General features: G+C 40.9%; 52 protein-coding genes, 1 tRNA gene and 5 pseudogenes (2 of these 58 only partly in view). 24 read left to right on the forward strand and 34 right to left on the reverse strand.

Translation table 11 applies throughout. The features are described 5' to 3' along the window. The 8 genes from fliM to fliF form a co-directional block, all read right to left on the reverse strand. Positions 1-575 carry the 5' portion of a flagellar motor switch protein FliM gene (gene fliM, locus MNY66_RS06175; RefSeq protein WP_047256636.1) on the reverse strand. It extends 448 nt beyond the left edge of the window, so 575 of the gene's 1,023 nt are visible here — the first part of the coding sequence; the start codon lies at positions 573-575; its stop codon lies beyond the left edge, outside the window. 4 nt (positions 576-579) lie between these two features. Then, the gene (gene fliL / locus MNY66_RS06180; protein WP_047256589.1) at positions 580-1,065 is read right to left on the reverse strand and encodes a flagellar basal body-associated protein FliL; all 486 of its coding nucleotides are present in this window, start codon (positions 1,063-1,065) and stop codon (positions 580-582) included. A gap of 176 nt (positions 1,066-1,241) precedes the next feature. Beyond that, complete coding sequence (locus MNY66_RS06185) at positions 1,242-2,654, reverse strand: flagellar hook-length control protein FliK (protein ID WP_241501707.1); 1,413 nt, start codon at positions 2,652-2,654, stop codon at positions 1,242-1,244. Positions 2,655-2,656: 2 nt separating this feature from the next. Continuing rightward, complete coding sequence (fliJ, locus tag MNY66_RS06190; protein ID WP_052956407.1) at positions 2,657-3,097, reverse strand: flagellar export protein FliJ; 441 nt, start codon at positions 3,095-3,097, stop codon at positions 2,657-2,659. A gap of 47 nt (positions 3,098-3,144) precedes the next feature. Beyond that, a complete protein-coding gene (gene fliI / locus MNY66_RS06195; protein ID WP_047256591.1) occupies positions 3,145-4,512 on the reverse strand; it encodes a flagellar protein export ATPase FliI in 1,368 nt (455 codons plus the stop codon). Then, positions 4,509-5,216, reverse strand: coding sequence for a flagellar assembly protein FliH (locus MNY66_RS06200; RefSeq protein ID WP_047256592.1), 708 nt, complete (start codon positions 5,214-5,216; stop codon positions 4,509-4,511). The genes fliI and MNY66_RS06200 overlap by 4 nt, the downstream gene beginning before the upstream one ends. Continuing rightward, positions 5,209-6,201, reverse strand: coding sequence for a flagellar motor switch protein FliG (gene fliG, locus MNY66_RS06205; protein WP_047256593.1), 993 nt, complete (start codon positions 6,199-6,201; stop codon positions 5,209-5,211). The genes MNY66_RS06200 and fliG overlap by 8 nt, the downstream gene beginning before the upstream one ends. After that, positions 6,201-7,880, reverse strand: a complete 1,680-nt coding sequence (fliF, locus tag MNY66_RS06210; protein ID WP_241501708.1) for a flagellar basal-body MS-ring/collar protein FliF — start codon at positions 7,878-7,880, stop codon at positions 6,201-6,203. Before fliF ends, fliG begins: the two co-directional genes overlap by 1 nt. A gap of 249 nt (positions 7,881-8,129) precedes the next feature. Here fliF and fliE point away from each other — a divergent pair, with 249 nt between their 5' ends. Both fliE and MNY66_RS06220 read left to right on the forward strand, forming a co-directional pair. Further along, positions 8,130-8,444 (forward strand): flagellar hook-basal body complex protein FliE, encoded by a 315-nt coding sequence (gene fliE, locus MNY66_RS06215; protein ID WP_241501709.1) that lies wholly within the window; start codon positions 8,130-8,132, stop codon positions 8,442-8,444. A 255-nt stretch (positions 8,445-8,699) separates the two neighbouring features. Beyond that, positions 8,700-9,446 (forward strand): YidX family protein, encoded by a 747-nt coding sequence (locus MNY66_RS06220; RefSeq protein WP_047256595.1) that lies wholly within the window; start codon positions 8,700-8,702, stop codon positions 9,444-9,446. A gap of 291 nt (positions 9,447-9,737) precedes the next feature. Here MNY66_RS06220 and MNY66_RS06225 read toward each other — a convergent pair. From MNY66_RS06225 to fliD, 4 genes are all read right to left on the reverse strand, one after another. Continuing rightward, positions 9,738-10,435, reverse strand: a protein-coding gene (locus MNY66_RS06225) for an IS1 family transposase (protein WP_104872948.1) whose coding sequence is annotated in 2 segments (ribosomal slippage) — positions 9,738-10,186 and positions 10,186-10,435 — 699 coding nt in all. Because the reading frame shifts where the segments join, the coding sequence is not laid out codon by codon here. A gap of 317 nt (positions 10,436-10,752) precedes the next feature. Beyond that, a complete protein-coding gene (locus MNY66_RS06230; RefSeq protein ID WP_053908740.1) occupies positions 10,753-11,076 on the reverse strand; it encodes a hypothetical protein in 324 nt (107 codons plus the stop codon). Continuing rightward, the gene (locus MNY66_RS06235) at positions 11,067-11,462 is read right to left on the reverse strand and encodes a flagellar export chaperone FliS (protein WP_241501710.1); all 396 of its coding nucleotides are present in this window, start codon (positions 11,460-11,462) and stop codon (positions 11,067-11,069) included. The genes MNY66_RS06230 and MNY66_RS06235 overlap by 10 nt, the downstream gene beginning before the upstream one ends. After that, positions 11,455-13,035 carry a flagellar filament capping protein FliD gene (fliD, locus tag MNY66_RS06240; protein ID WP_241501711.1) on the reverse strand — a complete coding sequence of 527 codons (1,581 nt, stop codon included), beginning with the start codon at positions 13,033-13,035 and terminating at the stop codon, positions 11,455-11,457. The genes MNY66_RS06235 and fliD overlap by 8 nt, the downstream gene beginning before the upstream one ends. A 371-nt stretch (positions 13,036-13,406) precedes the next feature. Between fliD and MNY66_RS06245 the strand changes: the two genes are divergently transcribed. The 4 genes from MNY66_RS06245 (at position 13,407) to fliZ (ending at position 18,290) form a co-directional block, all read left to right on the forward strand. Next, on the forward strand, positions 13,407-15,011 hold the full coding sequence (locus tag MNY66_RS06245; protein ID WP_241501712.1) for a flagellin N-terminal helical domain-containing protein: 1,605 nt from the start codon (positions 13,407-13,409) through the stop codon (positions 15,009-15,011). Between the two features lie 223 nt (positions 15,012-15,234). Next, on the forward strand, positions 15,235-16,803 hold the full coding sequence (locus MNY66_RS06250) for a flagellin N-terminal helical domain-containing protein (RefSeq protein ID WP_241501713.1): 1,569 nt from the start codon (positions 15,235-15,237) through the stop codon (positions 16,801-16,803). Positions 16,804-17,007: 204 nt separating this feature from the next. Further along, positions 17,008-17,730, forward strand: coding sequence for an RNA polymerase sigma factor FliA (locus MNY66_RS06255; RefSeq protein ID WP_047256601.1), 723 nt, complete (start codon positions 17,008-17,010; stop codon positions 17,728-17,730). A 47-nt stretch (positions 17,731-17,777) separates the two neighbouring features. Continuing rightward, a complete protein-coding gene (gene fliZ, locus MNY66_RS06260; protein ID WP_053908734.1) occupies positions 17,778-18,290 on the forward strand; it encodes a flagella biosynthesis regulatory protein FliZ in 513 nt (170 codons plus the stop codon). Between the two features lie 450 nt (positions 18,291-18,740). On the opposite strand, the gene putA is transcribed toward fliZ, so the two are convergent. Further along, complete coding sequence (putA, locus tag MNY66_RS06265) at positions 18,741-22,721, reverse strand: trifunctional transcriptional regulator/proline dehydrogenase/L-glutamate gamma-semialdehyde dehydrogenase (protein ID WP_241501714.1); 3,981 nt, start codon at positions 22,719-22,721, stop codon at positions 18,741-18,743. Between the two features lie 645 nt (positions 22,722-23,366). Between putA and putP the strand changes: the two genes are divergently transcribed. Beyond that, complete coding sequence (gene putP / locus MNY66_RS06270; RefSeq protein WP_047256604.1) at positions 23,367-24,851, forward strand: sodium/proline symporter PutP; 1,485 nt, start codon at positions 23,367-23,369, stop codon at positions 24,849-24,851. Between the two features lie 107 nt (positions 24,852-24,958). Here putP and cycA read toward each other — a convergent pair whose 3' ends face one another. Beyond that, positions 24,959-26,362, reverse strand: a complete 1,404-nt coding sequence (cycA, locus tag MNY66_RS06275; RefSeq protein ID WP_047256605.1) for a D-serine/D-alanine/glycine transporter — start codon at positions 26,360-26,362, stop codon at positions 24,959-24,961. Between the two features lie 251 nt (positions 26,363-26,613). Here cycA and MNY66_RS06280 point away from each other — a divergent pair. Continuing rightward, a tRNA-Lys gene (locus tag MNY66_RS06280) sits at positions 26,614-26,689 on the forward strand. A 28-nt stretch (positions 26,690-26,717) separates the two neighbouring features. Here the strand turns inward: MNY66_RS06280 and MNY66_RS06285 are convergent. The 9 genes and pseudogenes from MNY66_RS06285 to MNY66_RS06320 form a co-directional block, all read right to left on the reverse strand. After that, complete coding sequence (locus tag MNY66_RS06285) at positions 26,718-27,788, reverse strand: tyrosine-type recombinase/integrase (RefSeq protein WP_241501715.1); 1,071 nt, start codon at positions 27,786-27,788, stop codon at positions 26,718-26,720. Further along, positions 27,689-28,048 carry a helix-turn-helix domain-containing protein gene (locus MNY66_RS06290; protein WP_241501716.1) on the reverse strand — a complete coding sequence of 120 codons (360 nt, stop codon included), beginning with the start codon at positions 28,046-28,048 and terminating at the stop codon, positions 27,689-27,691. The genes MNY66_RS06285 and MNY66_RS06290 overlap by 100 nt, the downstream gene beginning before the upstream one ends. Before the next feature lie 28 nt (positions 28,049-28,076). After that, complete coding sequence (locus MNY66_RS06295; RefSeq protein WP_241501717.1) at positions 28,077-28,283, reverse strand: hypothetical protein; 207 nt, start codon at positions 28,281-28,283, stop codon at positions 28,077-28,079. Next, complete coding sequence (locus MNY66_RS06300; RefSeq protein ID WP_241501718.1) at positions 28,255-28,449, reverse strand: hypothetical protein; 195 nt, start codon at positions 28,447-28,449, stop codon at positions 28,255-28,257. Before MNY66_RS06300 ends, MNY66_RS06295 begins: the two co-directional genes overlap by 29 nt. 7 nt (positions 28,450-28,456) lie before the next feature. Then, a complete protein-coding gene (locus tag MNY66_RS06305) occupies positions 28,457-29,002 on the reverse strand; it encodes a phage N-6-adenine-methyltransferase (RefSeq protein WP_241501719.1) in 546 nt (181 codons plus the stop codon). A 50-nt stretch (positions 29,003-29,052) separates the two neighbouring features. After that, positions 29,053-29,463, reverse strand: coding sequence for a hypothetical protein (locus tag MNY66_RS06310; protein WP_241501720.1), 411 nt, complete (start codon positions 29,461-29,463; stop codon positions 29,053-29,055). 168 nt (positions 29,464-29,631) lie between these two features. Beyond that, positions 29,632-29,754, reverse strand: a complete 123-nt coding sequence (locus tag MNY66_RS17940; RefSeq protein ID WP_277627820.1) for a hypothetical protein — start codon at positions 29,752-29,754, stop codon at positions 29,632-29,634. 279 nt (positions 29,755-30,033) lie between these two features. Next, positions 30,034-31,473, reverse strand: coding sequence for an IS1182 family transposase (locus MNY66_RS06315; RefSeq protein WP_241501721.1), 1,440 nt, complete (start codon positions 31,471-31,473; stop codon positions 30,034-30,036). A 229-nt stretch (positions 31,474-31,702) separates the two neighbouring features. Beyond that, positions 31,703-32,846: pseudogene (locus MNY66_RS06320) on the reverse strand (IS3 family transposase). Positions 32,847-32,910: 64 nt separating this feature from the next. Here MNY66_RS06320 and MNY66_RS06325 point away from each other — a divergent pair. The 3 genes and pseudogenes from MNY66_RS06325 to MNY66_RS06335 all read left to right on the forward strand — a co-directional run. Then, positions 32,911-33,156 (forward strand): annotated as a pseudogene (locus MNY66_RS06325) (DUF6246 family protein); the annotation flags it as partial. Positions 33,157-33,429: 273 nt separating this feature from the next. Continuing rightward, the gene (locus tag MNY66_RS06330; RefSeq protein WP_241501722.1) at positions 33,430-33,609 is read left to right on the forward strand and encodes a hypothetical protein; all 180 of its coding nucleotides are present in this window, start codon (positions 33,430-33,432) and stop codon (positions 33,607-33,609) included. 12 nt (positions 33,610-33,621) lie between these two features. Beyond that, entirely contained in the window at positions 33,622-34,101 is a 480-nt protein-coding gene (locus MNY66_RS06335; RefSeq protein WP_241501867.1) for a type II toxin-antitoxin system death-on-curing family toxin, read from the forward strand. A gap of 241 nt (positions 34,102-34,342) precedes the next feature. Here the strand turns inward: MNY66_RS06335 and MNY66_RS06340 are convergent, their stop codons facing one another. Continuing rightward, positions 34,343-34,732 (reverse strand): hypothetical protein, encoded by a 390-nt coding sequence (locus MNY66_RS06340; RefSeq protein ID WP_241501723.1) that lies wholly within the window; start codon positions 34,730-34,732, stop codon positions 34,343-34,345. Between MNY66_RS06340 and MNY66_RS06345 the strand changes: the two genes are divergently transcribed. From MNY66_RS06345 to MNY66_RS06365, 5 genes and pseudogenes are all read left to right on the forward strand, one after another. After that, positions 34,731-34,970, forward strand: a complete 240-nt coding sequence (locus tag MNY66_RS06345) for a hypothetical protein (protein ID WP_241501724.1) — start codon at positions 34,731-34,733, stop codon at positions 34,968-34,970. The two genes, MNY66_RS06340 and MNY66_RS06345, sit on opposite strands and share 2 nt — an antisense overlap. Before the next feature lie 63 nt (positions 34,971-35,033). Beyond that, a pseudogene (locus MNY66_RS06350) lies at positions 35,034-35,225 on the forward strand (DNA translocase FtsK); the annotation flags it as partial. 741 nt (positions 35,226-35,966) lie between these two features. Continuing rightward, positions 35,967-36,488, forward strand: coding sequence for a hypothetical protein (locus tag MNY66_RS06355; protein ID WP_241501725.1), 522 nt, complete (start codon positions 35,967-35,969; stop codon positions 36,486-36,488). A 66-nt stretch (positions 36,489-36,554) separates the two neighbouring features. Beyond that, on the forward strand, positions 36,555-37,421 hold the full coding sequence (locus tag MNY66_RS06360) for a hypothetical protein (RefSeq protein ID WP_241501726.1): 867 nt from the start codon (positions 36,555-36,557) through the stop codon (positions 37,419-37,421). Positions 37,422-37,472: 51 nt separating this feature from the next. Then, positions 37,473-38,616: pseudogene (locus tag MNY66_RS06365) on the forward strand (IS3 family transposase). A gap of 17 nt (positions 38,617-38,633) precedes the next feature. Here MNY66_RS06365 and MNY66_RS06370 read toward each other — a convergent pair. After that, positions 38,634-38,936, reverse strand: a pseudogene (locus MNY66_RS06370) (integrase); the annotation flags it as partial. Between the two features lie 675 nt (positions 38,937-39,611). Between MNY66_RS06370 and MNY66_RS06375 the strand changes: the two are divergent. Continuing rightward, positions 39,612-40,196, forward strand: coding sequence for an NAD(P)H-dependent oxidoreductase (locus MNY66_RS06375; RefSeq protein WP_241501727.1), 585 nt, complete (start codon positions 39,612-39,614; stop codon positions 40,194-40,196). A 472-nt stretch (positions 40,197-40,668) separates the two neighbouring features. Here the strand turns inward: MNY66_RS06375 and MNY66_RS06380 are convergent, their stop codons facing one another. Next, positions 40,669-41,370 carry a type 1 glutamine amidotransferase domain-containing protein gene (locus MNY66_RS06380; protein ID WP_047256609.1) on the reverse strand — a complete coding sequence of 234 codons (702 nt, stop codon included), beginning with the start codon at positions 41,368-41,370 and terminating at the stop codon, positions 40,669-40,671. 50 nt (positions 41,371-41,420) lie between these two features. Next, positions 41,421-42,578 (reverse strand): iron-containing alcohol dehydrogenase, encoded by a 1,158-nt coding sequence (locus MNY66_RS06385; protein WP_241501728.1) that lies wholly within the window; start codon positions 42,576-42,578, stop codon positions 41,421-41,423. A gap of 326 nt (positions 42,579-42,904) precedes the next feature. On the opposite strand from MNY66_RS06385, the gene MNY66_RS06390 reads away from it, so the two are divergent. Together MNY66_RS06390 and MNY66_RS06395 are read left to right on the forward strand one after the other, a co-directional pair. Continuing rightward, on the forward strand, positions 42,905-43,495 hold the full coding sequence (locus MNY66_RS06390) for a TetR/AcrR family transcriptional regulator (protein WP_241501729.1): 591 nt from the start codon (positions 42,905-42,907) through the stop codon (positions 43,493-43,495). Positions 43,496-43,690: 195 nt separating this feature from the next. Further along, on the forward strand, positions 43,691-44,734 hold the full coding sequence (locus MNY66_RS06395; protein ID WP_241501730.1) for an NADP-dependent oxidoreductase: 1,044 nt from the start codon (positions 43,691-43,693) through the stop codon (positions 44,732-44,734). 115 nt (positions 44,735-44,849) lie between these two features. Here MNY66_RS06395 and MNY66_RS06400 read toward each other — a convergent pair whose 3' ends face one another. The 6 genes from MNY66_RS06400 to MNY66_RS06425 all read right to left on the reverse strand — a co-directional run bounded on the left by MNY66_RS06400 (position 44,850) and on the right by MNY66_RS06425 (position 50,525). Beyond that, a complete protein-coding gene (locus MNY66_RS06400; RefSeq protein ID WP_047256613.1) occupies positions 44,850-45,191 on the reverse strand; it encodes a carboxymuconolactone decarboxylase family protein in 342 nt (113 codons plus the stop codon). Positions 45,192-45,739: 548 nt separating this feature from the next. Next, on the reverse strand, positions 45,740-46,795 hold the full coding sequence (locus tag MNY66_RS06405; RefSeq protein WP_047256614.1) for an NAD(P)-dependent alcohol dehydrogenase: 1,056 nt from the start codon (positions 46,793-46,795) through the stop codon (positions 45,740-45,742). 305 nt (positions 46,796-47,100) lie between these two features. Continuing rightward, positions 47,101-47,823 carry an amino acid ABC transporter ATP-binding protein gene (locus MNY66_RS06410; protein ID WP_241501731.1) on the reverse strand — a complete coding sequence of 241 codons (723 nt, stop codon included), beginning with the start codon at positions 47,821-47,823 and terminating at the stop codon, positions 47,101-47,103. Further along, the gene (locus tag MNY66_RS06415) at positions 47,810-48,574 is read right to left on the reverse strand and encodes an amino acid ABC transporter permease (protein WP_047256616.1); all 765 of its coding nucleotides are present in this window, start codon (positions 48,572-48,574) and stop codon (positions 47,810-47,812) included. Before MNY66_RS06415 ends, MNY66_RS06410 begins: the two co-directional genes overlap by 14 nt. A gap of 56 nt (positions 48,575-48,630) precedes the next feature. Further along, positions 48,631-49,398, reverse strand: a complete 768-nt coding sequence (locus tag MNY66_RS06420) for a basic amino acid ABC transporter substrate-binding protein (RefSeq protein ID WP_420915515.1) — start codon at positions 49,396-49,398, stop codon at positions 48,631-48,633. Positions 49,399-49,868: 470 nt separating this feature from the next. Then, complete coding sequence (locus MNY66_RS06425; RefSeq protein WP_047256618.1) at positions 49,869-50,525, reverse strand: GntR family transcriptional regulator; 657 nt, start codon at positions 50,523-50,525, stop codon at positions 49,869-49,871. A gap of 500 nt (positions 50,526-51,025) precedes the next feature. Here MNY66_RS06425 and MNY66_RS06430 point away from each other — a divergent pair, with 500 nt between their 5' ends. The 5 genes from MNY66_RS06430 (at position 51,026) to MNY66_RS06450 (ending at position 57,359) form a co-directional block, all read left to right on the forward strand. After that, positions 51,026-52,264 carry an NRAMP family divalent metal transporter gene (locus tag MNY66_RS06430; protein ID WP_047256619.1) on the forward strand — a complete coding sequence of 413 codons (1,239 nt, stop codon included), beginning with the start codon at positions 51,026-51,028 and terminating at the stop codon, positions 52,262-52,264. A 67-nt stretch (positions 52,265-52,331) separates the two neighbouring features. Continuing rightward, positions 52,332-53,120, forward strand: a complete 789-nt coding sequence (locus tag MNY66_RS06435; protein ID WP_241501732.1) for a LamB/YcsF family protein — start codon at positions 52,332-52,334, stop codon at positions 53,118-53,120. Then, positions 53,117-53,923, forward strand: a complete 807-nt coding sequence (locus tag MNY66_RS06440; protein ID WP_241501733.1) for a putative hydro-lyase — start codon at positions 53,117-53,119, stop codon at positions 53,921-53,923. Before MNY66_RS06435 ends, MNY66_RS06440 begins: the two co-directional genes overlap by 4 nt. Positions 53,924-53,932: 9 nt before the next feature. After that, positions 53,933-55,609 carry a 5-oxoprolinase subunit B/C family protein gene (locus tag MNY66_RS06445; protein WP_241501734.1) on the forward strand — a complete coding sequence of 559 codons (1,677 nt, stop codon included), beginning with the start codon at positions 53,933-53,935 and terminating at the stop codon, positions 55,607-55,609. Next, entirely contained in the window at positions 55,602-57,359 is a 1,758-nt protein-coding gene (locus MNY66_RS06450) for an acetyl/propionyl/methylcrotonyl-CoA carboxylase subunit alpha (protein WP_241501869.1), read from the forward strand. The genes MNY66_RS06445 and MNY66_RS06450 overlap by 8 nt, the downstream gene beginning before the upstream one ends. A 215-nt stretch (positions 57,360-57,574) precedes the next feature. On the opposite strand, the gene MNY66_RS06455 is transcribed toward MNY66_RS06450, so the two are convergent. Further along, positions 57,575-57,671 carry the 3' portion of a choline transporter gene (locus MNY66_RS06455; protein ID WP_047256623.1) on the reverse strand. Its footprint extends 1,946 nt past the window's final position, so the window shows 97 of its 2,043 coding nt (coding positions 1,947-2,043); its start codon lies beyond the right edge, outside the window; its stop codon occupies positions 57,575-57,577.

Raw genomic sequence — 57,671 nt, forward strand, 5'->3', positions numbered from 1 at the left:
TGACTTTCTGAGCGAATATATTCAGGTGAAATTTTAGCGATAGAACTCCATGCATCCCGGTAGGCATCCAATGCAAGCCGCATCATTTTATTAATAATACGTTGCTCTGTTGGGGTTAATTCACGCTCTCCTCGACTAACAGGAAAACGTCCATCTCCGCCAAATAAGCTATCAACTGCAACATAAACTAAGGTTTTTTCAAATGTAAATAGTGCAGTTCCTCTGAGCGGATTTAAATGCACTAAATTTAAATTAGTCATCGGAGATAAATTTTCAGAGAAATCGTTATACGATTCTATTTTTATCGCGCCGACGGTAATATCTGAATTTCGATGAATAATATTAAATAACCCAATACGAAATTGTCTGGCAAAGCGCTCGTTAATGATCTCTAGCGATTGTAGACGTTCGCGTATTGCGCGTCTTTGGGTGCTCGGATCATAAGGGCGTATGAGGTTTTGTACCTCCTGAGGATGGTTATCAATCCCCATATTTTCAACCCCCATTACGGGGGCCTTTATTTCATCCAGAGACAGATTATCTTTATCTGCCTCTGAAACTATCTTTTCGCTCATATTATCATCGCAGAATAAACGTAGTGAATAACACATCGGTGATCGTATGCTCGGATCCACCGACTACCAAACCAGGTCTTAGAACTTCCTTAATATCAGACATCAAAGATAGCTTTCCTTCATCTGATGCTAATTCGGAAATATTTTGGCGAGAGATTAATAATAATAATCGGCTACGTACTTCAGGCATATATTGCTCTAAATGTTGGCGTGTCGTTTCATCCGCCAGTCGTAACGTTATTTCTATATAAATCACTCGATTTTTATTATCATCACTAATTAAATTAATCGTGAAGGGAGAAAGTGGCAGAAAAATAGGAGCCGGCGGCATCACTTCCAATTCATTTTCAATTTGAACGGATTGGCTATTATTCTCTTTCTCGGCGTGTAATATCCACCATCCTGCACCTCCCATCACGCCAGTCATGGCGAATATAGTGAAAAGTATAATCAGTAATGGTGACTTTGTTGTATTTTGTGTATTGCTCATGGGTAAAATCCTTTTTTTTAGATAACCTGAATCCTTCAGGTCAGTTAATACAAATATAATGAAATAACAACCGGATTAATTATCCTTAAATTCTTAGCTAATGAACCGGAAATAAAGACTGAAAAATACGGTTATTTATCGTCATTGAGTGTTTATTGTCCTTTACGATATCGGCACTAAATAAATATACTGATATTGTTTTTAGACGTTAAATTATTATTGTTTAATTTATCGCTAATTATATTGGTTAATAAGGCTGTTGAGATATTCGAATTATTCAAGCTAACCTTTTGTTTTTGTTTATTTGATGGATTTTCTGAAGACGGATTTTCTGATGGCTCATGGGTATTCGCAGTATATTGAGCTAACGACGGATTTTCTGAATTTAGAGAAGGTTTATTATTCATCGATTGATTATCTAAAATAATATCAGATTGAGTTAATTCAATCCCTTGTTGGGAGAGGGCATGTTTTAATTCAGGTAGCGCCTGTTTGATTACTGCACCTACCGAATCGTGCATAGCAATAAATTCAAATTTTGCCTGATTAGCCTCTATTTTTATTTTAACCTGGATACTCCCTAAATCTGCCGGGTGTAATATAAGTTCAGCGTGATTCAGTTGGCTTTTATTAAAGCGTAAAATCTGTTGTTGAAATTGTGTTTGCCACTCTTCAGTTTGATAATGTGCAGTTAAAGGTGCGCTGGCTAAAGCGGTGGAAGATGATGCGTAATTTCCCCCATAGGCCAGAGTTGAAAAACTGTCCGCCACAGATAATTTTCCTCCGTTATTAGCTGTGGCCGGTAAGCTTTCGGCCCAAGCTTCGGCATTTAATTTCTGGCTATCACCGACGTGTTTATTGCGGGTTAGTGCGTATTGAATGGTTGCAAATTGCAGGGCTTTAGCGGCGATCAATTCTGTTTGTTGTGCATTACGAGCCGATAACATTGTGCTTTTTTTGGTGATATTTTCTCGCTTAGTCTGGCTGGCTAAGTTATTAGTGGCAACGGATGGGGGCGTATTCAATCCATCCGTTCGGTTAAATATTTTGTCTATACTGAAGGCATTATTAAGGCTCTGCTCCTCGACTAACGGTACGCTATCGAGATTATTTTTATCACTCGCTAGCCCTTTAATCTCATGATTACCATAGGCTATCGTGGTTTTTGGATTATTGATTGTCCGATTATTTAGAGAGCTGAATGTGTTTGAATCAAGTATTTTAGCGTCAAGATCATTAGGCTCATTGGTATTTTCTTGTGTTGATAATTTGAAATCCTGCTGATTGAGAGTCAGATTAAATGCAGCAATATCCGGCGCAGACAACGGATTAATCGGTTGATGGTTAATCTCTGCCTTAGTCTCAGCTAATGCAAACGTATTTGTATTAGCGAGATCTGATATTTCATCGTCTGCTACAGATTGTTTAGATAATTTATTGGTCTTTGCAGGCTGAGCTGAGGACAAATACTGACTAAAATTAGGGGCGTTATTTTCAGTATCTCTGTTTTCAGTGTCTATATTTTTAGCGTCTATGGAGGCTGAAGAATATTTTGCTGTCGGCATAGTAGGTGATAATTGAATTTCCATATTTAGCTTAACCTATAAGTTGTACGTTGTGCGAATTCATCCATTAATTTTTGATCGCGTTGCTGATGCTTAGCCTGTTCTATCATTTGCTGTCGCTGAACTAATGTCGCGAATCCTTGCTCTCTTTGTTTACTGTCCAGCCAGCGCTGTTGTGCTTTATTGCGCTGTTGTTCACTGATTACCAGTTGCTGTTGTTGATGGGCTATTGAGTGCTCTAACACCGATAAAAATACGTGATAATTTTTTATTGTCGCAGATGTCAACCCGAGGAGTAATTGTTGCCCCAGTTGCTGTTGATATTCTGCGTGATAATCAGTCAGTTGCTGCAATTGTTGTTGTAAGTGCTGAACTTGTTGATTCTGATGTTTTAATTGCAACGCTAATTGTTCGCTTTTTCGAGCGCTAATCTGTTTTAAATTGAGAAAAGCCGAACGAGGTTTCATTGCTTTCGCTCCTGCTGTATTTTATGAGTAATAAAAGCAGTTGGCTGTTATGTGAAATTTAATAATTCGCATAATTGTTGTTTTGCCATCGTATCATCACAATGTTCGGTTAATTGTTGTTGTAAATACTCCATCATATGAGGGTATAAGCGGATTGCAGTATCAATTAATACGTGACTGCCAGCGACATAAGCGCCTACATTTATTAAATCCATATTTTGTTGATACAGTGAAATAAGCTGTTTAAACCGCCGTACGTGGCTAAAATAATCGTTATCTACCAGCTCAGTCATTACTCGGCTAATCGAAATCTCAATATCAATGGCGGGATAATGACCGGAATCGGCTAAATGGCGAGATAACACGATATGGCCATCAAGAATGGCTCGCGCAGCATCGGCAATGGGATCTTGCTGATCATCACCTTCGGTTAATACCGTATAGAAGGCGGTAATACTGCCGCCGCCATCAATTCCATTACCTGCGCGTTCAACCAAAGCGGGAAGGCGAGCAAAGGCCGAAGGGGGATAGCCTTTGGTGGCAGGAGGCTCGCCAATCGCTAATCCTATTTCACGTTGTGCCATTGCATAGCGCGTTAAGGAATCCATAATTAACAGTACGTTAAATCCTTTATCGCGAAAGTCTTCGGCAATACGGGTCGCGTATTCTGCTCCTTGCAAGCGCAATAATGGTGAAACATCCGCAGGTGCAGCGACTACAACCGCACGTTTTAATCCGTCGTCGCCTAAAATATTGTCAATAAACTCTTTTACTTCGCGTCCACGTTCACCAATCAATCCCACCACAATAATATCGGCTTCGGTATAACGCGCCATCATGCCTAATAAGCGGCTTTTCCCGACGCCAGAACCGGCAAATAATCCCATACGTTGCCCACGCCCGACGGTCAATAAGCCATTAATCGCCCGTACGCCAACATCCAACGTTTGAGTGACGGGACGGCGTAATAATGGATTGAGTGGCGGTGTATGTAGCGCAGCGGCATGTTGCTGATTTAGGGGCGCTTTACCGTCTAGTGGCTGGCCTTGTGCATCAATCACCCGTCCCAGCAATTGTTCTCCTAAGGGAAATACTCGAGCCGAAGAAGGTGATTGCGAGTACTGATGATGGCAATAAATTCGCGCCCCCGGCATAACACCGACCATTTTATGGTACGGCATTAATAGTAGTTTAGCGCCATCAAAACCGACCACTTCGCAGTCAATATCTCTATCCTGAGGCTGGTTAGGTTCAACACGACATACTGCACCTAACGGCAATTGTAATCCTGTGGCTTCTAATATTAAGCCAGTGACACGTGTTAGCTGACCATAAACTCGGTAAGCGGGCAATTGATTGATTTGCTCGGGCAACGTAGCAAAAGGTTGCTTCCAACGCTGTGAGTGAAGATTCATTGCGCGTCCTCGGGCATACTCAGTTGGCACAGTTGCTGCCAGCGGGTTTCTAGGCTGGCATCAATTTCACCTTCTGAAGTTATGACTTTGAAGCCCTGTGGGTGCATGGTCTCACAGGCTTCAATACGCCAGCCCAAAGTCGCTAATTGTTCGCCAAGATGACACTGGATCTGTGCGATAAGGTTAGGATGTACCACTAATTTAGCGTGCTCAATGCGGCGTTTCTGTGCGCTGAGGATTGGGGTTATTTGGCGCATAATATGCGGATGTAATTCACTATTATCATTACCGATAAGCTGTTTTACCGTATCTAAAACGGTATAAGTTAGTTCGATAGCGATACGTTTATCCAGAGATTGCAGGGCCAGTGTGAAGTTTTCACAGCTAGTTTGCCATTGTTCGGTGATTTGCTGCTGGCAAACGCGCTGCTCATCTCGTGCTTGCTGACGACCTATTTCTAGCCCTTGTTGATAACCTTCTTGATATCCTTGATCTTTACCCACAGCAAACCCAGCTTGGGTTCCGCTTTCTCGCGCTGCCTGTTTAAGTTGTTCCAATAAAAAAGTAGGGTCAATTTCTGGCGTTTCTAGGTTGCTATCGTCAGTGGCTGTTTCTGCCGTCGCTGGGGGGGAAGCCCATAGCTTCCCCGCGTTTAAATCGTCTAATTGCCAGCGATGCCAGTTAATTTGGCGTTGATTAGACATAGCTATCGTCACCATTACTGATCATGATATCTCCGCTATCGGCCAGGCGGCGAACAGTCATGAGAATCGCTTTTTGTTCTGATTCCACTTGTGATAGGCGCAATGGACCACGAGATTCTAGGTCATCACGTAAAATTTCGGCCGCACGTTGAGACATATTATTAAGGAAGTGATCACGTAATTCAGGTTTACAGCCTTTCAGTGCGATGACGAGTGATTCATTCTCGATTTCTTCGAGTAGACGCTGAATTGAACGGCTATCGATACCCAACAGATTTTCAAAGAGGAACATTTCATCGATAATTTTTTGTGCTAATTCATCGTCATAGGTTTTAACTGCATCAATAACATTTTCTTCTTGATGACTTTTCATCAGATTGATAATTTCTGCTGCAGTACGTACACCGCCCATTTTGCTGCGCTTAACATTTTGGCCTTCGAGCAGATTATTTAGTACTTCGGTCAGTTCTGCCAATGCCAGCGGTTGAACACCACCAAAGGTGGCAATACGTAACATGATATCATTGCGTAAATTATCATCAAATAAAGCCAGAATATCAGCAGCTTGCTCTCGACGTAGATGAACTAATATGGTGGCGATAATTTGTGGATGTTCATCGCGGATCAGCTCAGAAGCTAATTGAGGCTCAACAAAATTAAGCGTATCAATACCTGTTGTGGTCTCTTGGCTGTCAAAAATCTCTTCAAGCAGATTATCGGCACGTTCTTCGCCTAGGGCTTTAATCAATACGTTACGCAGATAACCGTCATTATCCTGAGAAAGTGAGGTATAGAGCATGGTATTATCTTCGAACTCGATCAGAATATCGGAAAGCTCTTGCGTTGATATATGGCGCAATTGACTCATAGCGATACTTAATCTTTGCACTTCTTTGCTATTCAAATGCTTAAATATTTCTGCCGCATGCTCTTCACCCAGTGACATTAAAATCACTGCGCATTTTTCCATTCCATTAGCTGGCATTATTCTTTCCCCATCCAGTCACGAATAATCATAGCGATAGCGCGAGGGTCTTGCTGTGCCATCTCTTTTAATCTCACACCCTGCATTTCTGCGGTCACGCGGTATTTAGCTTGTGTACGACGAGAGGCTTCCTCTTGTTCAATTTTTTGGCGTTCAAGCTGCTCGATACGTAATTTATCTTGATGTTCAGCTTCAGTTCTCGCGGCAATACGGGCGGCTTTTTGTTTAATAATCTGTGGTTTAATCATTCCTCGCCATAACCCAAGCGCGACTAGTCCAAACAGTAGATAGCGACCCATATCAATAATGAATGATAGGAAAATAGGATCTTTCCATAGCGGAATATCATCAATTAAATCTTCGCCGATCATTTGCTCAAAAGGCGCATTAACAATATTGAGACTGTCGCCACGCTCAAGCGAGAAACCGACGGCATCTTTGGCTAATAATTCAATTTGTTGCAGTTTATCCGTAGGGATAGGTAAATTAATATCCTTCGCCCCTTTGGCTATATTTTCTTGATAATTGACAATTACCGCGACCGATAAGCGTTGCAGTTGGCCGACTTGGTGCTGGGTGTGGCGTACATGGCGATCAACTTCAAAGTTTGTTGTTTCATCAAGACGTTGATTACCATTGATTTTTTGCGTGGTTTCCGCGCTATTTTTTGCCGAAGGCGCATTTTTAGCATTAGACTCAGGCGCAGGGGGGGCGACAGGTTGATTGGATAACGCCCCCGGGACACCATTTGCAAGGAAATCATGCTGTTGCTGGCTACTACTTATTTGTCGTGAACGAATGGCGGCATTTTCTGTTTGCTGATTAGGCGAATATTGCTCCGAGGTTTCTTCAGTTTTGGCAAAATTCATTTGTGCGGTAACTTGAGCATGCACATTGCCTTTACCCACCAGCGGCGACAGAATCGATTCAATCCGTTGTTGATACCGATTTTCAATGGTTTGAACATATTTTAATTGGCTGGTATCTAAATCTTGTCCGATCCCTTGGGGGTGGCTTAATAAACGACCCGCTTGATCAACAATAGTTACATTTGTCGCCGGTAATCCGGATACACTGCCAGAGATGAGATGAACAATTCCGTTGATTTGTCCTTCATCAAGCACACGCCCATCTTGCACGCTTAAAGTAACCGATGCGGTTGGTTGTTTTTGCTCTCTGACAAATAACGTTGGTTTCGGAAATGCTAAATGCACTCGCGCTTTATTGACCACACCGAGAGATTCAATAGTTCGGGATAATTCACCTTCTAAGGCGCGCTGATAATTAATTTGCTCGCTGAATTGGCTCAAACCAAACTTTTCTTGATCAAGCAATTCAAAACCTATATTACCGCCTTTAGGTAGCCCTAATTGTGCTAGTTTTAGGCGTATTTCGTGCACTTGGTCTGAAGGGACTAAGATTGCTCCCCCATGTTCCGAAAACTTATAAGGGACATTCATTTGATTCAATTGAGTAACAACTTCTCCCCCATCCTGATCAGTTAAATGGGTAAACAGTGGACGGTATTCTGTCCCTTGCAGCCATAAAAATAAACTGAGAAAAATCGTTATCGCCATCGCACTGCTAACGATTAACGGTATTTTATGGTCAGATTTTATTTTCTGCATGATAGCGGCAAATTTAGCCGTCGGACTCACAGATGTATTAATTGCGCTCATAGTCAATTTTTGCCCTTGCGGTGTAAATAAATACAAATAATGTGGCGTGACAAAATAGACTCCTCTGTTTGGCTATCGAATATTTTCGTGTCATGTTGCAGTATTATGGCGCCGCAAAAAATTACTTATCGGTAGATAAGCTTTTAATTTTTAGTGTAATTATCCGCTTTGATTCTGATTGTCTGTGGTAGCTTTTATGCCATCTTGCTTATGCTGCAACTAATTCACGATCAAACAGGAAAATAACTCATGGCAATAAGTGCAATCGACAGTATTGGTGGATTATCCATTAATAAATTTGAGCCCATTAGCATGTTGTCTGCGCCAGTAACGGGAGCAAATGAAGGTTTCTCAGCCCAATTAGTTAATGCGATTAAGAATGTCGATAAATTACAAAATAATGCGACGCAAAAAGCGCGTTTATTTACCCAAGAAGTGCCCAATGTGGAATTAAGCGACGTGATGGTAGATTCACAAAAAGCCACAATATCGTTGCAATTTGCGGTACAAGTGAGAAATAAACTGGTTTCGGCTTATCAAGAAGTGATGAATATGCAGATTTAGAACGATTAATATATTAATATTTAATATTAAATAGCTATTTTCTTAATTGCATGGGAGATAAGTGGGGCGTTTGGGTTTAAAATTATAATTTAGCCTCGAGTGATAGGAGACACTTTTGATGTTTTTTCCTATCATTCTCCTGCAATTATTTGACTCATATCAGACTAATTCACATAAGTAAGTTTTTTATTGCGCTAAATGAAGTATTGCCCTAGCATTCTTAGAACTTAAGCTAAACTATTTTAAGAAAATGGAATGAATAAATTACTAGCGTGCTTTTTGAGTGTATCGATTTTAAGTTCTACTGGGTGTGTAACGGCAATAGTTTGGCAATCAAATGCTGTGAATGAGACTAAAACAAGAGAACACGTCGATTTAAAAGATAATATTGTCTCAGTTTTTGAATATAAAGATATCAGCATTAAGAATAAGCTGACTCATGAAAAATTAAAAGATATTGAGATACCGACCTCAGGCTATGGTTTCTTAGGCGATAAATATATTTATATACTAACTAAGGGTTCCGCCGAGCTAATGGAACTCAACGAGCTAGTAAAAGTAATTCCATTGTCTGCGTTCGATAATCCAGATGGAGTGATTAGAGTCGAACTTAAGCCGGATGTACGTAGTAAAGGGCTGATAAGATTTAATGATGAATACTTTGTTTATATAGATAAAAAATATACGCTAACCCCAGAGCAAGAAAGAAGCCTCAAAAATTTTGGTTTTAGTGAAACGCGTTATGATAAAGATAGGTCTTGGGTTAAAACTATCCGAATAAGTGGTTATTTATTTGAGCGAGACGGAATTACTCTTCCATCAACACTAAATGGCAAGTTAAACCAACCCTATAAGGTTGAGTTTTATACTACAGAGAGATATAACTCATTGAATGCGGGTAATTTAGCTGGCAATATCATAAGTACTCCATTTACTCTTGCTGGTGATATTATTGCAACGCCAATATTGCTTCTACTGTATGCAAACTATGCCAATAAGTAGCAAAAAAAGTGGAAAGCATTGAATAGGTCGTTTATCGGCCTTTTTTATTGCTTACGATTTATTGATGTGTTTTGATTCCGGTGAATGGCTGAATTGATAGCTTGTCCTTGGGGGATAGCTAACGCCCTAAGCCGTTTCTATTCCACGTAAAATTCTAGTATTCCCCTTGATTGAGAATCCTTTCATTGTATAAACCTTTCTTGAGGTCTATATGAGCAAATAAGATATAGAGCAAATAAAATATAGAGCAACAATACTATTTTATCGGTCGTGTATTCAATATAGAGATCATCATAATAGATAGTGTTCACGTTCAATGAATGTCCCGATAATTTTGTCATGCATTTCAGGTGACTTCGAGTAACCTAACGTCTTACGGTTAAGGCGCTTCAAGCGGTTTCTCAGATTCAAATTCTCTCTTTCTATTCGTTGCGTATAAAACTTACTTGCTACATGTTTCTGCTTGGGCAATATCTCATAAGCACTGAACTTATCCGTGCACCAAAAAGCGACATTAAACCTAGACAGTAAAGCCAGTAACTGGCGAAGAGTCCTTTTGTTTCGACGACCAAACGTATGAGCAATAATCCGTTTTAGGCGGGGCTCCCACGCATACCAAAGCCAGCGTTGTTGCTTCTTATTAGTCACAAAAGACCACTGTTCATCGACCTCGCAAAGGAGTTCAATGTGCAGATTATCAAGAGGTAAAGAGGTTACCTGTCTAGGCGAGAGTTTTTTAAAGTACGAACAACCGCATTAATGCTGATATGAAGGGCCCTAGCAGTATCACGAATACCGGCATTATTCATAGTGAGGTCGATAATTTTATCTTTAGTTCCGGGTTGGCAAGCACGATATTTATAATCGAGTTGGAAGCTTCGGCAGCAATCTTGGCAACGATAACGTTGATGACCAGTGCTACCTAATCCATGTTTTTTCACTGGGGGCGTTTGTTGACAAAATGGGCACCTTACATCGACTTTAGCCATGAATATTCTCCGATAAATTACCCTATATTACAGGTTAATCACCGGATTGAATACATGACCATTTTATCGATAAATTTGCGGCTAATAGCTTGCCATTCTAATTAATTAATGTGATGGCGTTTTTATTGAAACCAGTATTTGGTTGCCGGCAAATAGTATTATTCAACGGCAAGCCAGTGCTTGAGTTAATTCTCGATCTTACTCGGTATTTTTTAATATAGTCGATCTTTACCGTCATATGATGAATATACAGATTTAGCACCAACACGTAATCTGCAAAATAGAAAATGGCCTGATAGTAATCTCAGGCCATTTTTTTAATTCCCGTAGGCGGCTTCTAATTTTAAATACTGTCGCTGGTGGCATAATCCACGAGCTAGTTGTGCGAGATGAGATTGGCTAAGTAACAATAACTGATGATTAATAGTTTGAGTTTGGGCTAATAAATCATCCAGTTCGCTCTGCTGCTGCGCGGTTAATTTTATGGTTGCACATTGTTTGCTGAGTTGCTCAATTGCCGATAAATAAATCGGTTGCTGTGCATATAGCCGCTCCCATTGTGCCTGTGCAGCATAGTTCAATAATGACTGACCTAGCCCATTAATTGATGCCACCGCATTGTATTCAGTTACTAACCGCATTGTATCTCTTCTTGACTTTGGCGCAGTATCAAATGTGTACTCATCTCGTCGATCACGGTTTCAAGAATAGAAACGTCGTTATGTAGATGGGCATACATTAATTGTTTGATTACTGTATGGTATAACGACGTATATGCCGCATCTTCGCGTTGTAAGGCAGCAAAATCGATATCAGCATAAATAATCGTTTGCAGTAAATCGATGGCTTTATTGAACGATTCACCCTTTTTAACAATTTCTTGTTTTTGAATAAATAACTTGGCTTGCTTAATCCGTGAGATCACTGTTTTTAGCAAAATATGAATAATTTGCTGCGGCGATGAGTGTAAAATCTGGCTTTCATTATCGACCGATTGATATAACTTTTGTGCCGATAAATTAGTCATTTCGTTGCCTTGTCATTAATTTAAGACTACTTTCAGCATCTTTAAATCGATTGACCGCGGCTTGCATTTGGGCAAACTGTGTTTTTAATTGTTCAATTTTTTGAACGGTAGTTTCTTCCACTTTGGTGATTTTATTTTTTAAGCTAAGATTATCTTTTTGTAATCTAAATTGGACTTGCTCTAAAGCACTATTTTTATTTTGGCCGCGTTGTTGCAATTCGTGATCAATAAATGATTTTATTTCACCGGCTAATCCATGATGTTGGTCATTACCGATGAATAATTGTTTAAAATCTTCCATGTTTTCAGTGACTATTTTCTGGAAACTTGCCGCATCTTCCTTTTTTATATCAAAAATATTATCATTATTAGTCCGTATTTTAAGATCAGTAAGATGGGATATTTTACCCTCACCAAATTGGCTACGCATAATATGCGTTATGGCGGTCATCAAATTAGACGCGGGGTTGTTATAACTTAGCGGTCCACGTTTATCGGCATCAATATCATTATGCGTTGCTTGATCATGAAATTGACGTAATTTGTTATAACCCGTAATCCACTGAGTCACATTTTTAACAAAGCTTTGGTTATCTTGTTCAATAATAATGCCGACAGATTCATTCGAGGATTGGAGCAACGAAATTTCAGTATTTTTAATGACATCGGTCAGGGTGTTGCTAGTTCGAGTGACTTCTACGCCATCAATCATGATTTTCGAATCTTGCGCGGCTTGCGATTGTTGCATGCCGGTTGGCGTGGTGGTGGAAGAAGCAGTGGCATCATAATCCAAATATAAGGCTAATAGAGAGTCATGGTTGACGGTAATTTTGCTAATCGCCGCTTGGCTGCCGGTATCCGTTGAGCTAATTGATAAATAACTTTTATTGGTATCACTCGGAATAGCCAGCGCGGTCAGGCCTTTTTTGGCTGCATTAATCGCCTTAGCGATTTCTTGTGGCGATGTTTGTTTATGAGTTAATTTGAGCTCTAATACTTCCCCGTTTTTAAAGAGGATATTAACGGTGCGCTCTTTGGTATTAGTGTCACCTAAAGAGCTATTTATTGCGGGTAATGCTTGGCTTTTTAACTGATGAGGCATCGCTAATTGCTTTACAGTTAAATTAAAATCCGAACTGGGAGATTGCGCACTGGGAGTAATTTTAAAATCCTGAGTGTCTTTATCCACTGAGGCTTTCATTTCAATGCGGTTATTAGAGAAGACCAGTGCTTCAGAGGATTTTTGAAAATCTCGCATTAAAGTATCAAATTTATGATAGCTTTCTAATTGAAGCGTATTTTTATTAATTGTTTGCTGAATTTTATCGATTTCTAATTGTTTATTTTTATTTGCATGGCTTAAAAATGAATCAATATTTAAATCGCTATTATTATTCAGTGATGCAGAAGCATCGCTAGATAGTTTTTCTTGGGCTTCAGTAATGGCATTTTGTTCTTTTTGGTGCAATATATTTTGGACTTCTTGGCTTTTAGTTTTAGCGTCATAAATCGTAGGGGGTGTTTTTTGTAGCGCACTATTAGTGTTGGCTTGGGCAGGATTAATCGTAGGCATAGGATATTCCTTTAGATAATAACAATGATATTTATCTCTATCGGCCAAGCCCACAAAAAATTTAGCGTTCGTAGTATGTTAGTCAGATACCCACGTCATGTTAGTAATATACCAATGCCATGTTAGTACAAACCTGTGTCATGTTAGCACTATATAGGTAATTGCTGATCAATTATTAATAGCCATGGAATATAGCCTATATTTAATTGTCCAGATTTAACCGTAAAATTTGTGCCAGTATAATAATATTGAATAATAATAAAATAATTATTAAAGAGTCACTGGCTAGATGACGATAGTAATTTGGCAACGGGAAACTCCCGTAATAATAAGGCTTGATGCCTAATAAAAATTACTTAAAAGGAAATAACATGTCATCTATCTATATGGGTTTTAATCCAGCGGCCAATCAGGCAGCGCGTGAAATGCAAGCGAACAACAGTTCATTAAATAAAGCGCTGACCAGCCTGACCACCGGTAACCGTATTAATACGGCAGGTGATGATGCTGCGGGTTATACCATCGGTAAAAACATGGAAGTTAAAATTACGGGCATGAAACGTGCTGTACGTAATGCCAACGATGCAATCTCTGCATTCCAAGTGTTGGGCGGTTCATTGAAAGGTCTGACCGACCGTGTGGCTCGTTTACAAGAACTAGCGACTCAGGCTAATAGCTCATTCAACGGTGCTGGCGATATCGCTAACATCCAAAAAGAAGTTTCGTCACTGATTGCTGGTATCGACAGCGATGCAAAACAGGCGAACTTCAATGGCGTTAACCTAATGGAAAAAGAGCGTGAATTCTCCGTTCAGGTCGGTGACTCTGCGTCAGATCAAATTAAATTAAACGTAGAATCGATGACGGTTAAATCGTTGGGTATGGATAAGATTGATTTCTCAGTATTCTCTAGCGAAACCCGTTATCTGAAAGAAGGTTCAGTGGCAGGTAAGATTATTGCGCAAGGGAAAGATACCGAAGTGGCTGGCGTTCTTGATGCTAATGCTAAATCAACTGTTAGTAGTACCGTAACTTTTACAGACTTTAGTGGGGGGGGTAATGATTTAGCTTTCGCAACTGGTAAAAAATTAAGTGAAATCAAAGCATCATTTGTCAATGGTGAAAGTATGGTTGCTTTACAGGATAAAGATGGTAAAGCACTAACGGATAAAATTGCCATTCAAAATGATACCAAAACTAAATTCATTATTTTAGATCTAGACACCAGCGTCGATGCAACCGGTGTAGCAAAAGTTAACTTGGGCCTTAATTCTGCTACTTCTACTGCAGAAATGACTAAGGCCGGTTTTGAGAATCTCTATCGAGCATCAGTAGATATTACTGATGCGGCGGAACTTAATAACGTTATTAAAGCCGATGTGCAGAAAAAGCTAAGTAGCCGAGATATTTCGGCTACTAACATTACTTTAGAAGGACCTACTGCAGCTGCTGGTATTACCGGAACGAATTTAGCCGCAGCAACAGGGGTCGAACTGAAACAAGTGTTGGACAGCAATGGTGAGGCTAAAAAAGATGAATTTTACCTATCAGTGACCGATGCGATCACTAAGAAGGTTAAATTATTTGCAGTCGAAATCACTGAGTTAAAATCAATAAGCACAGGTAGTCACAGATCGATGAAATTAAAGGTTGGTAATGAGTATCAGCAAGAATTGAAGCAATATGATGCATCCAATTCTAAAGATACGCTGTTAGGTAAACTGAAAGAAGCTTACGATAAAATCAACGAAGTTAGCAGCACTGTGGGTGCAACAATTACTGGCTTAAATAATACCATCGAAAGCCTGAGCACTAATATTTCTAATACCGCAGATGCTCACGCACGTATCATTAAAGCTGATATCATCGAAACTTATTCAGAAGCTTCAAGCCGTAAAGTTCAGCAACAAGCTATCGCCCAAGCAATGCAAATGGCTAACAGCCTGACAGAAATCGCTCTGCAAGCTATGCGTTAATCGTTACTCTTATTCCTAAATTATTATTCTTATTTTTTATGTTATTTTAAGGCCGGATTTTCCGGCCTTTTTTATGTCTATTTTTATGCGTTTTCCCGCCAGATTCAATCCCTCGGATAATTCCCTTAAAAAATAACAAAACCATACGCAGCGATTACAACCAGCAATTTTCTCCTTATGTGATGATGTTAGCGACAGATAAAAACACATAATAAGGAACACTATGGGCGCGATTACATTGGGGTTTAACCCGGCAGTCAACCAAACTGTGCGAGAGATGCAAAATAATAATCAGGCGCTGAATAAGGCATTGACTCAATTAACTACTGGGAATCGAATTAATCATGCTGGAGACGATGCCGCCGGTTATACCATTGGCAGCAATATGCATAATAAAGTTCGCGGTATGCAGCGAGCAATACGTAATGCCAATGATGCTATTTCGGCATTTCAGGTATTGGGGGGATCGTTAAAAGGCTTAACTACCCGGGTAGCTCGATTACAAGAATTAGCTATTCAAGCGCAGAGTTCATTTAATAATATCGGCGATATTACCAATATTAATCAAGAAGTAAAAACCTTGCTGCGCGGGATCAATAGTGAAGCGCAGCAGAGCCATTTTAATGGTATTAATCTGATGCAGCAAGCGCGTGAGTTTAGCGTACAAATTGGTGACTCGGCCAATGACACGCTGACACTAGAGGTTCAGTCTATGACGACTCAGAGTTTGAAATTAGAGGATATCGAGTTTACGCTATTTTCTGAGGCTGACCGTTATTATGACCAACAAGTTCTTCGCGGTGTGGAGATTGCCGGAAACCATAGAACATCGGTGGATCCTTTGCTATCAGATAATGCCACACCGCTTCACGATATTGATATTTCAGCTGGCTGGCCAGGCCCTAGAGGAACATATGATAGTAGTACCGGATTTGATATTTTGATTTTTAATGCATTGCCAGCTATGTCTGGAGAACTTATTTCATTAGAGCAACATTCAGGGCAGGTAGTAACCGATAAAATAGCCATTAAACACAGTTCAGGTAGCGCTTATATTATGTTGAATTTGGCAACCAGCGTCGATAATGTAGGGGTGACACAGGTCGCCATTACTAGCCTGGGGATTATTGATGGAGCGACGTTTAACGCTCAGTATCACCATGCCGGCGCTATTAATTCGGTGGGTGACTTGGGTAGGCTAATAGAGCCCGAGGTACAGCGCTATGTAGATACTTTACCGATTGCTGATAGCCACATTAAATTACTGCCTAGTCGGATATTTCCTCATCAGACATTACCGGCAGGTGCTTCGTTTCGTCGTCTGGTAAATGCCGAGGGACAGGTTGAGGCTAATACGTTGTTAATGGTGGTTAAAGACCCACATACGGCAGAGATAAAATTGTATGATGTTGAGGTTAACTCAGTGATGATTTTGCCGGGAAGTCAGCGGGATGTTCAGTTGCGAGTTATTGGGGAGCACGCGGATAAATTAACTGAATATGCACCAAAGAATTCGGCGGATAGCTGGTTAGTTCGTTTAAAACAGGCGTACGACCACATCAATGAAGTGAGTAGCTCGGTAGGGGCAACGATTACGGGGCTGCATCAGAACATTGAAAGTTTAAGCACTAATATTGCCAATACCGCGGATGCGCATGCTCGTATTGTGAAAGCGGATATTTTAGAAACATATTCCAGCGCTAGTCGGTATAAAATTCAACAGCAGGCGATCGCCCAAGCGATGCAAATGGCGAATAGTTTGACTGAGATTGCGCTACAGGCCATGCGCTAGGCTGTTTTGGCCAAGAGCGCGCTTGATAGCTTACAATATCGCTTCCTAATAGAGACGAATATCAACGATGACTTAAAAGTTACAAATAGCAATATCCTTTCTCTTAGTCGGAATAAATAGATATTTCACACGCTTATCAGCCCATTGCTCTGGGCTGTATTTCAGATAATGGTCTTACTTTTCTGAAAATACAGGTGCGTGTTTGTGAATGATGTTTATACCCAGGATGGGAAAATGGATAAAAATTTGCTATGGCAACGTTATTTACCGTTAGTTAGACATGAAGCACTGAAATTGCAAGTCCGGTTACCCGCTAGTGTTGAACTGGATGATTTAATTCAGGCAGGTAGTATCGGCTTATTGAATGCGGTAGATCGTTTTGATGCACAGCAGGGCGCATCTTTTTCAACTTATGCGGTACAACGTATTAAAGGCTCGATGCTGGATGAACTACGTGCGCGAGATTGGGCACCAAGAAGCGTTCGGCGTCAGGCTCGTGAAGTCTCTAAGGGGATGCAGTTACTGGAGCAACAACTCGGAAGAAATGCAACAGAACAAGAGGTTGCACAGCATCTACAGCTCGATTTAGCCGACTATCGACAAATCTTAACCGACACTAATAGTAGCCAGCTTTTTTCCTATGAAGAGTGGCATGAAAACTACGGTGAGAGCTGTGAACCTGTAATAGAGGTTGACGACGAGCAAAATCCACTTCAAACTCTAGTGGTCGCAGAAGTTCGCCAAAGAGTGATAGACGCGATAGAATGTCTTCCTGAAAGGGAAAAAATGGTTCTAACCCTGTATTATCAGGAGGAACTAAACCTTAAAGAAATTGGCGCAGTACTTAATGTTGGGGAATCTCGCGTAAGTCAGCTACACAGTCAGGCAGTAAAAAGATTGCGAGCACGCCTAAATACAGAGCAGTAATATTATTTTATCTTAATTTTAAGACTCACACACAGGGCTTTAATATCATGTCTGTTTCTAATGTAAAGAAGCGGCCGCTTAGCCGTTACATCAAAGATTTTAAACACAGCCAAACTTATTGTGCACATTGCCATAAAACACTTGACCGTATCTCGTTAGTTTTTGACGATAAAATTCTAAATAAAGATGCTATCGCCGAGATGACCGAGTTAGTCGATGAACAACAATGGAATGAGCTACAGGGAAAATTTACTGCATTATGTCGTTTTTGTAGCGAAATTTTCTGTAACAGCAATACTGATTATTTCGACATTATGTCATTTAAACAGTATCTGTTTGAGCAGACTGAAATGAGCCATAGCACCGTTCGTGAATATGTTGTTCGCCTACGCCGCTTAGATGAATTACTTTCTTCAACTAATTTCTCGATGAAAGAATTCACTGCCGATGTTATCCAGCAGCAACTCAGTGATAAATTAACTGAGTCAGCTTTCAGTAATTACAATATTGCGCTGCGTAAATATGAGCAATATTTAAATTGGCATACGAGCTCTAATTAATTTCATCGGATGTGTTATCTATACCGATGAATATTTAGAGGTCAAGGCAGCAGGTTAATCTCGATAAGTTAGTAATAATGCGTTGTTATCAATACTAATAGTCGTAAACTGTACACGCTGTCAATCACTGCGGCTAAACAGCATCAGAGTGATTAATAAAAAAGCGTCGATAAATTTTATCGACGCTTTTTTTTATCTGCTCAGTAATTTATTTTGCATTTATTTTGTATCGTATCTGGCCATACTGTATAGCGCTCCTTGCTATCCATGATACCGATAAATATCAATATTGAGCTTATCATTAGATTAATTCGTTGATATCCAAGATTATTAGTTCTGTGGATATCAACTTTGTAGATATTAATTGATAGATATCAAGCAATTTTTTATTGGCTTATCTATCCATGGTCTATCCATGTTCAATCTATGGTTACTTAGCACGTTAGCCACTTAGCCAATAGTCATTAAGCTGGCATTACCCCCGGCCGCAGCGGTGTTAACGCTTAGCGAACGTTCATGCACCAAGCGCTCTAATAATAGGTTAGTTTCCCCACGTTCAAACCCTTGCACCGAAATAATCGGCCCTTTACGCTGGGCAATCGTCTGACATACGGTTCTGAGCTGATCACTGTCTCCGTGATGGATCACCGCTTCAATAGCCAGTGGATCATCCTGCCATTGTTTAGTGAACTGAATAGTTTGACGCACTTGCTCAGGCAACTCACGCGCTATTTGTTGATGAATATCGGATGATGGCCACAGGCTTTGACAGCCGGCGGCTAATACAGCGGCAAGTTGAATTAAGATATCGTGGCGATTATCCGCTAGGCACAAGACCTGACCCCGGGGCAATAACGAGTAGGTGTTTCGCTCACCAGTAGGCCCCGGTAATACCCGACAAGTACCGCTTTGTGACAAATGATTAAAAGTTTCTGTCACAGCAGCTAATTCATTATTTGCTTGCTCATTTAGCCATTGGCTAAAAGCATTGAACGGTGCTAACAACGTCGAGCGCAAAGTGGCATCCATTGGCAATTCATTATCTTGACGTTCTAGTGTTTTGAGCAGTGCGTTTGCGGGACGCTCTGCCAATAAGCGATATAAATATAATGGTCCACCCGCTTTAGGACCGGTACCGGATAATCCTTCGCCGCCAAAAGGTTGCACGCCCACTACGGCCCCGACCATATTGCGATTAACGTATAAATTACCCACTTTGGCTTGCGCGACAATCTTGGCAATGGTTTCATCAATTCGAGTATGCAAGCCTAGGGTTAATCCATAGCCCGCGGCATTAATTTGCTTGATGAGTGAGTCGAGATTTTCACGTTTATAACGTACAACATGCAATACAGGGCCAAAAATTTCTTGTTTTAGCTCGTCGAAAGAATCCAGTTCGATAAGTGTCGGTTTAACAAAGGTTCCATCCTGTTGCTCGGCTTGATCAACACTATTGTCTAATGCTGCTTGGAAAATCACTTTGCCTTTATTGCGCATTTGTTGAATATGCTGCTCGATAACTTGTTTGGCTTGCGCGTCGATCACTGGGCCTATATCGGTGGATAAATGTTGTGGATCGGCCATGCGGCACTCTTCCATCGCGCCTCTTAACATTCTTAATGTGTGTTCAGCGATATCTTCTTGCACACACAGAATGCGCAGGGCAGAGCAGCGTTGGCCCGCGCTGTCAAAGGCGGAAGCCACCACATCGGTCACCACTTGCTCGGTTAATGCGGAGGAATCGACTATCATGGCGTTTAGCCCACCCGTTTCGGCAATTAATGGCGTTGGACGGCCATGTATATCTAAACGACCGGCAATATTACGTTGCAGCAAGCCAGCGACTTGGGTCGAGCCAGTAAACATCACGCCGCGTACCCGAGGATCGCCGACTAAGGTCGCGCCGACAGTTTCACCATCGCCGGGTAATAATTGCAATACATCACGCGGGATACCGGCTTGATGCAACAATGAGACCGCCATGGCCGCCACTAATGGCGTTTGCTCAGCGGGTTTAGCCAACACAGTATTGCCAGCGGCTAATGCGGCTGCAATTTGGCCTGAGAAAATCGCGAGGGGAAAGTTCCACGGACTAATGCAGACTACCGGCCCCAATGGTCGGTGGGTGTTGTTATCAAAATCATCACGCACTTGCACAGCATAATAGTTTAAGAAATCAACCGCTTCTCTAACTTCTGAAATTGCATTTTGATAAGTTTTTCCTGCTTCACGCACTAAAATCTCTAATAAGGGCTGGAGCTGTTGCTCCATTAATTGTGCGGCACGTAACAGCGAGGCGGCACGCTCTGAAGGCGGCGTCGCGAACCAAATCTCACTGGCTTGATGCGCCACGGTTAAGGCATGTTCAACTTCGGTCTCACTAGCTTCGCGCACGTGGCCAACAATATCTTGCTGCTGTGCTGGATTAATAACGGGCTTAGCTGCCGCGAGTGGTGTCTCTGAGTGCCAATTTCCGCCCAATAACGGCTCGGCTAGTTTGGGACTCATCGAGGCGGTCAGTAACGCGCTAGACAGCGAGGCGAGCCGGTGTTCATTGGATAAATCTAATCCTAATGAATTGACTCGGCGTGTACCGTACAGATCACGCGGCAGTGGAATTTTAGGGTGGGGTATTCCAATGTGGCCTTCGGTTTCAGCTAATGCTAGTACATCGCTAACCGGATCGGCGACTAACTCCTCTAACGGTAGGGTGTTATCAGCAATACGATTAACAAATGAGGTGTTAGCGCCGTTTTCCAATAAACGACGCACTAAGTAAGCCAACAGTGTTTCATGGGTGCCTACCGGTGCATAAATACGGCATGGGCGATTTAATTTACCGTCGGCGACTTTACCTACAACTTGCTCATATAATGGCTCACCCATGCCATGTAGGCATTGGAATTCATATTGACCAGGATAATAATTCTGGCCTGCCAGTTGATAGATAGCCGATAACGTATGGGCGTTATGCGTGGCAAATTGAGGATAAATCAGATTTGGCGCAGCCAATAGCTTACGAGCGCAGGCTAGATAAGACACGTCTGTATACACTTTGCGGGTATATACCGGGTAACCTTCCAAGCCGTCAACTTGAGCGCGTTTGATCTCGCTATCCCAATAGGCCCCTTTAACTAAGCGGATCATCAAGCGTCGGCGACTGCGTTGTGCTAAGTCAATCAGGTAATCAATGACCAATGGACAGCGTTTTTGATAGGCTTGAATCACAAATCCAATACCATTCCAGCCATCGAGTTGCGGCTCAAAACACAGTTTTTCTAACAGATCGAGGGAGATCTCTAAGCGATCGGCTTCTTCGGCATCAATATTGATCCCGATATCATACTGGCGAGCTTGTAATGTCAGCGCTAATAGACGAGGGTACAGTTCACGCATTACTCGGTCATATTGCGCTCGGCTATAGCGCGGATGCAGAGCGGATAACTTGATTGAGATCCCTGGTCCTTCGTAAATTCCTCGGCCATTTGAGGCTTTGCCAATAGCATGAATAGCTTGTTGGTACGAGACTAAATAGGCTTGGGCATCTTCTTCGGTTAATGCCGCTTCACCCAGCATATCATAGGAATAACGGAAGCCTTTTTCTTCTAATTTACGGGCATTAGCTAGCGCTTGTGCGATGGTTTCGCCCGTCACAAATTGTTCACCCATTAATCGCATCGCCATATCGACCCCTTTACGCACTAGTGGCTCGCCACTTTTGCTGAGAATACGATTAAGTGATGAGGATAATTTGGCTTCATTATGGGTAGAAACTAATTTTCCTGTAAATAGCAGTCCCCAAGTTGCTGCATTAACAAACATCGATGCACTTTGCCCTAAATGCGATTGCCAATTTCCACGACTAATTTTGTCGCGGATCAACGCATCGCGGGTGGCTTTATCTGGAATACGCAATAATGCTTCGGCTAAACACATTAGCGCGACGCCTTCTTGAGAGGAGAGCGAAAACTCCTGTAATAACCCCTGAACTAATCCCGAACGACCTATGCCATTTTTTTGATTGCGCAGTTTTTCGGCAATTGAATAGGCCAGCTTATGCGCCGCATCCGCTTGCGGGGCAGGGAGCTGAGCTTGCTGTAATAACATTGGCACTGCTTGTGTTTCTGGGGTGCGATAAGCTGAGGTAATTGCAGAACGTTTAACCGACTGGGGTAAAATATGCTCAGCAAAGCTTAAAAACGGTTGGAATGTGGTTTCAGGAACAGAATTTTCTTCATCAGAACTGTCTTCTCTGCTATCTTTTTGGGCGGAAAGTTCAGGGATGATCTGTTCATTATCAAGGAATTCCAGATAGTTAAATATTGCCTGCTTAATTAACCAGTGTGGAGTTCGGTCAATACGCCGAGCAGCGGTTTTAATTCGCTCTCGAGTTGCTTCATCAAGTCTGACACCCATGGTTGTACTGCTCATCCCCGCTCCTTTCAACATTATGTCGACGAATTTACTTAGTTAAGTATCAATATCGGTCATGTTGCAACATTGTGCAACTTTGTTAATGATAGTTAACGAAGAAATGTGAATTAAGTCGTATTTTTTCTATCAATAAAATCTATACATAATAAATCTATCTATTATATATTTGATTTTATTTGTTTTATTGGGTGGCGTATTGATTTTTAAAATTAATCAATTGATGTAATCCACGCAGTCAAAAAGTAATAAATGTGATTAACACGTCGTTTTAAAGATAAATATAAGTTAATTTCTTGTTAATTTATCAATTGAGTGTCTAGGATTGAGGTTATCGAAATTAATTAGATATTTTTTATAGTTATACATAAATAGCTAATTAGATCGCTAAATGTGCAACATAACTAAATAGTTATGTGCAACATTATTTATTAATTAAGTTAAAAAAGAGGTTAAATCCAGGTTATAACCCCTACAATAAGCCGGGTGAATAGCCTCGATGATGCGGTTAAAACGCTAAAATTTAGTAGAGATAAATAATTAACAATAGGCAAGGTAATTAGAGTTTCACAGCAATAACACGTGTAAAACACGGAAAGCAGCAACTTGTAAAATATAACAACGAAAATTCAATGGAGAAAACCGATGATTATAAGTACACCGATGATAGTGACATTTATCATCTATATTAGCTTTATGCTACTTATCGGCTATCTAGCGTACCGCTCAACCAACAGTTTTGATGATTATATCCTCGGTGGGCGAAGTCTAGGAAGCGTAGTAACCGCACTCTCTGCGGGAGCATCCGATATGAGTGGATGGTTATTAATGGGATTGCCCGGCGTGGTTTTCTTGGCAGGGATTTCAGAAAGCTGGATTGCTATCGGTTTAAGTCTTGGAGCCTATTTTAACTGGTTATTTGTCGCAGGACGACTGCGTGTTCATACTGAAAAAAATAATAATGCGTTAACGTTGCCGGATTATTTTACTAGCCGCTTTGAAGATAATAGCAAGATACTGCGTATCATTTCAGCGTTAGTTATTTTAGTCTTTTTTACCATTTATTGTGCATCTGGCGTAGTTGCCGGTGGATTATTATTCCAAAGCACCTTCGATATGAGCTATGAAAAAGCCATGTGGCTCGGGGCGTTAGCGACGATTGCCTATACTTTCTTAGGCGGCTTTTTAGCCGTAAGTTGGACTGATACAGTACAAGCGTCATTAATGATATTTGCTTTAATCTTAACTCCAATCATGGTGATTATGTCGGTGGGCGGCTTTGATTCATCGATTGCGATTATTGAAGCTAAAAATCCTGAATATTTAGATATGTTCAAAGGGCTTAATTTTGTGGCGATCATTTCACTGTTAGGCTGGGGTTTAGGTTACTTTGGACAACCGCATATTTTAGCCCGATTTATGGCCGCAGATTCTCACCGTACTATTCGTAGCGCGCGTCGCATCAGTATGACATGGATGGTTTTATGTTTAATCGGCACCATTGCTGTTGGTTTCTTCGGTATCGCTTACTACGAAATGAATCCACAATTGGCTGGGCCAGTTAATAGTAATAATGAACGTATATTCATGGAGTTAGCAGCAGTGCTATTTAATCCATGGATTGCCGGGATATTATTATCGGCTATTTTAGCGGCGGTAATGAGTACACTAAGCTGCCAGTTATTAGTCTGTTCTAGCGCATTAACTGAAGATTTATATAAACCGTTCTTACGCAAAAATGCCAGTCAAAAAGAGCTAGTGTGGGTTGGCCGTGGCATGGTACTGCTAGTCTCTGCTATCGCTATTTATATTGCTCGAGACCCAGAAAACAAAGTCTTGGCCTTAGTTAGTAATGCTTGGGCCGGCTTTGGTGCTGCCTTTGGCCCGGTGGTCTTAATTTCAGTACTGTGGAAACGCATGACCCGAAGCGGCGCGTTGGCAGGTATGCTAGTAGGGGCGGGTACGGTCTTGGTTTGGGTGCAATATAAATGGTTTGGATTATATGAAATCATTCCCGGCTTTATTCTGGCCTCAATCGCTATATTTGCGGTCAGTTTAGTGACTAGAGCTCCGAGTGCTCAAGCACAGCAACGCTTTGATGAAGCTGAAGCCGAGTATAAAACCCATTAGAATATTGTAGCTTGAAACAGTAATAAACTAAATTATATGGGTTCATTATGAAAATAGGCGCTGATTATCAGCGCCTATTTTTTTATCTGTATCTTATCGCACAGCGATTATGCTTTTTGTTTGCGGCGTTGTACCACTTTATAACCAATAAATAGCGCCACAAACCATAACGGGGTAGCTAATAAGGCTTGGCGGGTATCTGGTTGTAAGGTCAACAAAATAATCATACAGGCAAAGAACGCCAAACAGACCCATGACATTACTATCCCCGCCGGCATTTTATAGCGTGAAGCTTGATGCAGGTGCGGACGTTTTTTTCTAAATGCCAAATAACTGCAAATAATCATGCTCCAGATAAACATGAACAAGATAGCTGAAACCGTGGTTACCAAGGTAAACACATGCATCACATCTGGAATAAAATAGATCAAGATAATACCGCAACTCAGGCAGAGACAAGTAAAAATCAAGCCCGTTGCAGGTACTGCTTTACGTGATAACTGACTAAATTGTTTGGGTGCATCACCTTCTTTTGATAAACCAAACAACATACGGCTGGTGGAGAACACCCCACTGTTTGCTGATGATGCTGCCGCGGTTAATACCACAAAATTCACAATACTGGCCGCAGCAGGCAGGCTAATGAGCACGAACATCTCAACAAACGGGCTTTTATCCGCCAAAATGGTGCGCCAAGGTGTCACTGCCATAATTACAATGAGAGAAAGCACATAAAAAGTAATAATTCTGAAAGGGATAGCATTGATGGCTTTTGGTAAAGATTTTTCAGGATCACGGGTTTCCGCAGCGGCTGTTCCGACTAATTCAATCCCCACAAAAGCAAAAATAGCAATTTGAAAGCCAGCAAAAAATCCGCTCAGCCCTTTAGGGAACATCCCTCCATCATTCCAGATGTTTTCTAGCGCAGCAGTGTGTCCCGAAGGCGAAGTAAACGACATGCCTATTAGTGTGCCACCGATAACAATCAGTGAAACAATCGCTACAATTTTGATCATTGAGAACCAAAATTCCATCTCGCCAAATAACTTAACAGAGACTAAATTCAAAGTTAACAAGGTTAGCACGCAGATAAATGACGTCACCCATTCTGGAAAATTTGGCGCCCAATAGCTGACATAAGCGGTAATCGCCACAATATCTGCAATTCCGGTGATGACCCAGCAAAACCAATAGGTCCAGCCGACAAAAAAGCCAGCCCACGGACCGATAAGATCAGCCGAAAAATCACTGAACGACTTATAGTTAAGATTTGAAAGCAATAATTCGCCCATTGCTCGCATCACAAAAAATAACATAAAGCCGATTATCATATAAACAAAGATAATCGAAGGTCCCGCTAGCGAGATGGTTTTACCTGATCCCATAAATAAGCCGGTACCAATCGCTCCGCCAATAGCAATTAATTGGATATGACGATTGCTAAGGCTTCGCCGCAATTGATTTCTTTCTGCCACAGGGTGGCTAGTTGTCGCTTGATGATTGTCTGCCATATTCTGTCCGATGTTTTTATTGTTACTCGCTGTCACAGTGTTTTTTTATTGTTGTGACGGTGTTTGCGAAATTATTGTGACACAAATTGTAGTTCTAGTAATAAAAAGTTTGCTAATAGAGCTCGAAGTGACTATTACTTAACCTGTTGATGACAAAGCATTTACTTAGATGGTTTAGGATTAACCATATTAATAAAAATAGCAGAAAAATATTGACTGTACAGAATGAGAGGCGTTAAATAACACTTATCGGGTCGTTAGCTCAGCTGGTAGAGCAGTTGACTCTTAATCAATTGGTCGGGGGTTCGAACCCCCCACGACCCACCAATTAAAACAATGAGTTACGCTATTTATGTCACTGTTGAATTATCTTACGTGCCATATTCGTGACTTGGACACTTAATATTTCATCAATGTTTTTAGCGTGCTCTTGCAAGTGTATTGGTGATAAATGGGCGTATCGTTTAACCATTTCTATTGATTCCCATCCTCCCATTTCTTGTAGTGCAGATAATGGAACTCCTGCTTGAATTAACCAACTGGCCCATGTGTGCCTTAAATCATGAAAACGAAATCCTTCTATTCCTGCATTTCGCATGGCAGACTTAAAAGCTTTGTTGGCATCAACTCGCATTGGGACCATATCTATAACGCCCTTTTCCTTTCGCTCTCTGACAAAAACATATTTTGTATGTCTGCCTATCTGATCCCGAATAATCTGACATGCGGTGTCATTGAGCGAAACGCCTATTGCTCGGTAATTTTTAGATTGCTCAGGATTTATCCAAGCAACCTTTCGAACAAGGTCGACTTGAGACCATTCCAGACCAATAATATTTGATCTTCTTAATCCCGTAGCTAGCGCGAATGTTATTACTGGCTTTAAGTAGTCAACAGCATTCGATATGAGCGCTTGAGCTTGTTCTCGCGTAAGCCACTTGATTCTTGTTTGTCGCGGCGGTAGGGCTTTAATGTAAGGCGCATTTTTTATCCAACCCCACTCATTAGCAGCTATCTTTAACAGTGAGCGAATGAATGCAAGGTGAGAGTATTTAGAAGATTGAGAAGGGTAGACTTCCCTCCCTCCTCTGTTTTTCATTCTTGATACTATATCTTGACATTCGTTATTTGTTATTGAACCTAACTTTCTGCCAGAAAAATGCTGTCTCCAAAACCTAATTTTCCCTTTGTCTTTGTCAATGGTTCGCTTGTGTTGTTTTTCTTTAAGCCAGCGCAAACAAGCCTCTTCAAATAAAAACTCTGGGTCTGCGCCTAATCTTTCAACTTTCCATATATCTGACTTTAATTTATCGTGCAGTTCTTCGGCTAATTTTTTCTCTGTTGTCCCAAGGCTTTGTCTAATTCGCTTGCCGCTTGGCGAAACGAAATCACAGTGCCAGATGCCGTGCCGTAATTTGATTGACATGATTTAAATCTCTCCCTTGATTTAATATGACAACCAGCATTCACAAGGTTATTTTCATGAATACTGATCGCATAAGCAAGACAATCTGATTTTAATAATCGATAGCGTCCGATGATTTCACGCCCATCTTTATCTTTCATTCTTCTTTGACTGGCTTGTAGATCACCATTTTTTATAAGTCTCCGCACCTCTCTCTCTGAGCATTTGAGTAATAAAGATGCGCCTTTTGTTGTTAGAGGTTCATCATTAAGATCCACCATTAATCTCCTTATCGATATTATTCACATACTAAATAAGCCAAAGTTTAGGCGTGAAATTTTTATGTTTATCTGTGAGTGTTAATTTAAATTTAGGCAGGTATTGATTAAGAATTAAAGTGCTTTGTTTATCGCTGAGTTTCTTGAGTTGTTTTAACTTATTGCGGCATTCACGGGCTATCTTCCTGCGCCCATTTTCTAGTATTACATCATCCATTTTTTCGTTTATATTGCTCATGATCATCTCCGCAATCTTTGCTGCAATATGCGCTATTAGTTGCCGCTGGTAATTCTTCGCACCAGACGCACATTCCATTAATTGATTTAATTATTGGAGGTCGATTTAATATTGCATTTTTTATATTTAATTCATTAAGTTCATTTGCTGAGTCGATAATATCCATGATTCACCTATGCTATTTTCCATTCATTTAATATTTGATTGCCGATATTTATTAATTCATCTCTATCAACAGTGTTAATTATCTTTCTAGGATTAATATATGGCCGCCATATTAAAAGCATTGAGCCTTTATTATTTCCACTAACTGGCTTATTTGTTCCTGCGTTAATAAATGAAATTCTCCCCCCTGTGATTAATCTCACTTCATCAACAGTTTCTAATGCAGAATTAAACCAACCTACGGATGTATCATTAGGAATTAACATAACTACAGGCTGTAATTGTTTTTTACATTGCTCGGCGGCTTTATTAATCCAAGGCTGAATTTCGCTGTACGGGGGATTCACCCAAATAGCGCCATAACTTTCCCAATCACAATTTAGCGAGTCGTCTTTTTCGGTGAGGTAATGAGTGCAAAGGTGGTTATTTTTATCGGCGGCGGCATCTAAATAGAAACCGAATTCAGCGTCCAATGCTGTAAATAAAGGTAGGGGAGTTTGCCATCTATCACGCAATTCCTTTGGTGTGTGGCTACCTCCGTAGTCAGCTTTCATTCTCTGTATTCTGCTTATTAATCTTGAGATTAAGTATTCTGGTATATTTATTAATTTCTATTCACCTTGTTATCGTTATTGTTATGATTGTTGTTGTTATTATTATTGTGATGATTATTATTATAGTTATTATTATATACATTGTTATAGTTGTTATTATAGTTATTATTGTAAAAATTATTGTAGTAGTTGTTATAATAATTATTGAAGTATCCATTATCACCATTAGATGTGGGCTCATTTGTTGTCGGACTAATAGTTATACTATTATCCATACCTCTTGCATCTGAGCTTCTTTCTTCTTTAGTTAAGATACTTTTATATTTGTATTCTTGGTTATTATTTCTAACTAATTTGTTAATTGATTTTATCACATCTATTGCATCTTTATTTTGCTCAGCATTTACTACGCTTGGCAATAAAATAATCGTAGTTAAAATAGTAATTTTTATTTTATTCATTTATTAGTTTCACTTATGTTAATAACTTCTAGCTTGTATTCAATGTGGAGTGTTCTAGAGTGGTTATTTGAGTTATTTATATACTTAACCTTATATAATATTTTAAGTTTCATATCTAATTTTTGTCGGTTATCTTGTAATTACCTGTGTATGACTTCCTCCCATATGCTATTTTCCATCACCAGTAGCTACAGCTAATGCGTTAACATCAGGTTTATTGCTGATAATTATCTTTGCTGCTTCAAGAGCAAATAAATATTCATCTTCCTTGCACTCAATTGTTATTTTCATTCCACACCTCTCCGTACTTAATTTCAACATCCCGCACCTGCATTAATTGACCAGCACGGCTCTCGCATTCTTGCTGTGTGTATATTTGCTCTGTAACAGGCACAGCAGAACCCTGTATTAGCATGAGTAATACATATCCGATTATTTGCATGAATTATTACTCTGAATTTTTGATATAAAAAACCCTGCACTAGCAGGGTGCAGATTGATGACGAACCCCATGTTTTCAGCATGGGGTTTATTGTTTCAGCGACCGAAGGTCGCGATCGCGATATTTTTCTAAAATCCCATCATTAATAACTTTCTCAAGCTATATTCCGTTCTATATGCCTTTAATTGCCTTTGCATTAACCTAAAAAAGTAAAAAAGAAGCGCCAGCAGCGCCATCTTCTTGATATTTTGCGCCGTTGCCGCTAATAAGCATTGCATCTGAACTTTACTCAGCCCACGGAACCGCGCATAGCGGTGACCATGATGCTGTTTCGCATCGGCAAAGCTTCTTTCTACCGTCTCTTTTCGCCTTGCATACACTTTCTTCCCCCATTTCGTCAGCCTTAACGCATTTGACCATTCCTTCGCTTCCTCCCAGACATGTCGGGTCACGGTTTTTTCAGCCTTCTGATTTTGAGTGCACGATGAACGATGTTCACAGAGCTGGCATTGCTGACGGTTTGATTTGTAATGCTTATATCCATTGCGATCTGTTGTACTGTACGTCAGAAGTTCTCCCGCTGGGCACACATATACATCGCGCTGTGCATCATACTGGAAGTGCTTCTTTTGATACGCATTTTGCCCTTTGTTCGGTCGCCTATAACCCGGCACGAGGGCGATACTCATTTCTTTCGCAAGGTGACAAACAGGGGCGGTAAAGTAGCCTGCATCCACACCTGCGGCCACTGTATTCAGGCTGAAGCGAGTAATTTGTCGTTCTAATCGACCAATGTAAGGTTGACTATCATGGACATTGCCGGCCGTCACATGCGTATCCATGATGATGCCATGTTTGCCATCAACTGTGCGATGGTCAAGATAAAAGAAGCCTTTTGGTTTATTGTCCCGATGCATAAAACCACTTTCAGGGTCAGTTGTACTCACTTTAGTGTTTTTGACGGCGCTGTTTTCGTTGGGTTTTTTTACGTCGGGTAAGGGCTTTTTTGCATGGTTTTTCCGGTCTTTTTCAACGGCAGCATTGAGTTGTTCGATATATTCACTTGGTGCAATGGGACGTTCTTCGTTAATAGCTTTACGCGGGTTAGCATCTGCTTTTAAGTGAGTACTGTCGGTGTAAAGAACGCGCCCATTCGCCATGCCACCACTGATGGCCTGCTCTACGACATGGTCAAATATCTGTTGGAAAATCTCACTGTCATTGAAGCGACGGATACGATTTTGGCTAAGGGTAGATGCATCTGGCACTTTTTCTGTTAATCCCATGCGTAAAAACCAGCGATAAGCCATATTAACTTGGATTTCTTTAACCAGTTTGCGCTCTGATGGGATACCAAACAGATAGCCTAACAACATCATTTTAATCAATCGAACAGTGTCAACCGCAGGTCGCCCGTTATTGGGACAATAAAGGTGAGCAACGGCATCGCGAATAAATTCGAAATCCATAATGGCATCGACTTTACGAACAAGATAGTCTTCAGGAACAAGTTCATCAAGTGTGATGGTTTCGAATTGATATTGTTGGGGAGAAGGTTCTTTTAGCATACCGGTTAGCTCATTATTTGCACTAACCTTATTAGATCAAAGTCCTCAATAAAAAGCGAGGACTTTGTCAGCAGTCTGAACCCTGCACTAGCAGGGTGTTATTTAATTCTAGATATTAAGTCCTTAATTATTTCTAAATTATTAACTCTATTAAAGGTTGTCATCAATATTGATTTTTTGTGAGTGTAGCCTTTCTTATCAACTTCATCTATTGTTCTGTGCAACTAAATCAGGACACTTTTCTTAAGGAATTTTGTTCATACTCAATGGGGGGCAGATCACCGTTGGCAGTATGAAGCCTTTCTAGGTTGTAATAGCGCATATACGCGATAACATCTTCTTTCATCTGTTTCCGAGTCGGCTGTGGAATTTTCAGTACCCAATCGTGTTTTAAACTGCCAAAAAATCGTTCTACAACGGCGTTATCCCAACAGGCTCCAACATCACCCATGCTTGCCCTAATACCATAGCTTGTTAGCAAGCGGCGATATCGCTTACTCGTATATTGAGAGCCTCTATCACTATGAAAGACTAAGCCTTTTTCGGGCTGGCGTAAGTTATACGCTTTCATCAAGGCTTTACTGACTAAATCTGCCGCCATTCGTTTATCGATGTGCCAACCCACAATACGGCGTGAGTATAAGTCCATCACGATGGCTAAATACATCCAGCCTTCCCCTGTTTTTAAATAGGTCACATCACCCGCCCACACTTCGTTAGGTGCGTGAGGATTAAAATTTTGATTGAGCAAATTATCGGCTACGGCATCACTGTGTTTGCGTTTTGTGGTGACTTTGTAAGCAACGCGCTGAGTGACGACTAGGCCAAGCTGAGCCATTAGCTTTTGAACGCCATAAGCACTCACGCTAAAGCCCTCTTTGCATAACCGTTTACGTAACGTTCTATAACCTAAGCTATTTCGACTCTGTTCAAAGATAGCTTTGGCTCTGCGGTACAGGCTAAGTTGTTCTGCGGTGATCAATTTTGCTGGGCGTTTAAGCCAAGCATAGTAGGCAGAACGACTTATTTTCATTAACTTGCAGAGCTTCAGCACGGGAAACTGTGAAGATAATTGCTTAATCGTTTTAAACGCTACTTGGTTTCCTTTAGCAGGAGGGCGCTGGCTTTTTTGTGGATCTCTTTCTCCATTCTAAGTTCTTTATTTTCCTTTCGAAGCCTTAACAGCTTTCATCTGAATTCAAGCTACTACCGGATTGCCCAGCGTCGAATATTGCTTTCCAGTTATAAAGTAATTTATCGGTGATCCCTAAAGAAGCTGCCGCTTTTGGCACGCTATAACCTTGTTCGGTGACTAATGCGACCGCTTCTTGCTTAAACTCAGTAGTATAAAATCTGTTTGTTCGTTTTTTCATTTAACACCTCAATAATTGGATTATATTCCATTATTAAAGTGTCCTGTTTGATTAAAGCAGATCAGGTAAAAACGAATTTACAGATAGCTTCAATGCCATCGAATATATCACAGCCGCTCGTGCTCACTTTTGCATGAATCGCGAAGAAGCTGAGCAATTGACAATGACCGAGTTCGTCATGATGCTGAAAGCCAAATATCCAGACGAAAAAGGCTTCACTCGTGAAGAGTACGACGAGATCATGAAAGCCGATGACCAGCGCAATGATGAGCTGGCGACAGGCAAACGTAGACTGGTTAGCCGGAAGTAGTGTTTACCAAGTAGGGATCATTGTGTATGTATGCAGTGTTTTGGCGTGAAGGCAAGGTGATTTTTATTATTGGCGGGGTATTTTCTAAGTATGGATTCGGTTGCAGATAGAGCTAAACGTACTAATCTCGCGGGGCGCGAATTATACGTATGGCAATGTAAAATACAAGCAAACCCGTTGACTTAAGGTAGCTTAACCTACATTATAATCACAGTTATACGCATCGTATACTAGATGTAATTTATAACTTACTGTTTTATAACGAGGTTAATTATGGGTCACGCACTGCAAAAGCCTAATCGCTTAAATATACCTGCTCGTGACAAAAGTAAAGTTGCAGCTCCAAGGGCTGCTATGAGCGAGCAATGTACTCACGATAATCAAGTCAAAAATGCATTTGACTTCGGTTTCGCCCGCTATGAAAAAGCAATGGAAAAATTAGCTAAGGTATAGTGAGTGCTGAATATCACAGGGGAGTTTGTTGAAGGAATTAACTATCTGTCTATCGATGATATAATAAACATCAATAGAACTTTGATAGAATTACAAACTCCCAATGAGCCAATAGAAGTATTAAACTTTAACAACCTTAGCTCATCCCAATCAAGACCAAGCCAAGTAAAATATTATGAGCAAACAGATGATGTGTTTGTTCTCTCTTCTGTGTTAATTGAAAGCCTAATAAGAAATCATCCGTTTGCTAATGCAAACAAACGAACTGCTATGATGGCTGGTTACATTTTTTTATTACTTAACGGTTATGAGCTAACTGCGCCGGAAGATGAAGTGGTGGAGATAGCTAGAGGAATGGCAACTAAAGAATACTCACTTGATGAGCTAGAAAGCTGGTTGAGCTTTTGGGCAAGAGACTTTGATTCAAGGCTATTATGCACAGAGAGAATAGGTATTGAGTACTGTTCCATATTCAAGGCTAAGTCTGACTAACCCACTCCGGTGGGTTTTTTATTGCCTGAGATTTGCGGTCATCATTTAGTGGGGCGCAAAGTAGCCGAACCTCTTAAAGAGGGGCAGTTGATAGGTATGCTAATAATATTGGGTTAGTTACCATCTTAAAGATGGTGAGTTGATAGCCCAAGGATGGTCTTGTAATCCAGATCACACATTACGCCTCTTGATTGAGGTTTTTTTCATTTCCCTGATAATATCAATAAATCTTAAGTTAAATTTATGGTGATAGCATGGGGCGTGTTAGAAATATAATTTTCACATCAGTATCAGTAGCAATTTTGAGTTTATCTTTTTCTTTTCCTGCTTCGGCTAAAAACTGCAAAAAAGGAATACCTTGCGGTAATAGCTGCATATCAGCTAATAAGACTTGCCGTATAGGAACGGGATATTCATCAAGTTCAAGTAAATACAAGCCTAGTAACACATCAAGCTCATCAAATCTATATAGCAGCTCTAGCAATGACTCTGATAAGTATAAAGGCAATGCTTCAAAGGCATCTTCTTTAGCCATAGCTGGAGCTTCAACAACAGCAGCTGTAGCCTCATCATCTGATTCAGTCAAATACAGATGCACATATGCTAAAGCTTCAATAAAGAATGGTGTCATGGGAGAAATGAAAGGCTTCTCGCTTGCTAATGTAGAGGTTAATGGTGATATCTTTAAAGCTAACAGGCCTGACAAAACAACAATAAAAAGCCCTGAAATGAAAAAGAAAAATGGCAACCTATTTATTGAAACTAAAGGTAAAATGGCTTATGTGATGGCTGATACAAGAAATGAATTTACAGTTTCGGATGGTGATAAGCAAGTAACTGAGAAATGGGCCGAGTGCAGAAAGCAATAATTTGCTCACAATTGCGGCACTAAGAAACTAGACTGATGAAAAACCGAGGATGAGATGGTTGATGATACGAATGATGACCTTGATCCATTATTAAATGAAGCAATTAATTTTGTCATTACCAAGCAGCGAGTTTCTATTTCTGGTGTGCAGCGACAATTCAGGATTGGATACAACCGCGCCGCTCAAATTGTTGAGCAAATGGAAGGGTTTTATATTGTTTCTGAGCCACTCAAGGATGGGAATAGGGAGGTTTTAGTCAGTGAGGCTGGAGATATAAAGCTTGAGAGACTAAACCAAAGAAAAGAGCAGGAAGCAAATACAGGCTATAAAAATTTAGTTAAGCAAGTTGGCGGTAAAATAATCGTTTATCAGGATGATTATAATTATGGGTTTACTGGTAAGCCGAAGTTAATAATTGATACTCATTATGATATAGCCAAGTATGCTGGACTTAAGTTAGGGGAACCGATAGCTGATGGCTTGGCTAGAGTTTACTTATCATTGGAATGGCGCAGGGAAACAGTGATTGAATTCTACTTGGATGAAGAAAATACTTTTTTACACCTACAGATTGATTTGCCTGAAATTCAAGACACGCCTGTGTCAGATGGCGATGGCATCAAATCAGTGGGTAAGTATTATTATGATTATTGTCGCCATGTTCACTCAATTGTAGTAAGGGTTATGTCTGTATCTTTTTTAAGTTGCCCTAAAATAAACAAAGTGATCATTGCTGGATATTCTCAGCTGTTCAATCACGATACAGGTGATGACGAAAGTAATTATCTGATAAATATTAATGTAACCCGTGATGACTTCGAAAAGCTAAACTATGAGGCAATAGCTTATGTTGACCCGATATTGTACTTGTCAGGGTTACAAGCGATCACAAATATAGATAAGAACCATAAAATGAATGTCATTGATTTGAGATGGTAGTTAATATTTATTGCAAAGTTAACGTGGTTAAATTGAAATGAATTATAGGGTTAGAAAATGAAAAAAGCATTGATCGCAGGAGCTATCTTAGTTGGTGTGGCGGCTGGAGTATCAGTTAACTTTGTGTCAGAGAAAAAAGCTAATGAGTTTTACCTTGTGTCTCATTGTTCTAATATGACTAAGAGCATAATGAAATCACCAAGCTCTTATAAGATGCTAAGTTATAAAACATTTTCATACCCTACGCCTGATGAATTTATTAGTGAAAGAGACCGTAGCTTTGAAAATAAAATCAAAAAAGACAACCCAAAAGAAAATGTTATTTTTGACACTCAGTCTGTGACAATAGGTTATGAGTCCAAGAATTCATTTGGTGTTGACTTGGCTGGCGAATCATCTTGCTCATTCACTAGAGCACATAACGACAGCATAGTGCTTGGAGTGTACCCAAGATTATTTATTGTAGATAACAAACCGCTTATGAATAGTGATGAAATTAGTGCTGAATTACTTGCTAAAAACTCAATAGGCTCATACCAAAGAAAGCTAAATTATTTAATAAGTCAGATATTCAACTAATAGCCATTTTTACGCATAGGCCCTGTCAAATTGACGGGGCTTTCTTTTTTCTGGAGGAAAATAAATATGTCAGAAAGCCAATCAGCAGGTGGTATCCACTATGATGTAAGCATGGAAATTAAAGAGTTACTTGTCGGTGAGAAGCAAGTTAACAAAGTAATGGATAATGTAGAAAAGAGCACAGATAAGGCCACAAGTTCGCTAAACAAATTAGATAAAGTTGCTGCTCAGGTTGGTACAGCCATGAAGATGCCAGAGATAAATAAGTTATCTCGTGACATGGCTCAATTGTCTGGGAAAATTGGAGCCAATTCAGCAGCGACAGAAAAAGCGGCTCAGACGCATAGTAGGTTTACTGGTGTGTTGAGTACAGTTTCTGGTTCACTGGGTGCTGGTTATGTTGGCAATATAGGAAGCGCTACAGAATCGCTAATTAAGCACACGCAAGCCGCCATTAACGCCACAGCAGAAGAGATTAAAAATGCAGAGGTGATGCAAAAACAAGCCGAAGCGTATCAAGCGGAGGTATCTCAACTAGTTTTATCCATCCAAGAAAAAAGAAAGTCAGCGGAAGAGGCTGTGAAGCTCGCGGAATCAGAGTTGCAAGTCGCAGAGGCTTTAGCTGATCGCAAAACCGCTAGCATTCAAAATCTTGAAGTGCTGAAAAAAGAACAAGAATACCAATTAAAGCAAGCTGAACTAGCACATCAAACAATAGGCAATGAAAAAACATTAGCGGAAGTAACAAAAGCTCGGTCAACAGTTCAAAGAACGCAAAACCAAATAGAAAAACAATCAACAGAAATAGCGCAAGAGGTTTGGAAGGCTGAGGACAAAGTAAAGTCAGCAAAAGAAAACCTTCACAATACAACCATTGAGCTAAATAAAGCTAAGGGCTTGGAGGCTCAAGCAACAGCAACTGATCTGCTTTAATCAAACAGGACACTTTAATAATGGAATATAATCCAATTATTGAGGTGTTAAATGAAAAAACGAACAAACAGATTTTATACTACTGAGTTTAAGCAAGAAGCGGTCGCATTAGTCACCGAACAAGGTTATAGCGTCCCAAAAGCGGCAGCTTCTTTAGGGATCACCGATAAATTACTTTATAACTGGAAAGCAATATTCGACGCTGGGCAATCCGGTAGTAGCTTGAATTCAGATGAAAGCTGTTAAGGCTTCGAAAGGAAAATAAAGAACTTAGAATGGAGAAAGAGATCCACAAAAAAGCCAGCGCCCTCCTGCTAAAGGAAACCAAGTAGCGTTTAAAACGATTAAGCAATTATCTTCACAGTTTCCCGTGCTGAAGCTCTGCAAGTTAATGAAAATAAGTCGTTCTGCCTACTATGCTTGGCTTAAACGCCCAGCAAAATTGATCACCGCAGAACAACTTAGCCTGTACCGCAGAGCCAAAGCTATCTTTGAACAGAGTCGAAATAGCTTAGGTTATAGAACGTTACGTAAACGGTTATGCAAAGAGGGCTTTAGCGTGAGTGCTTATGGCGTTCAAAAGCTAATGGCTCAGCTTGACCTAGTCGTCACTCAGCGCGTTGCTTACAAAGTCACCACAAAACGCAAACACAGTGATGCCGTAGCCGATAATTTGCTCAATCAAAATTTTAATCTTAATGCGGCTAACGAAGTTTGGGCTGGCGATGTGACCTATTTAAAAATAGGTGAAGACTGGATGTATTTAGCCATCGTGATGGACTTATATTCTCGCCGTATTGTGGGTTGGCACATCGATAAATGAATGACGGCAGATTTAGTCACTAAAGCCTTGATGAAAGCGTATAACTTACGCCAGCCCGAAAAAGGCTTAGTCATTCATAGTGATAGAGGCTCTCAATATACGAGTAAGCGATATCGCCGCTTGCTAACAAGCTATGGTATTAGGGCAAGCATGGGTGATGTTGGAGCCTGTTGGGATAACGCCGTTGTAGAACGATTTTTTGGCAGTTTAAAACACGATTGGGTACTGAAAATCCCACAGCCGACGAGGAAACAGATAAAAGAAGATGTTATCGCGTATATGCGCTATTACAACCTAGAAAGGCTTCATACTGCCAACGGTGATCTGCCCCCCATTGAGTATGAACAAAATTCCTTAAGAAAAGTGTCCTGATTTAGTTGCGCAGAACACGCAGAGGTAATGTTTTTTATCAGGCACCCACTATAATACTCTAACCAAAAACCAATACTGCTCTTATCTGTATCAATAGATTTCTTATCTGATTTTTCTTCAAGCCACCTGACGCACGCCTCTTCGAATGTTATATCTGGATAATCTCCTAATTTATCCACTCTCCATAGGTTAGCTCTTAATTGGTCGTGCAACTCCTGCGCCTGCTTTCTGTCCGTTGTCCTAAGAGATTGTTTAACTCTTTTACCGCTCTGGACTGTGATGTCGGCGTACCAAGTGCTGCCCCTGCGGAATATTGACATTTCTCACCCTCCTTAGCGTCAACCGCGCTCACATCTATAGTTTGTATTGGATTGTTAAGTGCCGCAATGCAATTTTGCCTAGTTAATATCCATTAATGGTGTAGGCAAAATATCTTCCACTTCCATACCTGAATCGGCGAGCTTTAAGATATTGACGATTTGTGTTTCAGTAAAACGTTCTTTCTTCATAATGACTTCTGCAAATATTAGGGCAGAAAATCTAATAGGGCAGAAAATCTAATTATAGTAATCTCATTTTACGGGAAGTGGATAATTGCAGTCGTGCAAGAGGTATTAAAGAAAACATCCTAACTCGAGGTTATTTATTTGATAAAGCTGGAGTTGTTTTTCCTGCGATATTTAATGACTAATTAAATTAATTTTATAAGATTGAATTCGATCCTGCTGAGGAATATTAAGCATTTAATGCTGATCATTTAGTAGATAATATTCTTATTCTTGCAGATATAATCGCTACATCGGTATTGCTTATTATCTTAACTACACTGTATTTTAGAGAAAATAAATTGGATGCACAGTATGATTTTTTAATTGTCTTTTTGTGCGAGATTTAATACTGACATTAGAACAATCTGTCAGATTTATGTCAAATTTGTTAAGCTGATCACATAAATTAAAGTTTATGATATTGGTTCAACGTAAGGTGATTAGCTTATGAATATATTATTAATAAATGGTGGGCATCAATTTGGTCACTCGGGTGGGCAATTAAACAGAACATTGCATGAAGTGGCATGTAATCAGTTAGCCGAGTTAGGTCATACCATTAAAATGACAGATATTGAACATGGTTATCAAGTTGAGGAAGAAGTTGAAAAATTTTTATGGGCCGAGGCGATAATTTATCAAATGCCGGGCTGGTGGATGATGATGCCGTGGCAAGTTAAAAAATATATGGACGAGGTTTATACGGCAGGTCATTCTAAATTATATGAAAGTGATGGACGAACCCGTAAAGATCCGTCGAAGCAATATGGTAGTGGTGGTTTATTGCAAGGTCGAAAATATCTGCTTTCAGTTACCTGGAACGCACCTGAAGCTGCCTTTAATGATGCTGATAATTTCTTTGAAGGGAAGGGAGTCGATGGTGTTTATTTTCCATTCCATAAATCCCAACAGTTTTTAGGAATGGCGAGTCTGCCCTCGTTTATGGTTAATGATGTGATTAAACAGCCACAGGTTGACCAGTTTATTGCTGATTATAAACAGCATCTTATTCGAGAGTTTAGCGCCGCTTAATGCCGCTGAATGCCGCTTAATATAGATACTTACTATAGCTGTTCAAAACATAGCTGTTTTAAGTTTAATAATAGCGGTTTAATATAGTAAAAGACTAATTTGAAACACTGACGGTAAAATGTTGCGAATAAATTCTAATAAGTCGCTGTATATCTTTTCTCTATATAAAGAAGATATAAGCCATATACTAGAATAAATAAATCGTATGCTAACTTCTGCTGCAAACTGGAGTTATACCGCTGTGTTAGTGTCGGCGTGATAAGTCGATAATTAATTCAAATATTATGATTAAAAAAGGGAGGAATAATTTATTATTCCTCCCTTTTCCTATAAGCCAAAAAGAGTTAATCCACTTGGCTTATCTATATTCTATCCCGTATTTTATGCCGCGTTTTCTGTCTCTGTTAGTGCTTATAGTGTGGCAATATAATATAATCTATTCACAAAGATAGGCATTTCTATGATGTCACCCTTATGCGGCGCCAGCACTATTTTTTGCTGATAATAAGTTTAATACTGCTTGAGCTGTCTCCATTGAAGACGCCGGATTTTGCCCGGTAACTAATAAACCATCAGTCACCACGTATGGCTGCCAGTCTTGCTGTTTACTGTAGTTAGCCCCATGATTTTTCAGCATATCCTCAAGCAAGAAAGGCACAATGTCGGTAAGACCAACAGCCTGCTCTTCGCTATTGCTAAATCCCGTGACTGATTTCCCATGCACTAAAAATTGTCCATCCGCGGCTTTAGTATGGCGAAAAACCCCCGGCGCATGGCAAACGGCAGCCACCGGTTTATTTGCTTTAATCGCGTGCTCGATTAAGCTAATTGAGCACGGATCTTCGGCCAGATCCCATAATGGACCATGTCCTCCGGCATAGAAAATGGCATCATAATCCGCCACATTAATTGTAGATAAGGGCAGGGTAGTCTGCAGCGCCTGCATTGCCGAAGTATCGGCACTGAAACGTACGGTTGCAGCCGTTTGAAATTCAGGCTGATTGCTTTTTGGATCTAATGGCGGTAATCCACCTTTTGGCGAGGTAAGTGTAACTTGTGCGCCTGCATCAATAAAGGTGTAATAGGGCGCAGCTAATTCTTCCAGCCAGAAACCGGTTTTTTCTCCACTATCGCCCAAGCTATCATGCGAGGTCAAAATGAGCAGGATATTCATTGGCATCTCTCTTATATTTAAGGTAGCTAATAGTTACGCTGGCTGAGTAATTAAAGCGCGGCTTGTAAAATACGACGGCTAGTTGCTAAATCGACATCCTGATGTTCACCAATCGCGGTCATTCCATGTTTTTCAAGCTGTTTAATTACTGCATCGATAGTATCGGTAGATAAATCATAGTCGGATAAATGGGTGCCGATATCCAGTGTTTCAAAGAATTGACGGGTTTTTTCAATCGCCTGATCAATACGGCTTTCTTCTGTTCCGTCAGTTATCCCCCAAATACGCTGCGCATATTGAAGTAATTTTTGACGTTTAGCCTCGCGGCGTATCTGTAAATTAGCCGGCAGAACGATAGCCAATGTTCTTGCATGATCAATGCCGTACATCGCGGTTAGCTCATGGCCGATGATATGAGTTGACCAGTCTTGAGGCACACCTGCACCGATTAATCCATTGAGGGCTAAAGAGGCTGCCCACATTAAATTAGCCCGCACGGCATAGTCTTCTGGTGCATCTTTAATCTGAGTGCTTATCTCGATTAGTGTTTGTAATAATCCTTCGGCAAATCTATCTTGTACTGCGGCATCTGCCGGGTAGGTTAAATATTGTTCGACCACATGGACAAAAGCATCGGCGATGCCATTTGCTACTTGACGTGTCGGCAATGTATAGGTTTTGGTTGGATCTAAAATAGAAAATTGTGGGAAAACCAGTGGGTTCATAAAGGACAGTTTATCTTGTGTCGCTTTGCGGGTAATAACTGCACCACTGTTCATCTCTGAACCTGTTGCAGGCAAGGTTAATACGGAACCAAAAGGTAATGCTCGAGTAATCTTGCTACCGCGAGTTTCGAGGATCTCCCATGGTTCACCGTCATATTCAACCGCTGCCGCAATAAATTTAGTGCCATCAATTACCGAGCCACCCCCCACAGCAAGTAAGAAATCAACTTGATTTTCACGGATTTGGCTGACAGCTCGTATTAATGTTTCATAACTTGGATTAGGTTCTATACCGCCAAATTCTTCGACTTGGCGTTGCCCTAATGCGCGATAAATTTCGTCTAAGGTACCATTACGTCGTGCGCTTTCACCACCAAACAGTAACAGAACGCGGGCATCGTTTGGAATAAGTTGATTTAATTGGCCGATGGTTTCAGCCCCAAAAATAATACGAGTTGGATTATAGAAATTAAAATTAAGCATTAAATTGTCCTAAACTGGGTTACTGGCTAAATTAATCGCTGATGTTATTAACTATCAACCGAGTAACTCGAGGGGTTATGTTGACTATGTATTCACACTAACAAAAAAATAGACTAGTCGTCTAGTATTTTATTTTTTATTTAGGTACGGGACTTATTGATTAAGAATAAGGCTATTTATGGTGGGATTTAAAATTGTTTTCATTTAAATTCAAATGGTTAATCTGATATGCGGGGCAAGTTATGCTCAAAATGAGCAACGCGACTAGACGATTGGTCTAATTCCCTCTATGATAATTGATATCGATAACCTTAATGATGAAAGTTATGAATGAAACGACCAATGATACACGCCAACACATACTTGATGTCGGCTATCAACTGATTGTAACCAAGGGCTTCACTAAAGTGGGGCTGTCAGAGTTACTGAAATTAGCCAATGTGCCAAAGGGCTCTTTTTACCATTACTTTAAATCTAAAGAGTTATTTGGTACCGAGCTTATTCAAGATTATTTTAAACATTACCTCGAGCAGGCAAGCAATATTTTTAATCATCCCCAGCGCAGTGGTTATAATTGCTTATTAGAATATTTTGAATACTGGAAAGGCAAAGATGACCAATGCTGTAATGCCAATAAATGTTTGGTCGTAAAACTGAGTGCCGAAGTGTCTGATTTATCAGAGCCAATGCGTTTAGCGCTGCGTAATGGTGCCGATCAAGTGATTACTTCTATTGCTGGATGTATTGAAAAAGGTATCGCCGATGGTTCGATTAAGCCAAGTGATAGCCAAAAAACCGCTCATCAATTGTATTTTTTGTGGGTGGGTGCCAGTGTCTTGAATAAATTATATCAAGATCAGTCCGGGCTACATCAATGTTTAGAAAGTACTAAAGATTTACTGAAACCCAATAATTGATTAAAGAAAATAGTTTATTACTTCAAACAGTGATTAAAACTATAATTTACGGTAATCGCCGTAATTCATACTAATTAAAAATCAGATTGATTGATTTTTTACCCTACAACTAAGTGACCGGTCTATTATTTATCTATCTCAATAATATGTATTTCGATAATAAGATAGTCGGTGATAAAAATTACAGGAAATATTATGACTTCTGACACGACTCTAACAAAAAATCAGCGCATTGTGCTGGCGTCTCGTCCACATGGTGCCCCAACGGCAGAAAATTTCAGGCTAGAAAATGTAGAAAAACCAAGCATTAAGTCTGGTGAAATGCTATTACGCAGTATTTATTTATCGTTAGACCCGTATATGCGTGGTCGTATGAGTGATGCCGCCTCCTATGCTGAGCCTGTGGCCGTAGGGGATGTAATGGTTGGCGCAACAGTTTGCCAAGTTGAATCATCACAACATGCTGATTTCGCTGAAGGCGAATGGGTCTTAGCCTATACAGGATGGCAGGATTATGCCGTTTCTAACGGCGAAGGTTTAATCAAGTTGGGTAAAAATCCGGCACATGCTTCACTGGCTTTAGGTGTCATGGGGATGCCAGGTTTTACCGCCTATATGGGCTTATTAGATATTGGCCAGCCGAAAGCGGGAGAAACTATTGTAGTTGCGGCAGCAACCGGAGCTGTGGGGGCGACCGTCGGGCAAATTGGTAAAATAAAACAGTGTCGGGTTATCGGTATCGCTGGCGGAAAAGAAAAATGTCGTTATGCAGTAGAAACGTTGGGATTTGATGCGTGTATCGATCACCATGATGCTGATTTCGCACAACAGCTGGCTACAGCCTGCGATAAAGGAATTGATGTTTACTTTGAAAGTGTCGGCGGAAAAGTTTTTGATGCGGTGTTACCACTCTTAAATCCGCGTGCGCGAATTCCATTATGTGGATTAATTTCGCAATATAATGCGACATCTTTGCCATCAGGCCCGGATCGTTTATCTATGCTGATGGGGCAATTGTTAGTTAAGCGGATTAAAGTACAAGGATTTATTATTTTTAATGATTATGCTGATCGGTACGATGAATTTGCCCAAGCAATGAGCGCGTGGTTAGAACAGGATAAGATTTATTATAAAGAACAAATTGTTGAAGGGCTTGAAAATGCACCTAGTGCTTTCATGGGAATGCTCGAAGGAAAAAACTTTGGTAAATTAGTGGTTAAAATTAATCAGCCACAGTAAGTTATTTAACCTATGTTTTAATCATGCTGGTATTAAATAGCGTCCACTATTTTATGGGCGCTATTTTATTTTTTGTCAGATAGTCGATTTATTATTGGTTCTATAATCAGCCCAATTATTTCTGGCTAAATTCTTTATAAGCAGAAAGTGCATTAGCCGCATACATCACAGAAGGGCCACCCCCCATAAAGATAGCTACGCCTAACATTTCTGAAAATTCTTGCTCTGAGATCCCTAAGCTGATTAATTTTTTTGTATGAAATCCAATACATCCATCACAACGACCCGCAACTGCTATCCCCATTGCAATTAGTTCTTTGGTTTTTTCATCCAAAATTCCGGCTTCAGCACCTGATTTAGCTAAATTTGAAAAGCTTTTCATCACATCGGGAATATTTTTGCTTAATTCAGCCATGTTTTTCGCGATGTCAGTCGTAATTTCAGTGTATTTATTCATTTTATAACCTCTTATGTCTAATAAATTATTTAAATTTATATTATATAAAAATATATTATGTACTATTACATACTATATGAGCGAATACAAGAACGATAAATTTCATCGGCTTCTAAGCGGGTTTCTTTTTATGGATTAGTAGGGAGCGTAAAGTTGAGATGAAAATTGATTATAGTTGAATGTGCAGTATTGGCATTGACTATATTGATAATATTGGCATCCCGATTTTTGAAGGTAATACTGCAACGGATTTAATAAAAGTTTAAATAAATGAGGTGTATAACTGAATAAGTACGTTGAGGTTGACATTAATCTACCGGTGATTAAGCTTTATGTATGTGCTGGATAACCGCTTTATTATTGATACGATAGAATTATCAATGGCGCAAGATATAAGAATGGTTGCAAGAATAGTTGTAAGAATAGTGGCGGGCATTATCTGGAGTAGAACCCATAAAAACCGTCCATAATCAGTATGGACGGTAGGTAATCACGAGTGAAATTATTAGATAATTTAGCCGGTTACTCTGTTCACGTAGCTCGGAAAATTAAGGGCGTAATGTTGCCATATCGATTACAAAGCGGTATTTCACATCACTTTTTAACATTCGTTCGTAGGCTTCATTGATCTCTGCCATGTTAATCACTTCAACATCGGAAGTGATATTATGTTGTCCACAAAAATCGAGCATTTCTTGGGTTTCTGCAATTCCCCCAATACATGAGCCAGCAATCGAACGGCGACCTAATACCATAGATACGGTGTTGACTGTCGGATCAATTTCTCCCAATAAGCCAACAAAGACGAGTGTTCCGTCTAACGTTAAGGTTGGCATGTATACATTGATATCATGTGTATAAGGGACGGTATCGATAATCAGATCAAATTGGCCGTTTACTTGCGCCATTTGCTCAGGATCGTTGGATAAAATCACATGATGGGCTCCGAGGCGTCGTGCATCCGCTTCTTTATTGGCAGAGCGGGTAAATAAGGTCACTTCAGCGCCTAGTGCATTGGCTAATTTCAGAGCCATATGACCTAAGCCACCGAGTCCTACAATAGCGACTTTACTGCCTTTACCGATATTCCAATGACGCAGTGGCGACCATGTAGTAATGCCTGCGCATAATAAAGGTGCTGCACCACTCAGTTCTAAACCTTGAGGAATTTTAAGCACAAAATCTTCACTGCAAGTGATTGATTGTGAATATCCCCCATAGGTCACGCTATGGTCATGACGATCGTTACCATTGTAAGTTTGAATATTGCCTTCTTCACAATATTGCTCTAATCCTTGTTTGCATGGGTTACATTGACGACAAGAATCGACCATACAACCAATGCCGGCGATATCACCGACAGCAAATTTAGTCACCTTTTTACCGACAGATGTGACGCGACCAATAACTTCATGTCCAGGAACTAATGGGTATTGGCTGAAGCCCCAATCATTACGCGCTTGATGTAGATCTGAATGGCAAACGCCGCAATAGAGAACTTCAATAACTACATCATCAGCGCGAGGTTCGCGGCGTTCAAAATGTAATGGGGCAAGAGGCGCAGTAGCGGATTTTGCGGCATAACCTAAGATCTTTACGGTCATAATTGGTATCTCCGGTTGATATTTGTCTTATCCCAGCGAATAGGCGTCAGAACGACTATCTATTATCAGGAAAGCTGAGAGCAAACAGTGGATTTAGCCGAGGGCTATAATTTGAAGACTATTGTTCTTTCACTATAATAATAGTTTATTATTCAAAAAATGATAATAATGACATTAATTATATGTGATTAGTTACGCTAACATAGAGTAATGTTGTTTAAAATAGCTGAGAATAGGTTTTCAGCGTGGCGGAGAATCGATTTGCAAGGAAACAGGTTTATCCCCGCAGAGATAAACCTTAAAAGTTATAAAATCTTGCTTAAAAAGCTGGCGGTACGAGGATTCTGAGGGTGATTGAAAATCTGTTCCGGCGTTCCGGCTTCTTGAATAATCCCTTGATCGATAAAAAATACCCGGTCTGCAACTTCACGAGCAAATCCCATCTCATGGGTCACAATCACCATGGTCATACCTTCTGTCGCCAATGTTTTCATCACCGATAAAACTTCACCCACTAATTCAGGATCAAGAGCAGATGTCGGTTCATCGAACAATAAAATCGATGGATCCATGGCTAATGCGCGAGCAATGGCGACCCGTTGTTGCTGTCCACCAGAAAGGCTGGCAGGCCATGCATCTATTTTATCCAGTAGACCCACTTTGATTAATAATTGTTCGGCTTTCTCCAGTACCTCGGCTTTTTTCGATCCTTTAACCATCAATGGTGCCATAGTTAAATTCTCCAGCACGGTCATGTGTGGGAACAAATTAAAGCGCTGGAAGACCATTCCAAGGTTTTCGCGCATTTTATTCAGGTCAGTTTTAAGATCATGTACATTAAAACCATTGACGATGATCTCGCCGCCATCCGGACGCTCTAATGCATTTAAGCAGCGCAGAAAAGTGCTTTTTCCTGATCCAGAAGGGCCTATAACACAAACCACTTCTTGAGGTTTGATTTCACAGGAAATGCCACGCAACACATGTGATTGACCAAATTGTTTTTGTAAATTATTAACGTAAATCACTTCTGCCTAACCTTCTTTCCATATATTGAACTAACTGCGCCAGAATAAAGGTCAGCATCCAGTAAATAACTGAAATAGTTAAATACGGCTCCCAATAAGTGGCATATGCGCCGGAAACAGTACGCGCGGCGTAAGCTAAATCAGCGAGACCGATAGCCGAAGCTAATGACGAATCTTTGACAATCGCAATGGCATTATTGCCCAGCGGTGGCAGGATACGCCGAAAAGCTTGAGGCAAAATGACTTTACGCATTGTTTTCGCCCAGCTCATGCCTAAAGCGCGGGAGGCTTCCATTTGACCTTTATCAATCGATTGAATACCCGCGCGGAAAATTTCAGAAACATAAGCCCCTGAATTTAATGTAATAGCCACAATACATGAGAGAAACGCACCATAATCTGAACGTAACATTCTGGCGGTATCTATCGACATAATACCGTTGGTAACTAATAGCCCATCTCGTGGATTGATAAATAATGGAACCAGTGCGAAATGAACCACCATGATTTGTACAAACAATGGCGTACCACGAAATGCGCTAACATAAAAACGGACAGGCCATTGTACAAAAATACGCAACCCTAGTTTCCATGGGCCTTGTTCAGCGCTAGCCGTTCTGCCTAGCCCAAGGGTTAAGCCCCAGAGCGTCCCTAAAATGACACAAATAATGGTACATTTGATGGTCATTAATGCGCCTTCCGCAAATAAAGGCGCATATTCCTCGATAATTTCCCAGCGAAATCCTGTCATAACACATTCCTGATAAAATCCTATCTACCCACAGTATGGTTTAATTAATAACTTAATTATTTACTTGGTAATTCGGGGACTTGTTCATCAAACCAGTGCTGATATATTTTGGCATAGGTACCATCGGCAACGATTTTTTGTAAACCAGTATTAATTTTTTGCTGTAATTGACGATTACCTTTAGCGACGGCAATACCGAAATATTGTTTCTCAAAGTGTGGGTCGTAAATCAGTTTGAATTTTTTCTCTGGGTGAGTTTTGATATAATATTTTACCACGCCTACATCCCCGACCGCGGCATCGATTCCGTCTTCGTACAGTTCTTGCAGTAATAACGGTGTATTATCAAAGCGTTTGATTGCGGTGCTGTTTTTACCAATAATATCGGATACCACAATATCCCCAGTACTGGAATTCACCACGCCGACATTAAGTTTTTTTAATCCCTCTAAATCTGCAATTTTTGAGTTTTCACTAACGACAATCGCTTGATCTGCTGGGAAATAAGGGGCAGAAAAATCGACCATTTTCTGACGCTTATCGGTAATCGTAATACCTGAAATTAAAATATCTCTATCACCGGTCGACAGAGTGGCAAAAATACCTTCCCATGGCGTGTTGATTAATTTAATGTCGAAATCTTCTGCTTGGGCGATAGCCTTAATGATATCGATATCAAATCCTTCCAGCTGTTTTTGGCTATTTTCAAATTCAAAGGGACGATAAGTTCCGCCAGATCCAACCACATAAGTTTCTTTAGCTACCACTCCCCCTGAGAATGCCATCAGCGATAAACATCCCGCGAAAATAATTTTCTTTAACATACTAGCCTCTATTTATTCATTTTATGTGAATAAAAATACACAAGTATCTTAGGCTGTGCAATCATATTTTGTGAATTAATAATAAATTATTGAATAATAAAAAATCTTAAATTGACAGTCTTTAGTTGAGATAAGGAATGGAAAGGTAAGGAATGATAAGGTTAATTAATTCTTTCTAGAAAGGGTTTAACTCATTGTCTTATAAATTAAATAAGATGTCATTTGATTGAATACAGAGAATGATCTTGGTATTTTACGCTGAAAGTAATGATTTATTTCGATGCAAATATAAATATCCGGAGATTACTTTGTCGAATAACCCACTTTGAATATTATCAGCTATTATGTTGAGGTTATTATTGCATAATTATGAATTTTAATAGTGTTGGCTTATCGCGGGGTTAATTTTTTAACGTTCCAAGAAACCTTATACTTTATGATTAAGATTATTATATTGATCGATATATTCGCTATAAGGCTTGGCGTGCGAGTGCTGCGAGTAAAGTGCGCTCAGATAAATCAAGATATTGTCGCATAGATTCAGCGGCCTGCTGATTTTTTCCTGCATTAAGTAAGTTAAGTATTTGCGCATTTTGATCAATATAAGGAGCATGCAATAATTTTGCATCTTGCAGATGGCCAAAGGCGAGACGTAATTCGGCTGAAATATGACGATAGAGTTTAATTAATCGTTGGCTATCAGAAAGCTCCACTATCGCCATGTGAAATTGCATATTCTCACTTCCGACACCTATCCAATATTTATTTTCGGCATGAACGCGAGCATTGCTTACCGCTTGCTGCATTTTCTCGACGGCGGGGTGCATGGCATAAGCGTGTTGTAGCGCATCGCATTCTATCAGTTGTCGCACCCGATAAATGTCATTTATTGTAGCAACATCGGGAATAGACACACACACGCCACGATTTGGGGTATATGTTAACAGGCCCTCTTGAGTCAAAACGCGAAATACTTCTCTTAATGTGTTGCGTGAAATCTCAAGCTCTTCGCTCAATGCGGCTTCGGATAATCGCTGCCCCGGTATCCATTCTCCTAGCGTAATTTTATTACGCATTTTTTCTGCGATAGTGACGGCTAAGAGCTGGTTAGTATTTTGTTTTTTCATGATATTCACAGTTGCGTGGCGAAGTATATATCGGGATAAAAGTACCGGATAAGTGAACACTACAGCGAAATAGTAGGGACGGCGTCATATTCACATATTCACTAGAGCGCGGCAAGTAGGGTATCGCAAGCTGGCATTGATGCACTTTTAATTTGCACTATAACAGTGAAAAACGATGCAATTGCACCACCATAGTGCTTAGCAAGTTAGCTTAATTAACAAGCATAATAATGTTAATTAAATATTATTTTTGTTAAAAAAGTGATCGCGGTATGATTTTTAAATCTAAAAAAACGAATTAGATTGCTGATTTATTCATCATACTCTATTAATTGTTCAACAATATAACATCAATGAATTAACAATTATCAAGTCTGATAGAACAATGGCACGATAATTGCCTCTGTTATTCTACCTAGTGACCGCAAGATCCAGCTGTGCATAACTCACACAATCATAGCGTTAGCGGCAAACAATAATAAATAATCAGGAGTCTGCACATGGCAACTCAACACAAAGCAAGCCCCAGCAGTTATATAAAAGCTCGTCGCTCCTCATTGATTGCGGCCATTTTCTTAATGGCAACCTCGGCGATTGGTCCCGGATTCATTACACAAACAGCCACGTTCACAGTAACCATGGGTTCAGCTTTTGCCTTTGGTATTTTCGCCTCAATAGTGATTGATTATGTGGTTCAGCAAAATATCTGGCGCATTGTTACTTTGACTAAAATGCATGCATCCGATGTAGCAAATGCAGCGATCCCCGGCAGTGGTTATTTATTGGCCATACTGGTTATTTTTGGTGGCCTAGTATTCAATATTGGTAATATTGCGGGCGCTGGATTGGGTTTAAATGCACTAGTTGGTTTAGATCCCAAATGGGGAGGGATGATTAGTGCTTTATTGGCGATTTATATTTTTTCCTCCCGTAAAGCCAGTACAGCGATTGATAGGTTAATGATTGGGTTGGGATTAATTATGATTTTCCTTACCTTATATGTGGCCATTGTCTCTAACCCTCCTTTAGGCGAAGCCTTAAAACAGAGTGTCATGCCAGATCAGGTGGATTTTGCCACGATCACTACGATTGTCGGTGGAACGGTTGGCGGATATATCAGTTATGCCGGTGCCCATCGATTACTGGATAAGGGCGCGGTAGGGATTGAAAATATTAAAGTTGTATCGAGTGCGGCAACCAAGGGGATCATTGTGGTTGGTTTAATGCGCTATATCTTATTTTTAGCCATTCTAGGCGTGGTGGCTAGTGGGGTGACTATCGATATTTCTGGGCATGCATCAAACCCCGCATCACAGGCATTTCAAGCGGCAGCAGGGGAGTTTGGTTTGCGTATTTTCGGTCTGATCCTTTGGGCCGCTGCGTTAACTAGCGTTATCGGTGCTGCCTATACCTCGATGACATTTATTACTGTTTTTCATCGTTCAATCACTGAACGCCAGCGCAGTATTGCGACCATCATTTTCATTGCTATCTCGCTAGTGATTTATTTAATGATGGGAACCGCCCCTGCTGCATTGTTAGTCTTTGCTGGTGGATTTAATGGCTTAATTTTACCGATTGGCTTAAGTATTTTTATCTATGTCGGTTGGAAACGTGCGGATTTAATGGGCGGATATTTATACCCACGCTGGTTGTTGTGGTTAGGCGTAATTACCTGTGTATTGACTTGGTATATGGGCGCGATGTCTGTCAGTGCTATTTTCAACTATTTGAAGTAGTCAGCAGCAGAATGTATTTGATCCTCGGCGCGAATAAGCCAATACACAGAATAAGGCAGACCAAATAATGAGAAAAAGAATCGATTTAAACAGTGATTTAGGTGAAAGCTTTGGACAATGGCAAATGGGCGACGATGCAGCGATGCTGAAAATTGTTAGTAGCGCCAATATTGCTTGTGGTTTCCATGCGGGATCACCAACGGGCATTTTGGCTACTTTACGAGCAGCGATGCAGAATAATGTCGTGGTTGGCGCTCATGTGGCTTATCCCGATTTAGTCGGTTTTGGTCGGCGAAATATGGATTTGTCCTATTCAGAGCTGTTTGCGGATGTCATTTATCAAATTGGGGCATTAATTGGTTTGGCGACGACAGCGGGCACAGATGTGAGATACGTTAAACCGCACGGGGCGTTATATAACACCATCGCGCAGGATAAGCGTCAGGCGATGGCGGTTATCGACGCCATGTTAGCGCTTGATAAGCAATTAGAACTGGTGGTATTAGCCGGCTCCCCGTTAGTGCAATGGGCTAAAGATGCCGGATTAAATACGGTTGCTGAGGCTTTTGCCGACAGAGCTTACCATGCCGATGGGCGTTTAGTTTCACGCCAACAGGCTGGGGCCGTATTACATGATCCACAGCAGGTTGCTGAGCGGATGGTGCAATTAGTGCAGCAAGGCGGATTGATGTCTATTGAAGGCCAATTTACGCCAATAGAGGCTGATTCTATTTGTGTGCATGGCGATAGCCCGGGCGCGGTTGAAATGGCGCGTCAGCTACGTCTAGCTCTCGAGCAGCAAGGTATTACTGTCGGCTCATTTATCTCTGCCACCATTGTTGAGGAGGCAAAATGAGCGCACTGATGCAAGCAAGTACAGCGGCAATCGCGGCTGCCAAGGCCGCGCGCGAATCTATTCGCCATGGATTTAATCAGCCGACTGCGGGAATGGCTCCCGGCATGACACAAGCTAATATGATAGCGCTGCCAAAAGAATGGGCTTTTGATTTTTTATTGTATGCACAGCGTAATCCTCAAAGTTGTCCTATTTTAGATGTTTGTAATGCGGGAAATTGGCAAACGGTATTAGCTGAAGATGCCGATTTACGTACAGACATACCGCGTTATCGTGTTTGGCAGCAAGGTAAACTCGTCGATGAAATCACTGATGCCACTGATATTTATCACCAACATCCTGATTTAGTCACTTTTTTGATAGGGTGCAGTTTTACGTTTGAAACGCCAATGCGAGAAGCGGGTATTGAAATCCGTCATATTACAGATAAGTGTAATGTCCCCATGTATCGTACTAACCAGTTATGCCGACCCGCAGGGCGATTACAAGGTGAGCTGGTGGTTTCTATGCGCCCTATTGCCGCCGACAGAGTGGCTGACGCTGTAATGATCAGTGGGCGGTTTCCTGCAGTACACGGCAGTCCGGTGCATGTAGGGTGTCCTGAAGCGTTAGGGATCAGCGATATTATGCAGCCAGATTTTGGTGATGTCGTGCGAATTGAGGCTGGCGAGATCCCAGTATTTTGGGCCTGTGGTGTGACGCCACAAGCTGCGGTCATGAAATCTGGCGTACCTTTTGCCCTTAGTCATGCTCCCGGTTATATGTTTATTACCGATGTGCCGGATGCGGCTTACCATGTTTAGGGGGTTATTGTGCGCTTTTTACCGATAAATGATCGTGCGCTATTGGTTGAATTAACGAACTTAGAACACACGTTAGCGCTTTTTGCTGCACTAAATACTCAATCAATAGCCGGCATCGAGCAAATTATTCCGGCGGCAAAAACATTGTTAGTCCATTATTCCCCTTGGATCACTACGCCAACGCGTTTAGCGCGTCAAATTGCTCGCTGTGATTTATCCGCAAAGTTACTGAAGCAGGGTAAACATTTGGCTATTCCTGTTCATTATTGTGGCGAAGATCTGTCTGATGTCGCTGAATATTTAGGTATGACAACAGCGCAGTTGATTACTCGCCATACAGAATCTCTCTATCAGGTCGCTTTTACCGGGTTTGCTCCAGGTTTTGCCTATATGATAGCGCCGGATGCACAAATAAATGTACCACGTAGAAAGACTCCCCGAACCCGTATTCCTGCCGGTTCAGTTGCTTTAGCGGGAGAATTCAGTGGGATTTACCCGCAGGCCAGTCCCGGAGGATGGCAGTTGATTGGTAAAACAGATATGGCGATGTGGGATATTGATCGCGCCGAGCCAGCTTTATTAAAACCCGGTTATCAAGTTAGTTTCTATAATGCCGATCAAGCCCCCCCAACTATTAGTTTGCCTACGATTGATTCAACTGAAAATAGCCGTGTGTTATCTGCAACTCCAGCCTCGCAAAATACCGCGATGACCGACAAAGAAACACCGTCTTCTATCGTCGGACTCACTTTATTATCTGTTGGATTGCAAACGTTATATCAAGATGCTGGGCGTGCTGGTCAGGCGGCATTAGGAATATCCGCCTCGGGAGCTATGGATAAACAGGCGCTGCACAGTGCTAATCGTGCCGTCGGTAATCCTCCTGATACGGTGTGTTTAGAAATAACCCAAGGTGGATTTCGTGCTCAAGCCGAGTGCGATATGCTGATTGCTATCACCGGGGCAACCGGTGCTATCGAGTTGATCACGGCAGATCAACAGGTTCATGCTTTGCCCAGTTATCAGCCAGTGCATTTAGCCTGTGGTGATCAGCTGATATTGGGGCAGTTAACCTCTGGGGTTCGTCGATATTTAGCGGTACGTGGCGGCTTTGCTGTGTCTCCTATTTTGGGCAGTTGTTCTTATGATTCGCTCGCCAATGTTGGTCCTGCGCCATTAAAAGTCGGTGAGCAGATAGCAATTAACTCTCGGGTTTGGTCTTTATCTCAACACTCATCGCCGCTCTCTGCTGTTTCCTTAACTGAAATGCCGGCATTTCGTTATCCTACTAGCGAAGAGATAACGGTACTGGATATTTATCTCGGTCCGCGAACGGACTGGTTTACTGCTCAGGCGCTAGAACGGTTATTACAGCAATCTTGGCAAGTCACTCCGGCCTCTAATCGTATTGGCTTACGTTTATCCGCTGAACATGCGCTGAGTCGCAGTCAAACGCAAGAGCTCCCTAGTGAGGGAACGTGCCTCGGTGCGATCCAAGTGCCTGCAGATGGACAGCCAGTGTTATTTCTCCATGATCATCCGTTGACTGGAGGGTATCCGGTAATAGCTACTGTAGCAGAATATCATCTTGATTTAGCAGGACAAATCCCGATTAATGGCCGTATTCGCTTTAACCCGATTAGTCAATTTAATGAAATAAATAAAGGCAGCGCAAATGATGAATAATATCAATCCTTCTGTGACAACGGATAAAGTTTTAATTGCTAATCGTGGTGAGATTGCGGTACGTATTATTCGCGCTTGCCGCGACTATGGCCTTGCTTCGGTCGCGGTATATGCAGAAAGTGATTTTAATGCACTGCATGTTAAATTGGCTGATGAAGCTTATAGCTTGGCTGGTAATACCCCAGCTGATAGCTATTTAAATATTGAGAAATTAATCGCTATCGCCAAAAAATCGGGTGCTACCCTAGTTCACCCGGGGTACGGTTTTTTATCAGAGCGTGCGGAATTTGCTCGCGCAGTTCAAGAGGCCGGATTAACTTGGATTGGCCCAGAGCCAGAGACCATCGATATTTTGGGCGATAAAGTAAAAGCCCGTCAAATAGCGCTACAGGTTGGCGCGCCTTTAGTTACCGGAACGGAAGCCCCGGTAACTGATGCATCCGAAGTTGTGGCTTTTGCCCAGCAGTACGGATTACCTATCGCCATAAAAGCGGCGTTTGGTGGCGGTGGCCGTGGATTAAAAGTGGCGTGGAAATTAGAGGAAGTGGAAGAGCTATATCATTCAGCGGTCAGAGAAGCGACAGTTGCATTTGGACGCGGTGAATGTTTTATCGAACAATTTTTACATAACCCACGCCATATAGAAGCGCAGGTTATTGCGGATAAGCAGGGGAATGTCGTGGTGGTGGGAACCCGAGATTGTTCTTTGCAACGCCGAAATCAGAAGCTAGTTGAAGAAGCTCCCGCTCCTTTTTTAACCGACTACCAGCGTGACAGCATCCACCAAGCATCTAAAGCTATTTGTGCTAAGGCGGGTTATGTTGGAGCTGGTACGGTCGAATTTTTATTGAGCCAAGATGGAACGCTGTCTTTTCTTGAAGTGAATACACGCCTACAAGTTGAGCACCCTGTCACTGAAGAAACCGCGGGGGTCGATCTGGTTATTGAGCAGCTGCGAGTGGCTCAAGGATTACCATTGAGTATCACCGAAACTCCTGTGCCGCGTGGTCATGCCTTTGAGTTTCGAATTAACGCTGAAGATGCAGGGAATGGATTTTTACCCACACCGGGTAAAATCACCCATTTTTTAATGCCTTCTGGTCCAGGGATCCGTGTCGATAGTGGAGTAGAGCAGGGGTCAGTTATTCCTGGCACTTTTGATTCATTGATGGCGAAACTAATTGTGACCGGGGCGACGCGTGAACAAGCCTTGGCGAGAGCCCGTCGCGCCTTAGCCGAGTGTCAGATTGAAGGTGTTGCGTCGGTATTGCCTTTTCATCAAGCCATCGTTGAACAATCAGATTTTAAACATGATTTTGCGGTGCATACCCAGTGGATTGAAACTGAGTTTTCGGTGCAAATTCCCGCGGCTAAACGATATTTACCTTCATCAGCTGAACAGTTAACGCATACATTAATTGAAATTGATGGCAAGCGGCATAGCTTAGCGCTGCCTGCTTTGCTGTTGAATGGACTAGCGGCGCAATCTACGAGCCATAACTTAGCTGAATGGCCTCAGTCCAGTGCAGTTTCTGAATCAAAAAATAGGGTTGAAGCGCCTATTTCCGGGATCTTGTTTAACTGGTTGGTGGCAGAAGGCACACATGTTGAAAAAGGCGAGGTGATTGCGATTATGGAGGCGATGAAAATGGAGGTTCAGGTGATAGCACCTAAGTCAGGCCAATTAAAACACGGTGTGCCTAAAGGCGAATTTATTCATGCAGAAAGCCAAATAGCTCAGATTATTTAATCTTATATCATCGGTATTAATAGCCTAGCGGGTTAATTCTATATCTCGCCATATCGAGATGAATTAAAAGTTAGCAGTCAAAAGTTAAAAGTCCATGCGTGACTGGTTTATCACGATAAGATACAGCGATAAAAATGGGCCGCATATCGATAAAAAAGGAGAAAAGCTATAATGCTTTTCTCCTTTTGGCATAACAATTAATTATGCCTATTTAATTAATTTACTTCTGGAAACGTTAGGGTCTGACCAGGCGCTTCACGGCTTAAGTGAATGAAGTTTAAATGTTTTTCATATTGATCAAGAATATCGCTG

This window comes from Moellerella wisconsensis (assembly GCF_022592395.1).
Classification (GTDB): Bacteria; Pseudomonadota; Gammaproteobacteria; order Enterobacterales; family Enterobacteriaceae; genus Moellerella; species Moellerella wisconsensis.

Excerpts from the sequence above, each read along its gene's own strand:
- fliL (WP_047256589.1), bottom strand. The coding sequence starts at position 1,065 with ATGAGCAATACACAAAATACAACAAAGTCACCATTACTGATTATACTT.
- MNY66_RS06185 (WP_241501707.1), bottom strand. The coding sequence starts at position 2,654 with ATGGAAATTCAATTATCACCTACTATGCCGACAGCAAAATATTCTTCA.
- fliJ (WP_052956407.1), bottom strand. The coding sequence starts at position 3,097 with ATGAAACCTCGTTCGGCTTTTCTCAATTTAAAACAGATTAGCGCTCGA.
- fliI (WP_047256591.1), bottom strand. The coding sequence starts at position 4,512 with ATGAATCTTCACTCACAGCGTTGGAAGCAACCTTTTGCTACGTTGCCC.
- MNY66_RS06200 (WP_047256592.1), bottom strand. The coding sequence starts at position 5,216 with ATGTCTAATCAACGCCAAATTAACTGGCATCGCTGGCAATTAGACGAT.
- fliG (WP_047256593.1), bottom strand. The coding sequence starts at position 6,201 with ATGCCAGCTAATGGAATGGAAAAATGCGCAGTGATTTTAATGTCACTG.
- fliF (WP_241501708.1), bottom strand. The coding sequence starts at position 7,880 with ATGAGCGCAATTAATACATCTGTGAGTCCGACGGCTAAATTTGCCGCT.
- fliE (WP_241501709.1), top strand. The coding sequence starts at position 8,130 with ATGGCAATAAGTGCAATCGACAGTATTGGTGGATTATCCATTAATAAA.
- MNY66_RS06220 (WP_047256595.1), top strand. The coding sequence starts at position 8,700 with ATGAATAAATTACTAGCGTGCTTTTTGAGTGTATCGATTTTAAGTTCT.
- MNY66_RS06230 (WP_053908740.1), bottom strand. The coding sequence starts at position 11,076 with ATGCGGTTAGTAACTGAATACAATGCGGTGGCATCAATTAATGGGCTA.
- MNY66_RS06235 (WP_241501710.1), bottom strand. The coding sequence starts at position 11,462 with ATGACTAATTTATCGGCACAAAAGTTATATCAATCGGTCGATAATGAA.
- fliD (WP_241501711.1), bottom strand. The coding sequence starts at position 13,035 with ATGCCTACGATTAATCCTGCCCAAGCCAACACTAATAGTGCGCTACAA.
- MNY66_RS06245 (WP_241501712.1), top strand. The coding sequence starts at position 13,407 with ATGTCATCTATCTATATGGGTTTTAATCCAGCGGCCAATCAGGCAGCG.
- MNY66_RS06250 (WP_241501713.1), top strand. The coding sequence starts at position 15,235 with ATGGGCGCGATTACATTGGGGTTTAACCCGGCAGTCAACCAAACTGTG.
- fliZ (WP_053908734.1), top strand. The coding sequence starts at position 17,778 with ATGTCTGTTTCTAATGTAAAGAAGCGGCCGCTTAGCCGTTACATCAAA.
- putA (WP_241501714.1), bottom strand. The coding sequence starts at position 22,721 with ATGAGCAGTACAACCATGGGTGTCAGACTTGATGAAGCAACTCGAGAG.
- putP (WP_047256604.1), top strand. The coding sequence starts at position 23,367 with ATGATTATAAGTACACCGATGATAGTGACATTTATCATCTATATTAGC.
- cycA (WP_047256605.1), bottom strand. The coding sequence starts at position 26,362 with ATGGCAGACAATCATCAAGCGACAACTAGCCACCCTGTGGCAGAAAGA.
- MNY66_RS06285 (WP_241501715.1), bottom strand. The coding sequence starts at position 27,788 with ATGTCAATCAAATTACGGCACGGCATCTGGCACTGTGATTTCGTTTCG.
- MNY66_RS06290 (WP_241501716.1), bottom strand. The coding sequence starts at position 28,048 with ATGGTGGATCTTAATGATGAACCTCTAACAACAAAAGGCGCATCTTTA.
- MNY66_RS06295 (WP_241501717.1), bottom strand. The coding sequence starts at position 28,283 with ATGAGCAATATAAACGAAAAAATGGATGATGTAATACTAGAAAATGGG.
- MNY66_RS06300 (WP_241501718.1), bottom strand. The coding sequence starts at position 28,449 with ATGGATATTATCGACTCAGCAAATGAACTTAATGAATTAAATATAAAA.
- MNY66_RS06305 (WP_241501719.1), bottom strand. The coding sequence starts at position 29,002 with ATGAAAGCTGACTACGGAGGTAGCCACACACCAAAGGAATTGCGTGAT.
- MNY66_RS06310 (WP_241501720.1), bottom strand. The coding sequence starts at position 29,463 with ATGAATAAAATAAAAATTACTATTTTAACTACGATTATTTTATTGCCA.
- MNY66_RS17940 (WP_277627820.1), bottom strand. The coding sequence starts at position 29,754 with ATGAAAATAACAATTGAGTGCAAGGAAGATGAATATTTATTTGCTCTT.
- MNY66_RS06315 (WP_241501721.1), bottom strand. The coding sequence starts at position 31,473 with ATGCTAAAAGAACCTTCTCCCCAACAATATCAATTCGAAACCATCACA.
- MNY66_RS06330 (WP_241501722.1), top strand. The coding sequence starts at position 33,430 with ATGGGTCACGCACTGCAAAAGCCTAATCGCTTAAATATACCTGCTCGT.
- MNY66_RS06345 (WP_241501724.1), top strand. The coding sequence starts at position 34,731 with ATGGGAGAAATGAAAGGCTTCTCGCTTGCTAATGTAGAGGTTAATGGT.
- MNY66_RS06340 (WP_241501723.1), bottom strand. The coding sequence starts at position 34,732 with ATGACACCATTCTTTATTGAAGCTTTAGCATATGTGCATCTGTATTTG.
- MNY66_RS06355 (WP_241501725.1), top strand. The coding sequence starts at position 35,967 with ATGAAAAAAGCATTGATCGCAGGAGCTATCTTAGTTGGTGTGGCGGCT.
- MNY66_RS06360 (WP_241501726.1), top strand. The coding sequence starts at position 36,555 with ATGTCAGAAAGCCAATCAGCAGGTGGTATCCACTATGATGTAAGCATG.
- MNY66_RS06375 (WP_241501727.1), top strand. The coding sequence starts at position 39,612 with ATGAATATATTATTAATAAATGGTGGGCATCAATTTGGTCACTCGGGT.
- MNY66_RS06380 (WP_047256609.1), bottom strand. The coding sequence starts at position 41,370 with ATGAATATCCTGCTCATTTTGACCTCGCATGATAGCTTGGGCGATAGT.
- MNY66_RS06385 (WP_241501728.1), bottom strand. The coding sequence starts at position 42,578 with ATGCTTAATTTTAATTTCTATAATCCAACTCGTATTATTTTTGGGGCT.
- MNY66_RS06390 (WP_241501729.1), top strand. The coding sequence starts at position 42,905 with ATGAATGAAACGACCAATGATACACGCCAACACATACTTGATGTCGGC.
- MNY66_RS06395 (WP_241501730.1), top strand. The coding sequence starts at position 43,691 with ATGACTTCTGACACGACTCTAACAAAAAATCAGCGCATTGTGCTGGCG.
- MNY66_RS06400 (WP_047256613.1), bottom strand. The coding sequence starts at position 45,191 with ATGAATAAATACACTGAAATTACGACTGACATCGCGAAAAACATGGCT.
- MNY66_RS06405 (WP_047256614.1), bottom strand. The coding sequence starts at position 46,795 with ATGACCGTAAAGATCTTAGGTTATGCCGCAAAATCCGCTACTGCGCCT.
- MNY66_RS06415 (WP_047256616.1), bottom strand. The coding sequence starts at position 48,574 with ATGACAGGATTTCGCTGGGAAATTATCGAGGAATATGCGCCTTTATTT.
- MNY66_RS06420 (WP_420915515.1), bottom strand. The coding sequence starts at position 49,398 with ATGTTAAAGAAAATTATTTTCGCGGGATGTTTATCGCTGATGGCATTC.
- MNY66_RS06425 (WP_047256618.1), bottom strand. The coding sequence starts at position 50,525 with ATGAAAAAACAAAATACTAACCAGCTCTTAGCCGTCACTATCGCAGAA.
- MNY66_RS06430 (WP_047256619.1), top strand. The coding sequence starts at position 51,026 with ATGGCAACTCAACACAAAGCAAGCCCCAGCAGTTATATAAAAGCTCGT.
- MNY66_RS06435 (WP_241501732.1), top strand. The coding sequence starts at position 52,332 with ATGAGAAAAAGAATCGATTTAAACAGTGATTTAGGTGAAAGCTTTGGA.
- MNY66_RS06440 (WP_241501733.1), top strand. The coding sequence starts at position 53,117 with ATGAGCGCACTGATGCAAGCAAGTACAGCGGCAATCGCGGCTGCCAAG.
- MNY66_RS06450 (WP_241501869.1), top strand. The coding sequence starts at position 55,602 with ATGAATAATATCAATCCTTCTGTGACAACGGATAAAGTTTTAATTGCT.